Raw genomic sequence first — 57,671 nt, 5'->3', positions numbered from 1 at the left:
ACGGGACCCTGCCTACTGGGTACGCCTGATCCGCGAACCCGTGCTCTTCGCCGACGGCGTACGGGCGATCGCGGCCCGTGGTGCGCACGCCATGCTGGAGATCGGACCCGCCCGGACCCTGGTGAACACCGCCCGGACCTGTGTACCGGCGGCGGAGCACCTGTGGCTCGGCTCCCTGGAGCGCGACGACGGACAGGCCCGCGCCAGCCGCGAGACGGTGGCCGCGCTCTACACCGCCGGGTTGCCGGTCTCCTGGCCCGGCTTCCACGACGGTCGGCCCCGGCCGCACCTCACCCTGCCCGGCTACCGGTTCGACCGGCGACGGTACTGGATGCCGCCCGCCCGTTCGATCGAGTCGGGGGCCGCCGCCCACCCACTGCTCGGTACGGAGCGATCCACGGCCGAGCAATTGTCCCGGGGCGAGCGGGAGTTCGCCGCTACCGTCGGGCCGAACTCGCCCCGCTACCTCACCGACCACGTCGTCGGTGACCAGGTCGTCTTCCCCGTCGCCGGGTTCATCGAGGTGGTCGTCGCCGGGTTGGACGCGGTGCACGGCGAGGTCACCCGACCCGTACGCGACCTGCGCGTGCACGAGCCGCTGCTGCTCGGCGAGGGCGCCTGCACCCTGATCACCCGGATCCGGCCGGGTGCCGACGGGGGCGACGAGATCGAGGTGCTCAGCTCGGCCGACCAGTCCGGCCCGGAACGGCGGCACATCACCGCCACCGCCACCGCGTCCGGCGCCGTCGATACCGAACTGCTCGGTCACGGCACCCGGCTGCGCACCGAGAGCGGGTCGGTGACCGGGGCGGAACCGGAGGCGCTGGCCCGGGTCGACACCCTTTACGCCAACCTGGCCGCCAGCGGGCTGCACTACGGTCCCGAGTTCCGGCGGGTGCGGTCGCTCACCCCGTACGGCGAGGAGATCGCCGTCGCGGACCTGGCCGGACCCGGTGGGGTTCCGGCGGAACACCTGCCACCGCCGATCCTCGACTCTGCGTTGCAGACGACCCTGCTGGACTGGACGCTGCGCGCGGACAGCGCCGGGCGGGGTCCCGGCCTGCCGGTGCGACTGGGCTCCTTCCAGTTGTTCAGCCGGCCCCGGGGCCGACGGTTGCGCAGCGTCGTCCGGCTGGTGCCGACCGATCCCGCCTCGGGGATCGACGCCGTCGCCACCGTCGTGCTCAGCGAGGGCGACCGGGTCGTCTGCGTACTGCACGACCTGGAGTTCCGACGGATCAACCAGACGAGCACCGCCCGACGCCGGCTGTTCCACCGGGCGTCCTGGGTCGAGCGGCCCCTGCCGGCGACCGGTGTCGAGCCGCCGCACGCCGTCCTGGTGCACGCCCGGACCACGCCGGCGGGCCACACCGGAACCGGAGACACCGGTACGCGGATCAGCTTCGCCGACGATCTCACCGGGTTGCCCGACCTGCTCGCCCAGCGCCCGAGTGACGTGTTCTGGTGCTGGCGGCCGGACGACGCCGACACCCCGGCCGGGTTGGCGCAGCAGTGCCGGCGCCAGTACACCCGGCTGCTGGACCTCGTCCGCCTGCTCGAACAGCACGGGTTCGGACCGGACCAACGGTTGTGGCTGGTCACCAGCGGCGGGCAGTGGCTACCCGGTGACGACCCCGGTGACGAGCGGCGCCTGACCTCGGCCACGGTGTGGGGGTTCGGCGCGGTCCTCGCCAACGAGTACCCGAACTACCGGGTCACCCTGCTCGACCTGCCACCCGGAACGGCACCCGCTCCGGAGGTGCTGCTCGCCGAGAGCCGGGCCGGCGAGCCGGAGGAGTTGCAGGTCGCGTACCGGGACGGGCGGCGGTACACCCGCCGGATCGAGGCGCACGAGCCCGATGCACGGCAGGTCGATGCGCCGGTCGTGGACCCGGACCACACGTACCTGGTCACCGGCGGGATGGGCGGCCTGGGCCTGGCTGCCGCCCGTACCCTGGTCGAGCTGGGCGCCCGGCACCTGGCCCTGGTCGGCCGGCGCGTGCCGGACCCGGCCGTGTTGGCCGGGATCCGCACGGACCTGGGGCCACAGGTGTCGGTCCGGGCCTACGCCGCCGACATCGCCCGGCCCGACGACGTCGAGACCCTGTTCAAGGCGCTGCCCGAGGACGGCCCCCCGCTCGGCGGCCTGGTGCACGCCGCCGGTGTGCTCGCCGACCGGCCGGTCACCGCCCTGCGCTGGGAGGACTTCGAGACGGTCTTCCAGGCCAAGGTGTACGGAAGCTGGCTGCTGCACCAGGCCACCGCGAAACTGCCGGGGCTGCGTTTCTTCGTCGGGTACTCGTCCAGTTCGAGCGTCTTCGGGCAGGCCGGACAGGCGAACTACGCCGCCGGGAACGCCTTCCTGGACGCGCTCATGCACTCGCGGGTCGCGCAGGGACTGCCCGGCGTCGCCGTCGACTGGGGACCGTGGACGGACATCGGCATGGCCGCCGGGCTGAGCGAGCAGCGGCGCGCCTCCTTCACCCAGCAGGGCATCGGCTTCATCCAGCCCGCCGACGGCCACCGTGCGCTCGCCACCCTGCTGACCGGGCCGACGCCGGCGCAGGTGATCGTCGGCGAGTCGGACTGGACGACGTTCGCCGCCACCAGGCCGCTGCCCAACGCGCTCTACGAACTGGTCGCCCGGCGGGCGGCGCACACCGTACGCACGGTCGACACCGAGGCGCTGCGGGTCCTGCCCGCCGCCGAACGTACCGCGCTCCTGGTCGAGTTGGTCCGGGACACGGTCGCCGAGGTCCTGCACTACGACACCAGCGACGAGATCCCGCTCGACACCCGCTTCACCAACCTGGGCCTGGACTCGCTGGCCGCGGTCGAGGTGAAGAACAAACTGGAGTCGGCGCTGCGCATCCCGCTGCCGGTGTCGGTGACCCTGGACCACCCGGCGGCCGACCTGCTCGCCGTGTTCCTCGCCGGGACCGTCGCCGACGACCCGACCATCGACGCCACGGCCGGTGTCCCATCCGATACGAACCTCGACGACGCCGACGCGCAGCTTGCCGCGCTGAAGGAACTGGGCGCGTGAAGGCGTACATCGAGTCGCTGGAGGCGCTCACCAGGAGCCAGTTGATCCTGCTCCTGGCGCGGCAGCGGCAGGCCGAGACCGAGGGCCTCGCGGTGGTCGGGGCGAGTTGCCGGCTGCCCGGCGGGATCACCGACCCGGACGGGTTCTGGGCGGTGGTGCGCGAGGGTCGGGCGGTGGCCACGGAGTCGGTCGGGGTGCCGGTGGACAGCCTCGGCCGGCCCCGGTGGAACCTGACCGCCGCCGATGTCGCGCCCCACGCCGACCTGCTGCGCAGCGGCGCCTACCTGGACAGCATCGACCTGTTCGACGCCGCCGGCTCCGGCGTGCCCGAGCAGGAGGCGCGCTACCTGGACCCGCAGCACCGGCTGCTGCTGACCGAGACCGGGCGCGCCGTCGCCGACGCCGGGCTCGGTGACCTGCGTACCCGCCGGGTCGGGGTGTTCATCGCGGTCAGCCCGTCCGAGTACGGCGTGGCCGGGGTCCGCAACGGCGTACCCGACGGCGAACTCTCCGGCTGGATGAGTTCCGGTGTCGCCCCGAGCGCGGCGGCCGGACGGATCGCGCTCGCCCTCGGAGTGAACGGTCCGGCGCTCACCGTCGACACCGCCTGCTCGTCCGCGCTGGCCGCCCTGCACCTGGCCGGGGTCTCGCTGCGGCGCGACGAGTGCGACGTGGCGGTCGTCGGCGCCGCCCACCTGGTGCTCTCCCCGTTCACCACCGCGGTCTCGGCCCGGGCGGGGATGCTGTCGGCCACCGGTCACTGCCGTCCCTTCACCTCCCGCGCCGACGGCTATGTCCGGGGCGAGGGCGGCGTGGTCCTGGTCCTGGTCCGGGAGCGGGACGCGCACGCCGGGAATCTGGCGCCGTACGCGCTGGTCCGGGGCAGCGCGCTGGGTCAGCATGGCGGGCGGGCGATGCTGGTCGGCTCGTCCGCGACCGGTCAGCATTGCGCGATCCGGGACTGCCTCGGCGGGGCCGGGGTGGCGCCGGCCGAGGTCGGTTACGTCGAGGCGCACGGGAGTTCCGACCCGATCGCCGACGCCGTCGAGCTGGACGCGCTGGCCACCGCCTACGGCCGGCAACGATCGGACGCCCCGCCCCTGCTGGTCGGGTCCGGGAAGGCCAACATCGGCTACCTGGAAACGGCTGCCGGCGGCACCGGGCTGCTGCGGGCCATCCTCGCCCTGCACCACGACACCGTGCCCGGCCAGCCGGACTTCGTCGACCCGTCGCCGCGGATCCCGTGGTCACGGCTGGCGGTCAGCGTGCCGACCACCAGCACGTCCTGGCCGGGGGCGGGGCGCAGGCTCGCCGGGGTCAACGCGTACGGGTTCACCGGCACCAGCGCACACGTGCTCCTCGAAGCCTCGGCGCGAACACGACCCGACCGCCCCGCTCCACCGTCCGCCCCGGGTCAGCGGCACTGGCTGGACTCGTACACCTGGCACTGACCGTCCGGAAAGGTATCGCGTGACCACTACCCTCACGTCCCGTACGGGACAGACGTTGCAGGACAGCGTCGGGCGGCACGCCGCGGACCGGCCCGACCACCCGGCGGTGGTCGCCGGCACGACCGTGCTCAGCTACGGCGAGCTGCACCGGCGGGGCGGACGCACCGCAACCGCGCTGGCCGCTGCGGGGATCGGCCCCGGCTCCCGGGTGGCGCACTTCGGCCGGGACTCCGAGCTGTACTACGAACTGCTGCTCGGGTGTGCCCGGCTCGGCGCGGTGCTGGTGCCGATCGACTGGCGCCTGACCGGACCGGAGGTCGACCACGTGCTGCGCGACTCCGGCAGCGAGCTGGTCTTCGTCGAGCCGAGGCTGACCGGGGTGGTGGCCGGGATCGCGGCGGGACTGCCCCGGTTGCGCGCGACGGTGCCACTGGTCGAGACCGAGTACGCGCGGTGGCGGGACACCGACCACCCGGCCCCGGACCCCGGCCCGGTCGCGGCGGACCGGGACACCCCGGTGCTACAGGTCTACACCAGCGGTACGACCGGCGCGCCGAAGGGCGTGGTCCTCGCCCAACGTACGTTCTTCGCGATCACCGGGCTGCTCGCCGAGCACGGGCTGGACTGGATCGACTGGCGGGTGGACGACCGTAGCCTGGTTGCCCTGCCCGGGTTCCACATCGGCGGGATCTGGTGGCTGACCCAGGGGCTGAACGCCGGGATCACCAACGTGGTGCTGCCCGTGTTCGACAGCGAACGCGCGGTCGAACTGATCCGCGAGCTGGGCATCACCACGACCTGTCTGGTGCCGGCGATGCTCCGGCTGGCGGTGGACGAGCCCGGGGTCACCCCGGCCGACTTCGGCTCCGTACGCAAGGTGGTCTACGGCGGCTCACCGATCAGCGAGGCCCTGCTGCGGCGCTGCCTGGACATGTTCAACTGCGAGATGGTGCAGATCTACGGGCTCACCGAGACCGGGAACACGGCGGTCTGCCTGCCCCCGGCAGAACACCGCCTGGACGGTACCCGGCTGGCCGCCGCCGGGCGTCCGTACCCGGGTGTCGGGCTGCGGGTGGTCGACGGCGACGGCGCGGACCTGCCGACCGGGGCGATCGGGCAGGTCCTGCTCCGTACCCCGGCGCGGATGGTGGAGTACTGGAACCAGCCGGAGAAGACCGCCGCGACGCTGGTCGACGGGTGGATACACACCGGTGACGCCGGTTACCTGGACGACGAGGGTTACCTCTTCATCCGCGACCGGATCAACGACACGATCATCGTGGGCGGCGAGAACGTCTACCCGGCCGAGGTGGAGAACGCGATCAGCGGTCATCCCGCGGTCGTCGAGGCAGCCGTGGTCGGCGCTCCCGACCCGACCTGGGGCGAACGGATCTGCGCGTTCGTCGTGCTGCGAGCGGGACAGGGTCTCACCGCTCCCGAGCTGACCGCGTTCCTCCGCGAGCGACTGGCCCAGTTCAAGATCCCGACCAGTGTCGAGTTCGTCGACACCGTACCCAGGACGCCCAGCGGCAAGATCCTCCGGCGAGCCCTGCGGGACCGGCTGTGGGCTGGCCGGCATCGCAAGGTCAACTGAGGGGAAGCATCATGGCGATCACGTACGCGACCCGGGCCGCGCTCAACTTCGGCCGGTACCAGCGGCGGACCGAGTACCTCGCGATGCGCGGCGACCACGCGGCGAACCTGCTGCGGGTACGGCAGCCCGGCGATCCCTTCCCGATCTACGAGCGGATCCGCGAGCAGGGCGAGGTGTACCGCAGCCGGCTCGGGGTGCTCTGCACCGTCTCCCAGCCGCTCTGCCGATCGGTGACCACGGACGCGCGGTTCGGGGCGCTGCCGCCGGCACCCGGCCGGCCCGACTGGACCGTGGGACGCGACGACCAGACCCGACTGGTGCATCCGATCGAGCGGTCCCTGCTCTCCCTCGACCCGCCGGACCACACCCGACTGCGCCACCTCGTCTCCCCCTGGTTCACCCCCCGGGCGCTGAACGCGAGGGCGCCCCGAATCCGCGCGATCATCGGGCGGCTGCTCGACGGCGTCGCGGACCGAGGCGAGTTCGACCTGGTCAGCCAGGTGTCGAAGTACGTCCCGTTCGAGATCCTCCGGGACATGATGGACCTCTCCACCGACGACCGGGACCGGCTGATCTGGTGGGCGGGTGTGCTCGTCAACGCGGTCGACGGTCCGCACACGATGACCGAACGCCGTGCGGTGCACACCGCGCTGGTCGAGATGACGGCGTTCTTCGCCACGCTCGTCGCACAACGTCGACGGGCGCCGGGCGACGACCTGGTCAGCGCCGTGGTCCGGGACGCAGACGACGAGGAGGCCGTCGCCCTGCTCGGCCTGGTCTTCATCGCGGGACAGCCGACCGCGGCCTGCCTGCTGAACAACTGCGTACGCCTGCTGCTCGAACATCCGGAGCAGAAGGAACTGCTGCTGGCCGACCCCGACATCGCGCCGAACGTGGTCGAGGAGTCACTGCGGTACGACCCCTCCGGTCGGCTGATCGTACGGCTGGCCGCCGAGGACGCGACCGTACGTGGGCACGACATCCCGGCCGGCTCGATCCTGATCCACTTCATCGCGGGAGCCAACCGCGACCCCGGTGTCTTCACCGACCCGCACCGGTACGACGTGACCCGGCAGAACAGCCGCGAGCACGTCACCTTCTCCGGCGGCGCGCACCACTGCATCGGGGCGGGCCTGGCCCGGTTGCAGGCGGAGATCATGGTCGGTGAGGTCTTCACCCGCTTTCCCGACCTGCAACTGGCGGGGCGGCCCCGGATGAGCGCGACCCGGGGTCACCGGAGCCCGACCACACTGCCGCTGCGGGTCGGCCGGACCCGGTCCGTGCCGGGCCCGAGCCGGAACGGGTGACGATGCGCGCCGACGAGGTCCGACAGCGTTACACCACCCCGCTCACCGCGCCCGCCTACGCCCCCGCGATCCCCCGGTTCACCAACCGCGAGTACCTCAACATCTACTACCGCACGGACTTCGAAGCGGCCCGCGCGGTCACTCCGGAACCGCTGGTGGTCGAGGACCCGATCGTCCGGTTCGAGCTGATGAACATGGGCGACGTGACGGCGTACGGGCCGTACGTCGAGGCGGGCCAGGCGGTGGCGGTCAGCTTCGACGGTGAGCGGGGCGAGTACCTGACCGCCATGTACGTCGACAACTTCCCGGCGATCGCCATCGGCCGGGAGATCAACGCCTATCCCAAGGTCCTCGGCACACCCCGGCTCTACGTGGACCAGGCGGCCCTGGTCGGCACCCTCGACTACGGCTCGTTGCGGGTGGCGACCGCCACCATGGGGTACAAGCACCACGCGTTGGATCCCGACGAGGCCCGAGCCAGCGTCACCGTGCCCACCTACGCGGTGAAGTACGTGGTCGGCTACGACGCCACCAAGCGGGTGTGCGAGCTGACCCGTACCCAGATCGAGGACGTCACGGTCATCGAGGCGTGGACCGGCCCGGCCCGGTTGCAACTGTTCGAGCACGTCCTCGCCCCGTTGGCGGACCTGCCCGTACGCGAGATCGTCTCGGCCACCCACATCGTCACCGACCTGAGCCTCGGCCCGGTACGGCCGGTGCACGACTACCTGGCACCGGACGGATAGCCCGGCGTCGGCCTACGAGTGGGCCCCGCCAATCTGGAAAAAAGCCGTCATCAGTACGCCGACGACCACCGCGATCCAGAAGTCCCGTTGCTTCGGGGCCGCCCGACCGGGACCGTCCCCGCCCTTGGCCAACTGTCGGTCGATGGCGCGGAAGCGGGCCTTGAGCAGAACGAGGTTCCAGACCGACACATCGAATGCCAGCAGCAGAATCGTCAGTACCACCGAGAGCAGGACTCCGTCGCCTCCGGGAAGCTCCGGCAGTACGAACCCGGACAGAAGCAGGAGCGCCAGACACACGAACGGCAGTGCCACCCACGTCATCATGACCAGGCCCTGTACGTCCCCGAGTTCACCGACGTCCACCTCCTCCCGGTTCGCGACCTTCGCGGTACTTGCCGTGATGTCACCCTCGCTGCGCCCCGTGATGCGGTTGTAGGCGCGACTCAACACGACAGGCACCCAGTACTGAATGAGTGGCAACCTCAATCTCCCGACCCGATCCCCATCGCGAAGAGGACGTCGATTTCACTGGCCACGTCGGCGCTCCCTCTCGTCAAACCAGCGGTCAACCGGTTCCATCTTCTTTCTCCGCGACCGACTTCGCATCTTGCCCACCACCGAGAGGTAGCGTCGCCGTCCCAGTACGGCGTTCAACAGGTAGTACAGAATCAACGCGAGGAAGGCGATCGACACGCCACGGTTGACTACCCCGAGCGCCAGAACAAGAAAGGTCCACAGCCGATTCGTCGGCCGACCGTACCTGCAGTCGGACCCACCGGAACCCGAACAGACTTCCCGGAGTTCGACCTTCTTGCCGATATCCGAGGGGCGCACAATGGATCGGCCGACGGTCCCATCAACGGTTCGGCGGCCAGCAACCGTCACACTGATCCGACATTCGTACCAGTATCCGTAGCCGTAGGTGCTGAGCGGCCCGAGCCGCTCACACTCCCTGACGTCGACAACCGTCGACTTCTCGGCACTGTTACCGCGAGCCACACCCGTTCCGGGGTAAAAACTTGTCAGCGTGGCGAACGTAGCGGCCACTACGATCCACAGCACAGAAGTCAGCAACCCGGCCATCACGAACCGTGCACGGCGCTCCACCGAACCCACATTCTCTTCCACTGCCTCAGCGCTGGCCTGACACGTTACCGGCCGGTCCAGCGCTCGGAGCAACCAGTGAATGCCGCGGTGACCGGGCTTACTCGGGCTGCCTCCTGATCACGGAGGGTCAGCTCATGTCGAGGGCGTACGCCTCCTCGCGTACGTCGGCGTCGGGGTGCCGGCGCAGCCCGATCAGCAGATCCCGCCACGGCGCCTTCCAACCGAAGCCGGCCCCGTGCCGGACCAGTGCCACCGCGAACAGCCCGCCGGCGAGGTCGCCACGTTCCGCCAGTCGCGTGACGGTCTCGGCAAGGGTCGCCGGGTCGGGCCACTCACGCAGGCCCCGTAGCCGGGCGCCGACGTGTTCGGCGGTGCGGGTCGCGAGAACGGGCCGACCCGTACACAGTCCGGCGATCTCGTCCAGGTTGTCCAGCCGGCCCAGGTCGACCAGCAGGCCCGTGGCCGTACCGGCGAAGGCGGGCTGGCCGGCGAGCCACCGCGCCGATTCGACCAGCGCGGCACGGTCGGCGTTGGCCGGCCGGTTCCCGGACCGGACCACCGCGCCGCGTGCGAGGAGTTCGATGCGGCGTCGGGCCGGGCGGTCCGTGGCCGGGTCGCCAGGATGATCGTCGTTGGCGTCGCGGTCCACGAGCCGGGCCAGCGCGGCGCCGAGTACCGGGTCGCCGCCGGCCCTCAGCAGGTTGGCGACCTGGAGGTGCACCATCGTTTCGCCGAGGTCGGTGAGCCGGTCCACGACCAGGTCGGTGATCCCGGTGAGCCACGGCGACCATTCCCCGAGCTGACCGAAGGCCGTACGTCGGACCTCCCGGTCGTCGGCGCGGCAGGCCGCCACGATGAGCGCGCCGTAGCGCGGGCGATGCCGTTCCGGGATCGTGGACGGGTACACGCCCAGCACCGCGCGCCGCTCCTCCCGGCTGCCGTCGACCGCCGTCCGCACGATGGTCCAGCTCGCCTCGGTCTGCAGCCGCTGCCGCGCGGCGGAGACGATCGCCGCGCGCACGTCGCGGTGCGCGTCCGGATGCGTGTACGCGTCGAGCAGCGTCGCCATCGCCTGCGATGGCCCGTAGCGTGCCAGCAGCCGGGCCGCCTCCTTCCGGCTCGTGACCTTCGCGGGACCGGTCACCACCCCGCCGAGCAGATCGGCCAGCCGGGACGGCGGGACGTGCCGGGCAGCCCTTCCTGCCGCGTACAGCGCGACCCGCGCCCGGTCACCGTCGGCGTACCGGAGCAGCACCGGCAGTGCCTCGTCCGGACGGTCGGTCCAGACCAGCGCGCCCAGCGCCGCCTCAGCGATCGCCACCTCCGGGGCGTCGACGTGGCGCAGCACCAGTTCGCGGCCTGCCCCGGGGACATGGCCGGCAGCCCGGATCGCCGCCACGCGCTGCCAAACCCCCTGCCCGGCGTCGGCGATGATCAGCCCCTGCAGGTCCACGAACCGGGCCTGCTGACGGGGCAGCCAGCGCTCGACGTGATGCGCCCAGGCGGGCACCCATCGCTTTCCCTGTTCCACGAACCGGCCGCGCGGGAGACGGTCCAGCGCCCGGTCGAGCAGGTCGGTACGGGAGGTGCAGATCGTCCCCCACACCTGGTGGATCGTCACCGCCGTCGCCTCGGTCCTGACCACCTCGGCGACCCGCTCGGAGCGCGTACGGGGATCGTCGAGCCACAGCTCGATCGCCGTCCGGGCCACCGAGGGCAGGGTGCGCGGGCCGATCGCCCGACGTAGCAGTTCCTGCAACTGCGGCAGCTGCCAGGCCCGTTTCCCGAGCGCGTGGGTGAGCGCGAAGAGGGGACCGTACCGGCCGCGGGCGATGCCGGCCTCGACCCAGCCACGCAGCCGCTCGAAGACCATCGCCTCCTGCCCACGGCGCAGGACCGTGTCGAACCGGCGCAGGACCGGGGCACTCGCGCCGGTGCTCACCAGGTCGATCGTGAGCAGCGACCACTCGCGCAGCTCCGGTACGGCGACGTGGTGCTGCAGGACGTCGGCGGCGAGCGTGCTCAGCGCTGTCGTGGTGGCGACGGAGGCGTCACGGGCGTCGACCGCGTCGGTGGTCAGCGCGGTGAGCCCGGCCGCCGTGTCCGAGGTGAGCAGCGGTGCCACCTTCGCCAACGCGGTGAGCGCGGCGGCGCGAACCGGATCCTGTTCGTTGCGCAGCCGGCCGAGCCGGCGGATCACCTCGGCCACCGCCTGCGGGTCGCGGGAGCGGCGGGCGGCCTCCGCGAGCAGCACGTAGCCGTGCGCCCGCTCGTCGGCCTCACCCGAGCGGAGCGCGACGTTCAGCGCCTCGGACGCCTCCGGCCAGGCGAGGTACGCACTCCAGGTGCGCACCTCGGCCTCCCACTCCCGGGTCTTCGCCAGGGCCAGGACCCGGGTCGCCTCGCGGATCCGGATCGCGACCGGCAGTACCTCCATGATCTCGGCAGCCGGTATCAGCGCGGCCGTGTCGGCGTCGGCCACGGCCAGGTCGTACAGCTCGGCACGGCGGCTCGGCGCGACGGTGTCCAGGAGCGCGGCCAGTGCCCGGCTGTTCTCACGGAGCCGGCCGGCGAGCGGCGCCAACTCCTCGGTCGGCAGTGTCGCGAGGCGACGCAGCAGGGCCGGTGGCAGCACGGTCCGCCGCAGCCAGGCCGCGCGGCCCGGCGTGGTGAGCAGGCGTACGACGCGACCCGCGTCATGTGCGGCGAGCATTCCGTACGCGGTGAGCGGGCCGGGCATCGACTCCTCGGGTGCGTACCGTTCGAGGAGGTCGAGCACCTGCGCGGGATCACACCGCAGCACCGCACCGGCGGCAGTCGCCCAGACCCTTCCGCGCAACTCGGGCGTGGCCGCAGCCAGCCGCTCGCGCACCCGGTCCAGCAGCGGGTCCGGGTGCCACCGGACCAGCCGCTCGAGGTTGAGTGCGTGCTCCAGGTCGGGCAGGAGCGCCCGTACCGTATCGGCGCCGCAGGCCGGCAGCAGCGCGGCGGCCTCCTCGTCGCCGACCTGGGCGCGGATCTCGCCGATCAGCGCGTCGGCGACGGCCGGCGCCCGCCTGCGGCGCAGGGCCCGATAGACGCGGCGCCGCTCCACCGCCGGCCGGTCCACGTGACTGCCGACCGGGATCCCGGCCCGCACCGCCGCGATGAGCGCCGCGCTCCTGAGCGACGGATCAGGGTCACGCACCGCAGCGGCGATGCCGTCGCCGTCCCGGGTCACCATCGCGGCGACCAGGGCGAGATGCCGTTCGTAGGACCCTTGCTCGCGCAGGTCGGCGCAGACCCGGGCGCGGTCGGGGGCGGTACGCGCCCATTCCGCGAGGCGGTTCATCCGCCTGTCGTACGGCAGCGGATCGAGCGATTTCAGCAGGGTACGGGTGGCGGCAAGCACGGCGATCATTGTGCCCCCGTACGCGTCCGGACGAGATCCATTATCGACCCGCTCGGCGACCTCGGACGGTCGACGGGCGAAGGGTGCCCTCGGCGGCGTCTACGGCTGGCACTGCTCGGCTCCTCGATCCGAGATCACGCTGGTGGTCTGCCAGACGCCTTGCGCGTTCTGCACCAACCTCGTGTTGTAGAGCACGTAGTCGTCCCCCGGATCGTCGGGGTTCGAATAGTCGACCTTCCCCGTCTTTCGGTCCTTGATGTACGACTTGGTTTCGTCGGAGCAGTAGATGAGTCCGGCGGATCCGTCCTTGTTGAAGCTGACCCTGCGGTCGAAGAAACGGGTGACGCCGACCCAGGTGTGACCCTTGTCCAGGTATCCCTGGACGAAGGTGACGGAGCCTTCCAGGGCCCTGTCCGTGCTGTAGAAGCCGATGGCCGGAGTCTGTGATCCCTTGAGAATCGCCTCGTCCATCGAGCTGACCCACTCCGCGTTGTCGGCCAACACGGCGTCCTTCTTCGGATCACCGGTGTGCTGCCCCTCGAAGACGTTCTCCGTCCCGGCGGGAAGCGTGATCACCGGCCGTTGGGCCGAGTCGGTCGCCGTAGCCGGGGTCGCGGTGACGCTCGGCGACACAGTGCCCCCGGGCGTCGCACTGGCCGACGGATCCGCCTTTTCCACCCCGTCCGCGCCGGCTCCGCCGCAGGCGGTCAGCAGCACGACCGCCGATGCGGCGACCGCGACGGCAGCCGGAAATGAAGCACGGGCCATGTTGGAGTCTCCTTCGAGTTGTGTGTCGAAACATTAAATTACACGACATGTACTTTGCCCAAAAAAAACCCGGTCCAACCCACTAGATCCCTGCGGTACGGCCGCCGGTCGCGCCCGGCGCCGCCTCGAGGATGCGTCGCAACTCCTGCATGTTCTTCTTCATACCCACGCTGAACAGCCGTTCCGCGAGACCTCCGAGGTGAGCGGCGGGCCCGGGCAGCCCCTGTCCGCTGATGCTGCCGTCAAGGATCAGTCTCGTTCCGGCCGGCAGCGACTCGAACCGGTACCTGTATCGGAACGGCGTCGGACCGTTGATCGCGGCGAACGTGACCTCCTCGTCCTGCCGGTAGGAGGTCATCTCGACGTCGTTGTGGGCGCGCCCACCGGGCAACGACCGTACGAGGTGGAAGCGGGAGCCGTCGGCCGAGGCGGTGACCTGCTCCACCGCCTCGTACCAGCGGGGCATGTTTCGGAAGTCGGCGAGAAACGCGAACACCTCCGGAAGGGGGCGGCCGATGTCCAGCGAGATGTGAAAGGTCATTTCCTGCTCCTTCAGTTCTACGGTTCAGTTGAGTCGAGTTCGCCAAACGGCATCAGCGGGAAATCATGCTGGGTCCCGTACATCCGTCTCTTGTCGGTCGGCTTCCGCGCGCCGGGCGACGGCCTGGCCGGCGGGCAGGTCGCGGACGAAGTCCCACAGGAAGCCGCGAATCTGGCCGAGGTCGCGTTTCTCGGCCGCCGCGTCGATCGACCGGTAAAGGTCATCCTCGATTTCCGCGACCCGCCGGCACAGGCGGGCGCCCTCCTCGGTGATGGACACCTCGACATGGCGGCGGTCGTGCATCGCCACCTTGCGGTCGACCAGGCCAACGGCGACCAGCCGGTCGACGAGCCGGCTCGGGCTGTTGCCGCTCTCGCAGACGAGCAGCTCACCGAGGCCGTTGAGAGTGAGCGGACCGCGGTCTTCGAGGATCCGGATAACCTCGGCCTGGGACGGAGTGAGGCCGAGTGGCCGCAGCGCCTGTCCGAGCAGACGATTACCTTCGCGTTGAGCGGCCAGGATCAGATACCTGAGTTCCTCGGCGGAGCGCACGGTCGACCTCCCGTCGTTCGATGTTCCCCGGTCACAGCATTTAGATTACACGACATACGTGTCGCGTCAAGCGATGGCCCGCTGTCGGCCTTCAGGGCGAGTTGGAGAAGGGTCGTGGCCAGGAACAGCGGCCCGGCGAGCACACCCGCCGCGAGCAGGACAGGGGTGAGGCGGGGCGGCCTTATACGTGTGCCGGCGGCGGGTTCGGCAGACGCGCCGACGGCGGTGGTGGTGGTGGTGGTGAGGGAGACCTGATTTTCCAAAGCTGTCGTTACGGGTTCGGGACTGTCGTCGGTTCCGCGTCCGCCGGATACCAGCGGAGTTCGACGGTGTTGCGGTCCGGGTCCTGGACGTAGAGGGAGAGGCCCTCGCCCCGGGCGCCGTAGCGGCCCACCGGTCCTTCGAGGACGGTGAACACACCGGACGCGATGACGTCGTGCCAGTCCAGCGGGTCGACCACCAGGCAGATGTGGTCGACGTTCGACTCGCCCCGGCGGCGGTGGACCAGATCGATGATGGTGTCCGGGCTGATCCGGACGGAGGGGAAGCCGACCCGCCCGGCCCGCCACTCGTCGACGCGCATGGGTTCGAGGCCGAGCGTCGCGCAGTAGAAGGCGAGTGATCGCTCGACGTCCTCGACGTTGAGGACCAGATGGTCGAGTTCCCTGACCCGCACGGTGCTCACTTTCCCTCCAGGGCCCGCGCCTGGCGCAGCCAGTCGACGAAGAGCGGCTCGTCGACGTCCCCGGTGGTGGACAGCCGTACCGAGGCCATCTGCCGGGCCCCCGGGATCAGACGGCCGGAGAGATCCGTGACCTCCTGGCCGCGCCACAGCCCGAAGGTGACGTACGAGGTGTAGGCCTTGAGCAGGCAGATCGGCCGTTGTCCCGGGGCCTCGCCGAGGCCCCACACCGGGTGGCCGTGCCACATCACCCCGGTCGCGTCGGTCAGCGTCCCGTCGATGACCGGGCGGACCGCCTCGGCCGTCTCTCTCAACGGTGCGTCGAGTCCGGCCAGGAAATCGTTGATGCTTGTCGCCTTCATGATCTTTCCTTCTCGATCTGTGGGGAGCCCCGGTGCGGGCGCGCCATCGCTGCCTGCCTGTCCGGTGGCCCCGGTGACGCCCCTAACGATTCGCGAGACGGCGACGCCGACCAAGCCATGATCGGATTACGATCGTTGAACCGGATTCAACGAAAGAGCGGCGGGATGCTGGAGCGCCACGAGATCGAGACCTTCCTGACGCTCGCCGAGGAGCTGCACTTCGGTCGTACCGCCGAACGCCTGCGAGTGACCACCGGCCGGATCAGCCACGTCATCAGGAAGCTGGAACGGCGGATCGGGGCGCCGCTGTTCGAGCGCACCAGTCGGGTCGTCCGCATCACGCCCATCGGCCGGCAGTTGGCCGACGATCTGGCCCCGCTGGTCGAGCAGATGGACACGGCGCTGCGCCGAGCCGTAGAGGCGGGCCGTGGCGTGACCGGCCAGCTCCGGGTGGCGTTCCTCGGTGAGTACCTCGCACCGGTGCTGCTCAAGGCGGTCAAGTTGTTCACCGCCCGGCACCCCGACTGCGACGTGGACGTACGCGAGGTGCAGCTGTCCAGCTCACGGGCCAGCCTGTTGGACGGCTCGATCGACATCCTCGTCGCCTCGTACCCGTTCGACGGTATGGCTCGCGGGCCCGCGCTCATGGTGGAACGGCGCGTCCTGGCCGTCGCCGCGACCCACCCGCTGGCGGATGCCGAATCGGTCTCGCTGGAGGTGCTCGCCGACCATCCGGTGGTCCAGTACCCGGCGATTACGTCGGCGGCGTTCAAGCGGGACCGGACACCCGAGCACACACCGGATGGCCGCCCCACCCTGAAGGGCCCGCACGGCAACACCTTCTCCGAGATGCTGTCACTCGTCGCCATGGGCCGGGGCGTGCTGCCGGTGGGCGAGCAGACCGAGCGCTACTACCCTCGCCCCGACATCGTCTACGTACCGATCCACGACGCCCGGCCGATCGAACGAGGACCGATCTGGCTGGAGGCGAACACGACCACCCGGATCCAGGAGTTCGTCCAAGCCACGACGGACGCCAACCCGCCGATCCCCCAACCGGCAGTGCCGAACGGTCCACATCTGACAACCGGATAGACGCCGCCGTGGTGGTGCGGCGGCCATCAGCGCCCCGGGCCGACGGGTTCGTCCGGGTCGAAACTCCTGGTGTACGCGTCCAGGTCACGGAAGCGCGAGGTGTCCAGCCAGCGCGTACCGTCGGTGTCGACCGCGCACCCGGCGTTGCGCAACCGTTGGGCGATCTTGTGGATGTTCACCAGGTGCTGCTCCGGATCGCTGGTGAACCGGACGACATCGCGGCCGCCCAGGTGGGCAAACGGTCGCAGGTTTCCGATCTCGACCACGAGCGTCCGGTCGCGCCGCAGTGCGAGCGCCATCCCGGCCTCGAACAACACGTTCGGGCGGCTCTGCCCCATGGCCATCCGCTCGTGCCGGTGGTCGTCCGGATGCTGCAGGTCGGGATGGAGCACGGCACCGTCGTCCGGGGTGAGGATCACGACGGCCGCCTGATTGTCCGCGAACGCCTGCTCGAACACCTCGCCGAGGAACGGGACCGGCTCCCCGGTCCGGGCGACGATCTCATTCCAGTCGTACGGGCGCAGGTCGAGCTCCCGGAGCAACTCGTACACCGTCCGGGCAGCCTGCCCGTCCCGACCGTGGATGACAAAAACGTTCCGCTCGGTGCGACCCGCCGGGGCAACGGCCGGGTCGGGGTCCTGCGTGGGAGCGGGCGGTACGGCCGCACCGGTCCACAGCCAGGCACTGCCCTCGAAGGTCTTGTTCCGGACCTGGCACGGCTGGAACTCGTCGGCGGTCAGCCCGGGATGCCCCTCGCGGACGACGTCGAGGTGGAGCCGGTCCGAGATCGCGGCGACGACGTCCGCCTCGGGATGGTGGACCGCCAGTGCGCGCAGTGGTGCGCTGTCGAGCAGGCGCCCGACCTCGATGACGGTGCCGCCGCTGAACCCGATCGCGCTCGCGGCGATCGGACCGGCGGCGACCGAGAGCCGCATCCGGATCCGGGCCTCGGGATGCGCCGCGTTGTCCCGTACGAGTTCGGCACGCCAACCGTGCAGCAACTCGGGCAGGATCCGGTGCACCTCCAACCCGGCCGGAAGGACAACCAGCATGCCGTCCCCGGCATCCTGCCGGTCGGTGTCGTGCAGCCGCAGGCCGGTCCGCTGGACCACCCGCTCGACCAGTGCCGCCACCCGGGTCTGCACCACCGCCTGCTGCTGCGCGGATCGGCTGCTGTAGCTGATGACGTCGATACCGAAGCCGATCCGGTGGTCGTAGCGCTCGCTGCGGGAGGCCGGCGGATCGAGCAGCGGCGGGTTGAGCACCGGTGCCCACGACGGTACGGGCGGCGCTGGCGCCGTACCGGTGATGGCCCGGAGCCGCTCGGCCCGCTCACGGGTCGCTTCGAGGTACTCCGCGTCGTCCTGGAGCTGCTCGGTCAGCCAGTCACCGAGCACCGCGTCGGTGGGCATCCGCTCGGTCAGCAGCGCGCCCATGTCGGCGCGTGCGATGTCGACACTCCGCCTCATCCGGCGCAGCCGCTCCAGCACCGCGATGAGTTCGGCCTCGTCGGCGGCGAGCGCGCTCGCCTCGGTGGCCCGGTCGGCACCACCGGAGGAGGTCCGCAGCAACTCGGTCAGCCGGTCCAGCCGCTCGCCCACGCGCTCGCGCAGCCGGCGCAGTTCCCGCCCGTCGCCGTACACCCGGGAGTGGTAGCGAAGCTTGGCGGCATGCATGAGGTAACGGGCCAGCGGCGGGAGCGAGGTCTCCCCCTCGTTCCAGGTGAACCGGCTGAGCCGGACGTCCTCGTCCGGACGGGCGAGCACCACGAGTCGCCGGTGCGGGTGGTCGCCACGCGGGGTCGCCTCCCAGACCGCAAAGTCGTTCACGGTTCTGGACTGCGTCCACCAGGCGGCGGCGTCATCGTCCTGACTGGGCAGGGCGGCGCGGATGTCGACCTTCGCCGGGTCGGCGGCCTTGGCCTGGTAGACGGTCGCCACCCCGAGCAGCGCACCGAGGTCCCGTCCGGCCAGCAGCCGCCACCAGCGGGCGAACTCCGGCCAGGTCGGCGGTGCCGCGGACCCGATACCCCGGCGGGACCGGGGCGGGGCCGTCGGCGACGCCATGGCCAGCGACACGCTGAGTACGTCGTGTTCCTTGCGGACGAGCGCCTGGAAGGAGAGCGGGTCCTGCAGTCCGGCGAGCGCGCCGTCCGGCTCGGCCCGGGGGTCCTCCGGCCACCGGGTGCTCAGCCAGACTCCGGCGATGGCCCGGGTCATGCCGAGGTCGTCCCGGCAGTCGCTCCACAGCCGGCGGAGCTGACTCAGGGCCGTCTCCGCGTACGGTCCGGTCAGCGGTGCGAACAGGTGGGCGATGAACTCCTGCTCAACGGGCTGGTTCGTCGCCACGGTCATCCCTCGTCGGTTCCGCTCCGGTGCGCTGGCGCGAGCGCTCGTCGACGAGCCGGTGAACCAGCTCGTTCTGTCGCTCCAGGGTTTTAGGTTGGATGCCGGTGACGGCGGCACTACCAACCCAGATGATCCGCTCCGGCCCGTTCAGCTCCAGATCCGTGATCGCCTCACGCAGACTGTCGCCGTCACCTGCGGTGAGAGCCTCGTCGACCCGTTCGAGGATCTCCTGGAGCCGTGCCCAGCGTTCCGGGGTCAGCTCCCACAGCACCAGGTCACGCAGCACGTCCAGGGCGTCTTCGACGGTTTCGGCGTCAACGGGCTCGAACCTGTCCATCCGGCCACCGTGGTCACCGGGCCACGGCCCCTGGCCCCCCACTAGTTTCCACCCACTGGCTGCTGTCCGGCTGTCGGCATGGTCGGCCCCGTCCCGCTGATCGGCATGGTCCGTTCCAACTCACTGATCCGCATGGTCCCTTCCGTTCCACTGGTTCGACAGCCGCGATGGCACATAAGCGGGCGGCGGACGCCGTGGTCCGTCAGGGGCCGATGTGTACGTGTGCGGCCCACATCCGGGGCCGGCGGGCGTAGCGTCTGCACAGCGCCGTTACCGCCCGGTGGACCGCTTCGGCGGGTGGGGTGTCGTGCAGCGACGTGTAGATCACGTCAGCCATGGTCAGCGCGACCCGGTCGGTGACCGGCCACAGGGTGCCGATCACATGACGGAAGCCGGCGAGGTGGAACGCGGACGACAGGTGGATCACCTCGTCCGGCAGCACGTCGCCGGCCGTCGCCGTCGAGCAGGCCGACAGGTAGGCCAGGTGTGCGTCCTGTCGATTCAGGCCGATCAGCTGCCGTACCGTGAGTTCGCCGCCGGTGAGGGCCAGGTAGCTCTCCGACGGATCGGCCGGGTTGGTGAAGCCGTGGCAGATCAGGTGGGCCCATTCGCTGTCGGCGAGGGCGGCCAGTACGCCGTCGACGGTCGCCTCACCGTCGACGAGCACCCGTGCGGCGCCGGCGAAGCTCTCCCACACCTTGGTCGTCTCGGCGGGCGCGGACAGGAAGGCGCCGTGGGGCGAATCCGCGACCGCGACGACAACGGGCGCCCGTACGGCCCGTGGCGGGGTCACGGACTCGGCGGACCGGTACGCACGCAGCGCCGCCGCCGTCGGCAGATAGGAGCTGACCACCTGCTCGTGGACGCTGCTCCCCGGCTGGTCGGCACATCCGGAGGCGTGCAGCGGCAGGGCGACCAGCGGGCCGGTCGGCACCCACCAGACACGTGCGGGACGATCCGCCCGCAGGGCGAGCCGGTCGATCACCGGGCCGGTGAGGTGCTGCCAGAGCCATTCCAGGGTCTCGGTGAGCAACCCGTCGTGTGTGCTCGGATCGGTCGCGGCGGACAGGGCCTCGGCCCGCTCCCGTACGGCGTCGACACCGAGGGTGGGTAGCGGAAGCAGGTCGACTCCGTCGGCGTCGAGCAGCAGCGCGTCGCTGCGGAACCGGGAGACGTTGACGAGGACGATGGTCCCCTGCCCGGGAGCGGGGAGGATGGCCCCGATCTCGGGTGGCTGGAGGAACCCGCCGAGTCCGGGCAGGGCCCGGATCCGGGCGACCGTCTCCTCCCACTCGTCGGCGAGGCGGTGGCGCAGGTCGGTGACCGGATCCGCGCCCCGAGGGTCCTGGATCAGCCGTCCGGTGTTGTCCGCGTCGAGCAGCGCGCCGATCCGGCTGAACCGGTCGGCGAGGTCCGGGCGGAGCGTACGGACCCGGGTCAGGTCCTGCCGGGACTGCAGGGACTGGGCCAGCAGCACCGCCCGTCCCTGCTCCAACAGGGCGACCGCCCGGTACGGGTCGCCGGTCTCGATCGCGGCGGCTGCGGCGTCGCGTACCGCTCCGTTGAACCGGGCGAGTTGGGACTGCCTGCTGGATCGCGCGATCCGTTGTCCGGCGAGCCGGACCACCAGGGAGACCGCCTCCGCGAGGCATTCCAACGCGGCCGGCCAGTTGCCCGCTGCCGCGAAGATCTCACCCGCGCCCATCGCGCTCGTCGCCCGTACCGGGGTCGGCGCGGCCCGTACGCCGGCGGCCCGACGGTGCGCCCACGCCGCCTCCAGACGGTCCGACTCGTCGCCGGTGATGCCGAAGCGGACGGCGAGCGCCGCGCCGAGGTTCTTCAGGGCCACCGCGGCCCGCGCCGGATCGGCCGGCAGCGGGTCGATCGCGGATCGCGCGGACGCCACCGCGGCGCTGGCGTCCTCGGCCCGGCCGGAGTGCAGCGCCTTGCGCCGCTGGGCGTTCGCCAGGTTGCTGAGGTACCGGCTGCGCAGCGGGTGCGCGGGGCCGGCCGTCGTCACCGCCTCCGTGCAGTACGTGATCGCGGCGTCGATGTCGACGGGGTCGCCGGTGCGCTCGAAACGCAGGGTGAGGGAGGCGCCGAGGTTGCTGAGCCAGCCCGGCCGGTCGAGGTGTTCCGGACCGGTGGTCGACACGGAGGCCAGCTCGGCGGTGATCGCCGCGTCGAGGTCCACCAGCGCGCCGGTCCGCTGGAACCGGGTCACCCGTGCGGTGGCCATCGCGGAGAGGTGGACCCCGTGGCCGACGTGCCCGGGTGGGCTCGCGGCCACCGCCTCCTCGGTGACCCGTACCGCCTCGTCGATGTCCTCCAGGTCGCCGAAGTGGTTGAACCGCATGATGAGCGCCTGACCCAGGTTCGAGTGGTGGCCGGCCCGGTCAGCCGAGCCGCCGGCTGCCCGGACCGCGTCCCGGAAGGTCTGTACGGCACGGTCGAGGTCGGCCCGGTCCCCGACGTGACCGAAACGTTGGCCCAGCGCACCGCCGAGGTTCGACAGGTACGCGGCGCGCAGTGCCGTCGGCTGCCGGCCGAGGACGTCCGGCTGCCCGACGACCAGGTCCATCGTGTCGATCGCCCGGTCGAGGTAGGACCGCTCCCCCGTGGCCAGGTACGCGACGCTGTAGGTGTTGGCAAGGTTGGACGGCCACTCGGGTCGTTCTGTCGCACGTGGTGCCTCGCGCAGCGCCGCCTCCCCCGCCTCGATGGCCTCGTCCAGGTGCGCCCGGCGCTGACCGACCACGAACAGGACCTGCAGGATGACCCCGAGGTTCGACAGCAGCCCGGCCCGCTCGACGGCCGGGAGTTCGCCGGCCAGTGCCCGCCGGGTTACCGATGCCGCCTGCTCCAGGTCGGCGGGATCGCCCAGGTGCTCGAAGCGGGTACGCAGGGCGTCCCCCAGATTCGCCAACGCGTACGGATCTCCGCCGGCCGCCGCACGGGACAGTACGTCGACAGCCTCCCCGATGAACTGCCGGTCGTGCGTCAACTCGAAGAGGTTGGCCAGCGTCCCGCCCAGCATGTTCAGCACCGAGTCCCGGATTTCGGCCGTCACCCACGGCATGGTCAGGTCGGCACGGCGCAGCAGTTCGGCCGCTTCCCGCTGCCCGGCGAGGTCGAACCGCCGCTCCGGGTCGGTCACGATCGCCATGGCGGCCGAGATCATGGCGAGGAACTCGTCGGGGTCGGCGTACTCGCGGGCGGTCATCTGCGTCTCCGATCGTGAGTGCGGAACGGAGGAGGCGAGGGTCACGGGTCGATTCGGTCCGTGGTGACCGAGAGCGGGTGCCGTGTCGGCACCGGTCGTCATCCGATCCCGTCTAGGCCCTCACCAGCCATATGAGACAGCCGACGACGTGCGCACACTTCTTCATCTGATGGGTTGTCGGATTCATGCCGAGGGATCTGTCCGGCACGTCGGCGGAAGGGCTAGCGTTGCGCTCCGGTGGTCAGCGGTAGCAACCCCCGCCGAGAGAGGAAGGCACGAAGCACGGCCTCCTGATCAGCGGTCAGAGGTTCTCGTGGCAGATCGAACACGACCGGACCCTCCCGCCAGAACAGGTAGGCCTCCGGCCGTTCCTCCACCCGGCACACGGCCTGCCAGCCCCAGCGCGACGACGTCGCCTCGGTGCTCGACTCCAAGCCCTCGTCCGTGATCAGGTAGGTGCGGGGATCGGACCAGGATGCCGGAACGGTGACGGCCGCCTGGAAAGTCCGCCAGGCCCTCAGCGGCAGGACGATGGCCAGCACCAGGGCCACGAAGCCGATGACGGCTGCTCCGCCCTCGGCCTGCGAGAACAGCACCAGCAGTGATCCGACCACGGCCGCCGCGACGGCAACGAGAAGGATCTGCCGGACCTGGTGCCTCGCGGCCGCTGTCAGCTGGCTCCGGAAGTACTCGGGACTCCGGCTGTGGGTGAACTCGATGCGCACTCGAGGATCGTATGAACCGTACGCGGCCTTGCCGTGGGGGGTGCGGGTCAGCCGCCACGACTGGATCGGCCGCGCGTCCGCAAGGTGGTGCCCCTGGCTCGGTCATGGGATAGCTTCACGCGGTGGAGCGCAGGACGCACGCGTGGAAGATCGAGCAGCGGGAGTACGACAGGCAGGAGTCGCGCCGGGGGCGTCGGCACGCTTTCACGACGCTGGTGCCCGAGCACACAGCGCTGGTGGTGGTCGACATGGTGCCGTTCTTCGTGCGGGAGAGCGAGTACGCCTTCGGCATCGTGCCGAACATCGCGCGGCTCGCCGACGTCCTGCGGCTGGCGGGCGGCACCGTGGCCTGGGTGCTGCCCGGCACGGTCGAGCCGTCGCCGGTCAGCCGGGAGTTCTTCGGCCCGGAAGTCGCCATGATGTTCTCGCGTAGCGGCGGCGAGGGGCCGCTGCGGTCCCGGTTGTGGCATGAGTTCGAGGTCGACGACGCCGACCTGCTGGTCGAGAAAACGGCAACGAGTGCCTTCTTCCCGGGCTTTTCCCCGCTACCGGCGCTGCTCACGGACCGCGGCGTCGACACGGTGCTGATCAGTGGGACCGTGACCAACGTGTGCTGCGAGTCGTCGGCGCGTGATGCCAGCACCCTCGGCTACCGGGTCATCATGGTCGCGGACGCGAACGCGGCCCGTCGCGACGAGGACCACAACGCGACCCTCCACACGATTTACCGTACCTTCGGTGACGTCCGCTCGACCGACGACGTGGTGACGCTGATTCTCGAAAGACCGGGTCACCGCCCTTGAACAAGTCCGGCATGGTGCAGGAGCAGGGTCGGGTTTGAGCAGGAGTTCGGGTGGGTGTCGAACGTAGGATGCTTGGGTGATCTTCGGGCGCCGATCGGAACTTGAGGAACTGTCGGCCCTGGTCGGCGGCGCGGCGGCCGGTGAGGGCGGGGCGCTCGTCCTGCGCGGCGAGGCCGGAATCGGCAAGTCGGCGCTGCTGGACCACACCGCCCGCGACGCGGCCGGGCGGGGCATCAGGGTGCTCGGCACCGCCGGTATCCAGGCAGAGGTGCACATTCCGTACGCGGCTCTGCATCGCGTGCTGCGCGGTGCGCCGGACCTGGCCGACGTGGCCCTGGCGGTCCTGGGCTCGCCGGGCACGTTGCCGTTCCGCGCGGCGACCATCCTGCTCGACGCGGTCGCCGCCGCCGACGCCCCGACGTTGATCACCGTCGAGGACCTGCAGTGGCTGGACGAGAGCAGCTGGGAGGCACTGGCGTTCGTCGCCCGCCGGCTCGGCGCGGAGCGGGCCGCGATGCTGCTCACCGCGCGCGACGGCGGCGACATCGACCGGAGACTGACCCGCTCGGGCCTGCCGGAGACGCGGTTGCGGCCGTTGGACCACGACGACTCGCGTGCCCTGCTGGACCGGGTGGCGCCGCAGCTCACGCCCACCCTGCGCATACGGGTGCTCGACGTCGCGAAGGGCAATCCGCTGGGGCTGGTGGAGCTGGGCGAGGCGGCTTCCCGCTCCGGCAACGTCGCGCTCCTACCGACCTCGGTGCCGCTCAGCGAGCGGCTGGAGCGGACCTTCTCCGGCCTCGTGGCCGAACTGCCGGCGGTCACCCGGTCGGTGCTGCTGGTGGCGGCCGTGGACGACGGCGACGACCTGGACGAGGTGCTGAGCGCCTGTCGCCTCCTGGAGGCCGGAACGGTCGGGCAGGAGGACATCGACCCGGCGGTGGCGACCCGGCTGGTGCAGGTGGACGACCGGTTCCGGCTGCGGTTCCGGCATCCGCTGCTGCGTTCCGCGCTCTACCAGTCGGCCACCGCCGGGCAACGCCGACGCGTGCACGCCGCGCTGGCCGAGGTGCTGTCCGGCGATCCCGAGCGCAGCGTCTGGCATCGGGCCGCCGCGGCGAGCGGGCCGGACGAGGAACTGGCCCGGCAACTGACCGAGGTCGCCACGCGGGCCCAGCACCGGCAGGCTCCCGGGATCGCGCTGGCCGCTTTCGAGCAGGCCGCCCGGCTCAGTGAGAATCCCGCCGCGCGCGGCCACCGGCTGCTGGGCGCGGTGGACATGGCGTCCGAGCAGGGGGACGCCCCGGCGACCGGTCGCCTGCTGGCGGAAATTCGCCCGCATGAGCTTTCCCCGGGCGACCGGGTCGCGTACGAACTGCTGCTCGAGGCGAACCACGCCACCCACTGGTCCGGCGCCGAGCGGCTCATGCGCTTCGCGGAGGCGATCGAGGGGCTGGCCACGGTCGATGATGCCGAGAAGGCGGTACGGCTGCTGGACGCCATCGCCCTGCGTACCCTCTATTCCGACCCGGACCCGGACGCCGTCGCGCGCCTGGTCGCGGCGATCGACCGGGTGATGGCGGTATCGGACAACCCACAGCTGACCGCCTCCCTGGCGATGATCGCGCCGGTCCTCCACGGCCGGGAGTCCCTCCAGCGGTTGCGGGAGATCCTCCTACGGGGTGGCACCGATCCGTACACCACGCACCAGCTCGGGCTGGGCGCCGGCGCGATCGGCGACTCCCCGATGGCGTGCGACTTCCACGCCATCGCCGAGGTCGGTCTTCGGGAGCAGGGCCGCCTCGGTGTGCTCTACCGGGCCCAGATCTGCCGTGCGATGGTCGCGACGCGCCTCGGTGACGCGCAGACCGCGATGGCGCTGTTGCCGGAGGCGGAGGCGCTCGTGCTGGAGATCGGAACGCCGAACTGGGTGCCGACCGCATGGGCGGCCGCGGGATCGGCGCACGCGCTGCGGGGCGAGTTGGCCGCCGCCGAGGAGCGGGCCGCCGCGGCGGAGGCCATGCTGCTGTCGTACGGGCGCAATCCCCTGCTCGCCGGGGTGCGGCAGGTCCGCGGGATGGCCGCGTTCGCCGGTGGGCGGGCCGAGGAGGCGTTCGGAGAGTTCCGCCGGATCTTCGACCCCTCGGACGACTCCTACCACCCGGTGACCGGTTATTCGCTGGTGGGATACCTTGCCGAGGCGGCGGCCGGATGCGGCGCCATCGGGGAGCTGCGGCGGCTGGTCGACGAGTTGACGCCGGTCGCGGAGATGAGCCACTCCCCCGCGTTGCTGATCGGTCTGGGGTACGCGCGCGCGGTGCTGGCCGACACCGCCGAGGCGTACGAGAAGGCGGTCGGCGAGGAGCTGGACGGGTGGCCGTTCGAGCTGGCGCGCCGTCAGCACGCGTACGGCGTCTGGCTGCGCCGGCGGCGGCGCCCGGCCGAGTCCCGGCCGTTGCTGCGTGCCGCCGCGGCGACGTTCGACGCCCTCGGCGCGACCGCCTGGGCCGAGCGGTCCCGGGCCGAGCTGCGCGCCTCCGGTGAATCGCTGCGCCGGCCCACCGAGACCGCGGCCGTCCTGACGCCGCAGGAGACGCAGATAGCGCGCCTGGCAGCCGAAGGGCGCAGCAACCGCGAGATCGCCGAGCGGCTGTTCCTGTCGCCCCGCACGGTCACCACCCACCTGTCCCGGATCTACCCGAAGCTGGGCATCCGGTCGCGCTCGGAGCTGTCCCGGGCACTGCGGATTACATAGTTCTACGTACGCGAGCACCCCCCGCCCGTCCGTAGCGTCGGTTTCGAGGACGACGGACAAGGAGGGGCCGGATGCCGCTGGGACAACGGCTTCGCGAGCTGCGGCGCGCCGCCGGCATGACCATGGAGCAGCTGGCGGAGGCGTCCGGGGTCAGTACCCGGGCGATCAGCGACGTGGAACGGGGGCAGATCCGGGCGCCGCAGCCGCGTACGCTCGCCGCCCTCTCCACCGCCCTCGGCGTGATCGACGAGGAGCACCGCCGGTTGGAGGACGCCGCCCGCGCGTTGCGGATGCACACCGCCGCCGCGCGGACGCACCTGTGCGAGCCGCCCCGAGCCGTCACCGACTTCGTGGGCCGGAAACCGGAGCTGGAGGTGGTGCGCCGGCACGCCGCGGCGGACACACGGGGCGGCCCGATGCCGGTCGTACTGGTGCACGGGCAGGCGGGACTCGGGAAGACCGCCTTCGCCGTACGGGCAGCCGAGCTGCTCCGGGAAAGCTTCCCCGGCGGGTGTCTCTACCTGGACCTGCGCGGTGTCGACCCGGTGCCGCCGTCGGCCGGCGAGATCGCGGCGCAACTGCTCCGGGCGCTGCGGGTGAGCCCGCGCAGGATCGCCGACTCGGACGAGGATCGGTGCAGCCAGCTACGCGCGACGCTGCGCGACCGGCGGTGCCTGCTGGCGCTGGACAACGCGGCCGACGAGACACAGGTACGCCCGCTGCTGCCCGGCGCGGGCGCCAATTTCGTCCTGCTGACCAGCCGGCGCGTGCTCGGCGGGCTGGAGGGTGTGCTGCGGGTGGGCCTGTCCCCGCTGGCCCCGAACGAGTCCGCCGCGCTGCTGATCGCGATCGCCGGGCAGGCCGGGCAACCAGCGGCCGCCGCCGACGTGGAGGCGGTGTCGCGACTCTGCGGGCATCTGCCGTTGGCGTTGCGGATCGCCGGCACCCGGCTGGCCAACCGTTCCGGATGGACGATCCGGCACCTGGTGGAACGGCTCGCCGTCGCCGACCGGCGGCTGGCCGCCCTGCGCGTCGGCGACCTCAGCGTGGCCGCGGCGTTCGCCCTGTCGCACGCGCAGCTCTCCGGGGCGGGACGGACCCTGTTCCGGCGGCTGGCGCACGTGCCGGGTGTCGACTTCGCCGCCCCGATCGCGGCCGTGCTGGCCGACTGCGACCCGTACGACGCCGCGGACCTGCTGGACGAGCTGGTGGAGCTGGGCCTGCTGCAGCCCGTGAGCGCCGACCGATACCGGTTCCACGACCTGCTGCGGCTGTTCGCGGACGAGCGGCTACGGGCCGAGGAACCGGCCGGTACGCGGGCGGCCACCCGTACCCGGATGGCGCGCTGGTTGCTGGAGACGACCATCGTGGCGGGCCGCTGGTTCGAGCCCGCCTACGGCTCGCTGCCGGACGGCTGGGACGGTCCGGTTCCGCTCGCCACGCTGGAGGAGGCGGGCGAGTGGCTGCGTACCGAGGCGGGGAACTGGCTCGGTGCGCTGCGGATCGTGGCCGAGGCCGGCGAACACCGGCTGGTCGTGGACGTCGCCGAGGCGCTGCGCTGGTTCTCCGACACGATGGCCCTCTGGCCCCACTGGCACGAGGTGTACGGGCTGTCCCGCGCCGCCGCCCGACTGTTGTGAAGGCGACCGGAAGTTCTGCAGGTCGTCCTGCCTGGTCCGGCGCGTACGGCGTTGGTTGCATCTTCGGTACGGCCACATCAGGCCGTACGGATGAAAGGTCTTTCCTGCCGATGTCTCTTCCCGTTTCCCGGCGGACCGTGCTGGCCGGCGCCGCCGCCGTGAGCGCCGCGGTCGCTGTCGGCGGCTCGCCCGCCATGGCGACCGGCACAGGGCCGAAGCCCACGATCGTGCTGGTACACGGCGCGTTCGCCGACGCCACCGGCTGGTCCGAGGTGATCAACCGGTTGACCCGCGACGGCTACACCGCGATCGCCGCGCCGAACCCGCTGCGCGGCGTGGCCTCCGACTCCGCCTACCTGGCCGCCTTCCTCGCCACCCTGACCGGCCCGATCGTGCTGGCCGCCCACTCCTACGGTGGCGTGGTGATCACCAATGCCGCGACCGGCAACCCGAACGTCAGGGCGCTGGTCTACGTGGCCGCGTTCGCACCGGACACCGGCGACACCGTGTACGGCCTGCAGACCCGCTTCCCGGGCACCCAACTCGACGAGGCCGCACTGGACTTCCGCCCCTACGCGCTGCCGAACGGCGCACACGGCGTCGACGGGTACGTGAAGCGGTCCGCGTTCCGCCACGTCTTCGCCGGTGACCTGTCGCCGTCCGCCGCCGACCTGCTCTGGGCCACCCAGCGCCCCGGCGACACCACCACCCTCGAGGAGCCGTCCGGCGCCCCGGCCTGGAAGACGATCCCGTCGTACTACCTCGTCGCCCGCGACGACAACCTGATCCCGGCCGCCGCGCAGCGATTCATGGCCAGGCGCGCCCGCGCACACACCGTCGAGGTCAGGGCCTCGCACGTCGCCATGATCTCCCAGCCCCGTACGACCGCCGACCTGATCGGAAAGGCCGCCCGATGAGCTTCGTGACCACCTCCGACGGGACCCGGATCTTCTACAAGGACTGGGGCACGGGACGCCCCGTCGTGCTCAGCCACGGCTGGCCGCTGAACTCCGACAGTTGGGAGGCGCAGCAACTGTTCCTGGCCGAGAACGGCTTCCGGGTCATCGCGCACGACCGGCGCGGCCACGGCCGGTCGACCCAGACCTGGCACGGCAACGAGATGGACACGTACGCCGACGACCTGGCCGCCCTGATCGAGCAGCTGGACCTGCGCGAGGTGACCCTGGTCGGCTTCTCCACCGGCGGGGGCGAGATCACCCGGTACATCGGCCGGCACGGCACCTCCCGGGTGGCGCAGGCGGTGCTGGTCTCGGCGGTGCCACCGCTGATGGTCCGCCGCGACGACAACCCGGACGGCGTGCCGATCGAGGTGTTCGACGGCCTCCGGGCGGGGTCGTTGGCGGACCGTTCGCAGCTCTACCGGGACCTCGCCGACGGGCCGTTCTTCGGCCACAACCGCGACGGTGTGGAGGTCTCCGAGGGGATCCGGCGGGCGTTCTGGCTGCAGTCGATGGCGTCCGGGCACCGCAACGCGTACGAGTCGATCGCCGCCTTCTCGGCCACCGACTTCCGTGGCGACCTGGCGACGTTCGACGTGCCGACCCTCGTCGTGCACGGAGACGACGACCAGGTCGTCCCGTTGGCGGTCGGCGGCCGGGCCTCGGCTGCCCTGGTCAAGGGCGCGGAGCTGATCGTCTACCCGGGTGCGCCCCACGGCATCACCGACACCCACAAGGAGCAGCTCGGCAACGACCTGCTCACCTTCCTGAAGGGGTACGAGGCATGAGCACGATCGTCCTGATCCACGGGCTCTGGGTCACCCCTCGAAGCTGGGAGCAGTGGATCCCGTACTACCAGGCCAAGGGACACACGGTGTTGGCGCCGGCGTACCCGGGATTCGAGGTCGAGGTGGAGGCGCTGCGTGCGGACCCGACGCCGATCGCCGAGCTGACCGTTCCGGAGACGCTTGCGCACCTCGAGAAAATCATCACGGGGCTGCCGGAGAAGCCGATCCTGATCGGCCACTCGTTCGGCGGCGCGCTGACCCAGCTACTGCTCGACCGGGGACACGGCGCGGCCGGCGTGGTGATCGACTCGGCGCCACCGGAGGGCATCCGGGTCACCCCGCCGTCGCAGCTCAAGTCGCTCTTCCCGATCTTGAACAACCCGGCAAAGCGGCACCAGGCCGCCGGGTTCACCCCCGAGCAGTTCCACTACGCGTTCACCAACACGCTGCCCGAGGACGCGGCCCGCGATGCGTACGACCGGTACGCGATCCCGGCTCCGGGCAGCTGGGTCTGGGCCTACGGCCTGATCGCCAACTTCAAGCCCGGCAAACAGGAGACCTGGGTCAACTTCCACAACAGCGAGCGTGCGCCGCTGCTGTTCGTCGCCGGCGGTAAGGACCACATCATGCCGCCGTCGGTGAACAGGTCCAACGCCGACCACTACCGGGCGCCGGGCACGGTCACCGATTACCACGAGTTCCCGGAGCGGTCGCACTGGACCTGCGCCGAGCCGGGCTGGGAGACGGTGGCCGACTACGCCCTCGACTGGGCACTGCGGCACGCCCGGCAGTAGCCGGGGCCGGATACCGACATCCGCGCGTTCCCGGTGGCCGGCAGGGCAGGACACCGGCCACCGGGAACCCCCGTCAGCCTGTTGGTCCGGCTCCGTCCAGGAAGGACATACGCAAAGGCGTACCGTACGATCTTCAGCGCGGCCGGAGATGCGCGACGACCGCATCCTGGCCCAGTGTCACCGCCGCTCCGAGCGTCCGCTGTCATTCGCGTCAACCTGGGCAGCACCCCCGAACACGCACTCGATGAAGGAACCCATGCTGCTGTTCCGAAGCGCCAGCGACCCCCGGTTCGGCCCCGACCCCTCCTTTGACGCGGCGCTCGACGATCACGAACTCGCCGCGGCGCGCGACGCGGCGGCGGCAGGCGACTGGCAACCCGCCCGGGAAGTGGTCAGGGCCTCCCACGGTGACTGGGAACGCCGGGTGCACCGGGTCGAGGTGCTCGGCGAGTTCGCTGCCGAGGATCCCGACTGGCTACGGTCATGGCTGGCAGCCGAGCCCTCCGGCGCCGAAGCCGCGGTCGTCCACGCCAAAGCGGAAGTCTGTCGGGCCTGGAACGCCCGAGGAGGTGCCTGGGCGAGTCAGACCTCCGCTGACGCGTTTCGTGCCTTCGCTCGCATCCTGAACGACGCCGAGCAGGCGATCGACCGCGCCGTCCACGTCGCCGTCGACGACCCGTCGCCGTGGATCACGTACCTCTGGCTCACGATCGGCCGAGGCGAGCCCTGGGCACTGTTCGAACAGCGGTGGACCGAGTTGGTCGCCCGTGACCCGCACAACTACCTGGCCCACGAGGCGAGATTCCAGCGCAGCTGCCTGAAATGGGCTGGTAGCCACGAGCTGATGTACGACTTCTGCTACCGCGCCGCCGCCGCCGCGCCGCCCGGCTCACCACTGGCTGTCCTGCCGCTGCAGGCGCATTTCGAGTGGGAACTCAAGGAAACCGCACTCAACCCGACCGCGGGCGCCCTGAAGGCCACCGCGATGTGGGCCGGTGAGCAGGTCCGCAGGGACATCGACACCGCAGTACACCAGTGGCTCGCCCCCGGCCAGCCGAGCCACGCCCTCGCGCTGAAAGCCCGGTCGGTGCTCGCCAGGGCGATGACGAAGGCCCGGCGTCACGCCGAGGCGGCCGAACACTTCACGGCAATCGGACCGTACGTCAGCGAATACCCCTGGTACTACGAGAACCGCGGGGCCGAGAGAGCCTTCCTGGAGGCTCGCAAGCAGGCCGTCCGAGCCGCGCGTTGACACGGGGCCTCCACGCACTCGAGGACTTCGCCGGCCGGCTCCTGCGCGATGTGGCCCGCCTCGACCCTTGCGCGGCGGTCGAGGTCGGCGAGCAGGAGATCGACGGACTCACCGACTACAGCCCGGACGGCCATCAGGCGCGCGCCGATCTCGCCGCCCGCGCCCTGGGCGAGCTTGAGAACCTGCCCGCGACGAGCCCGCTGCACGCTCACCTCGGCGAACGGATGCGCACCCGCATCGCCTTCCACGATGCCGGGGAGGACCTGCGCGAACTTCATGCGGCGGCCACCGGCCCGCTCCAGCTCATCCGCCAGTCCGTCGAGGCCGCGGTGCCCGGCCGCGACGCCGGGGGCGCGGCCTACGAGGACGGCTGGGCCCGTGTCGGCGCGCGCCAGGCCGCGATCCCCGCAACCCTGGACGGGTACGCCCGCAGCCTCCTGCTCGCCGCCGGGCGCGGTCACCTGCCGACCCGGCGTCAAGTGGAGCTCGTGACTCAGCGCTGCCGCAATTGGATCGACGATGACATCGCCCTGGTGGAGCGCTACGGCGATGGGCGGCAGCGGGCGTCGTTGCAGGCAGCGGCGCAGGGCGCGCGGGAGGCGTACCGGAGACTGGCCGCGCTGCTGACCGCGGACCTGGCACCGCGGGCGCGCGACGAGGAGGCTTTCGGGCCGCAGCGGTACGCACTCTGGGTGCGGACCTTCCTCGCTTCCGAGCCGGATCTGCGCGAACTCTACGACTGGGGCTGGGACGAGTTCACCGCGATCGAGGCGGAACTGGTCGCGGAGGCGAAGGCCCTGGGCGGGACCGTGCCCGCGGTGCTCGACCGGCTCGACAGCCCCGACGCGCCGGGCACCCTGCACAGCCGGGCCGAGTTCGGTGGGTGGCTGCAGGAGCTGCTGGAGGCCACCACCGAGCAACTGCACGGCGTGCACTTCGACATCCCCGAGCCGCTGCGGCGCATCGAGTCCCGGGTGACCGTGTCGGGCGGCACCGCCTACACCGGGCCGTCGCAGGACCTGACCCGGCCGGGCCGCGTCGGGTGGTTCCTCCCCGAGGACCAGACGAGCTTTCCCACCTGGTACGCCTACAGCACCGCGTACCACGAGGGGGTTCCCGGCCACCATCTCCAGATGGGCTACGAGGCCTGCCGGGGCGGCCTCGGGCAGCGGCTGGGCCTGCTCGGCGGGCTCTCCGGCTGCCGAGAGGGCTGGGCCCTGTACGCCGAGCGGTTCATGGACGAGCTCGGGCTCTACCAGCAGCCGGGTGCACGACTGGGGTACCTGTTCATGCGGTTGCTGCGGGCGGCGCGGGTCGTGCTCGACATCGGCCTGCACCTGCGGCTGCCGGTGCCGTCCGGTGGCGGCGCGTTGTGGACCCCGGATGCCGCCCTGCGTCTGCTGCGCAACCGCTGCCATCAAGGGCCGTACGCGTCCGTGGAGCTGGCGCGTTATCTGGGCAGGCCAGGGCAGGCGCTGGCCTACAAGGTAGGTGAGCGGGTGTGGCTGGACGGCCGCTCATCCTTCCGCGGCGACCGGCGAGCATTCCACCGTCGGGCGCTGGAACTCGGCTCGCTGGGACTGGACCAGTTGCGGGGGCGCTGACCGGATAACCGCGGGTCGCGCATCCGCGGCGGTCGAGCAGGCCGGGCATCCTGCTCTGTTGCGACGCCCAGACACAATCGTGGTCGCTGTCGTGTCTGGGGGGAGGCGGGCGGTCCATGGAATCGGGAACCCCGAAGGCTGCCACCGTCGCGGTGGTCACCTTCGTCATCGGCGCCCTCATGACCGTGTGGGGCATCGAAGGCTATCTCGCCCACCACGGGGGAATCAGCGGACAGGTCCGGGTCAGCACGTGCGACGAGGTTGACCCGAACGAGTGGGCCTGCGACGGGACCTTCGTTTCCGACGACGGCGCTGTCCGGATCACAGGCATCGACATCATGCCGATCTACGTGGGATCCCACCCTGGTGAGGCTACGGAGCGGGCGGCGGTGAGCGGCCGAGGCGGAACCACCGCCTGGTTGGAGTCCGAGCGATTCCCCACACCGCTCGTGGTCGGCCTCGCCATGCTCGTGGTCTTCGTGGCCGCGGTGGTCGTGCTGCTGCGCACCCACAACGAAGCACGCAAGGTGGCTCGTGCGCAGGCGGCCGCCCTGGCTGAGACGGCCGCTCGGCTGTCCCTGGCGCCGGTGGTGACGATGCCGGTGATCCGGGCGGCGGACATGGACAACCGGCTGCGTACGGCCACGTCAGCGGCCGGGCCACCCCGCCCGAACCGGACCATGTGGAAGGTGGTTCTCGTCGGCTGGCTGCTACCGCTCGCCGCACTGGCCGTCGCGATGTCGGAGTACGACCGCTACAACGCCACGCAGGAGAGCCGGCTCAGCCAGACCGGGGACGGCATCGTGACCCGGGCGCCATCGGAAGACGACCGCCGTATCGGCGTCACGGTGACGGCCCCCGACGGACGCACCGCGACGGTGCGTGTGACCCCCACCGACCCCGCCGCGTATCCGGAGGGCACCCGGGTGCCGTTCCGGTACGACCCGGAGGATCCGGGGTTCGCGCTGCCGGTCGACGAGAGCCGCTTCGAGGTCCTGTGGGTGATCGAACGCGACTCCTGGAGCCAGTTCGTATTCCTGCTCGGCATCGCGCTCGGCGTGGTGTGGACCTGGCGGCTGTGCCGCTGGGCGACCGGCGCCCGGCGGCGGCCCGAGCCGGCCATCGCCCGTGCCCGGGTCGCCGCGCCCCTGGTCTGGCGCAGGGCCGGCCCCTGGGGGCTCTGGCTGGAGATCATGGATGGTCAGGGCGAACGATGGCATCAGCGGATCCTCTGGGACCACCGCCTCGTCGAGATGGTGACGGGCGGGCCGGCCGGGCTCGAGTTCCCGGTCGAGCTGCGCCGCTGCCTCGGTTTCCGGCGGATGTACCTGGTGGACGTCCCCGGCGTGGGCCGTCTCTGGCCCGGCAGCACCGCCCGGCGGACACCGCCCTTCACCTCCGAGTTCGGCCCGTTCGACCCCACCGCCGCCCGGCCGGGAGGATCCCTCACCCGCCTCGTCCTCGTCGTCGTGCTGCCGGTCGCGCTGGCCGCCGCCACCGCCGGGTACTTCGCCGACCCGACCATGGCAGTGCTGGCCGCGACCCTCCTCGTGGCGCTCTCCGTGTGGAACGGCGCCATCCCCGGCCGGGGCCTCTATTCGGCCCGCTCCCGGACGAACGCGCAGACCTGACCGGTGGAGGTGACCAGGTCGGCTCCCGGTCATGTTCGACTCGCCCCCGGACCCGCGCTCCCGCTGGCTCGACTCCCTGATCGGCCGGCCTGCTGGCTCGCGGGCCGTCAGAGCCGGAGGTTCTGCTGACCGTACGCGGACGTCGCTCCGAGCCGGGCCGCGTGGCGCAGGTGTTCGGCGAGCGCCGCGGCGGCCAGGGAGGCGGGCCGGGCCCGTGAGCCCCAGCCCAGCAGGTGGTGGCGGCGGGCCCAGGGGTCCTGGAGGTCGCAGACATCGAGCGGCTGGCCCGGGTCGACAGCGCGACGCGGTACGACGGCCAGTCCCACACCAGCGGCCACCAGGGCGATCAGGATGTTGAGGTTGGCGACGCTGGTCCGGTACCGGGGAACCGGAACCTCGGGGCCGACGTGCTTCTCGATCCAGCGTCGCAGCGAGGACTCGGCGTCCAGCCCGACGAGAGGGTGTTCGGCGACCTCACGGTAGGTCAACGCCGTTCGTCCCGCGAGAATCCCGTCGGCCTGGCCGATCACCACGAGAGAGTCGTCCCCGAGGGGTTCGGTCTCCAGGCCCCGGCCGAGCCCCTCGTCGTCGAGGACGATCCCCAGATCCGCATCGCCGTCGGCGAGCATCCGCACGATCTGCGGGGTACGGCGCTCGGAAACGGTGACGTCGACGTCGGGGTGCTCGCGGAGGAACGAGATCAGGGCCTGCGGCACGAGTCGGTGCATGGCGGAACCCCCGGCGAGCAGGACCAGCGGAGCGGTCGGAGACCGGCTGTAGCTCGCGACGGCGCTGTCCAGCCGGGCCGTCCCGGTGAGAATCTCACGGGCGTGGCGGGCCAGGGTGGCTCCCGCCGGGGTGGGCCGTACCCCCCGCCGCCCGCGGACCAGCAGCGCCACTTTCGCCTGGTGCTCCAGGGAGCGCACCCTGGCGCTGGCCGAGGGCAGGCTCAGGTGCATCCGGCGGGCGCCCGCAGTGATGGAGCCCTCCGCCACGATGTGCAGGAAGAGCCGCAGGTCGTCCAGGTCGTACCGCACCCGACCCAGCCTATGCCCCAGCCATAGGCTGAGTACGGCTACCGCGCATTGTGGGCGAGTGCTCGGGCGACGATGCTCGACGGGTGCCGGAGATCATGATCGTACTGCTGGCCGGGCTGGCCGCCGGAGCGTTGAACGCCGTCGGCGGTGGCGGCACCTTCGTGGCACTGCCCGCCCTGGTCGCGGTCGGCCTGCCACCGGTCACCGCGAACGCGGCGGCGACCGTCGCTCTCGTACCCGGCTCGGTGGCCAGCGCCTGGGTGTACCGGCGCGAGCTCACCCCGTTGGGCGCCACCTCCACGACGGCGCTCACCGCGACTAGCATGCTGGGCGGCGGGCTCGGGGCCGTCCTGCTGCTGGCGCTGCCGGGGGCGTCGTTCGACGCCGCGTTGCCGTGGCTGCTCGCGTTCGGCACGGTGGTGCTCGCGTTCGGGCGCACCATTTCCCGTGCCCTGAGTGCCGCACTGCACCGGTCGGTCACCCTGCGCCCACCCGCCGTACTGATCGGTCAGTTTCTCCTCGCGGTCTACGGCGGATACTTCGGTGGGGCCGTAGGCATACTCATGCTGGCGCTCTGGACCATCGGGCTCGGTCTGGACACCGCGATCAGCAACCCGATGCGGATCACCCAGGTCGCCGCCGTCTACCTCACCGCGACCGCGCTCTTCCTGTTCGCCTCGGACGTCCTGACCACCCCGCTTCCCCTCCTCACCATGCTGGTCGGCGCGGTGGCCGGCGGCTTCGCCGGTGCCCACCTCGCACGCCGCCTCCCCGCGCCACTGTTGCGTGGTGTGGTGCTGACCACCGCCGCGACGATGACCGTCCTCTACTTCCTGGGCGACTGATCGCCTGGTCGCCTGACCGGTCACCGGAACATTACGAGGACGCGCCGCACGCAGCGCCAGCTCGGTCCCGCCTTCCGACTGGGTCACCGCGATGCTCATCCCGCGCGCGAGCACACGCGCCTGCTCCTCGCCCATCAGACGACGGCTACCGTACGAACGGCTGCCGGCCGGGCAGCAGCCGTACCGAGCCGTCGGCGGCGAACACCCACGTGCGGGTCTCGCAGAACGGGTCGTCGAGCCGTGCCAGCAGTCGGCCGTGCATGTCGCGCGCGACCACCTGCGCCGTACCGTAGGTGGAATTCGAGGGGATTTCGGTGGAGGCATCCGCACCAACGTCGTAAACGACCAGTGAAAGAGTGGCTATCCCACCCCGGATAGTCACGTGTAGACCTTGGGGGCGGATCAAGCCCGGGCCCGGTTGAAGCGGGTGCCCCAGTGGTGGATCTGCTCAAGTAGCTCGGGTGGCTCGATGACGCGGAAGTCTGCGCCCAGCACGCCCAGTGCCATGGTCGGCCAGTCGAGGGAGTCGGTGGTCATTCGTACCCGGCAGTGCTCGGCGTCGAGCTCCTCGACCGTGCTCCACCGGCCGATGCGCTCGCGCACGGTTGCGGCCGGGGCGTCGACCAAGACCTCCACCTGGTAGGGGCGGGCCTGGTTGTCCAGGCTGTTGCGGACGAACTCGGCGGCGTCGGCGGCGGGAAGATCGCGGGGCCGGAACCGGGAGCCGGTGCCGTGTGGCGCGGTGAGGCGGTCAACCCGGAAGCTGCGCCAGTCGTGGCGGGCGAGGTCGTAGGCGACCAGGTACCAGCGGCGACCGAGGGAGACCAGTCGGTGCGGTTCGACGTGCCGGTTGGTGTGGTGGTCATCGGCGGCGGTGTAGGAGAAGCGGAGGTGTTCGCTGTCCCGGCAGGCCAGCGCTACCACGGTGAGGACGCCCGGGTCGACGCCTTGGCTGGCCGGGCCGTTCCAGCCGGCGGGCAATGTCATCGCGCCCAGCGCCTCGACCTGGCGCCGTAGCCGGGGCGGCATCACCTGCACCACCTTGGCCAGCACCCGTACCGAGGACTCGGCGAGGCCCTCCACCGCGCTCTGCGCGGCGGCCTGCAGGCCCACGGCCAGGGCGACCGCCTCCTCGTCGTCGACCACCAGCGGCGGTAGTACCGCGCCCGCGGTGAGCTGGTAGCCGCCGTCCACGCCCCGCTGCGCCTCGACCGGATAGCCCAGCTCGCGCAGCCGGTCGATGTCCCGGCGCAGGGTGCGGACCGAGATTCCCAGTCGCTCGGCCAGTTGGATGCCCGGCCAGTACCGGTGGGTCTGCAGCAGGGACAGCAGTCGCAGCGTCCGGGTGCTGGTGTTCGCCATGTCTTCGATTCTCCTGCAATTCAGGTCAGGAAGTGTCCGCAGTGCGGCCTAGCGTGGATCCCGACCGACGAACAGGACAAGCAAGGCGGAGACCATGAGCGAGACCACGATCGTCAACGAATCGGCCCGCGAGCTGGGCGACGCGCCGGCCGCCGTTGGCGAGCGCGCCGACCTGTTGGCGATGCTGGCCCACCAGCGGCACTTCCTGCGCTTCACCACCCGCGACCTCACCGACGAGCAGGCCAGGCGGCGAACCACCGCCAGCGAACTGTGCCTGGGCGGCCTGATCAAGCACGTCACCGCAGTCGAGCGCACCTGGGTGGACTTCGTCCTGGACGGACCGTCCGCGATGGGCGACTTCACCACCATGACCGAGGCCGACTGGGTCCGACGTACCGACGAGTTCCGGCTGCTACCCGGCGAGACACTGGCCGGTGTGCTCTCCGACTACGCCGAGGCGGCCCGCCGGACCGACGAACTGGTCGCCGACCTGGACGACCTGGACGCCACCCAGCCGCTGCCGAAGGCCCCGTGGTTCGAGCCCGGCGCACGGTGGTCGACCCGCCGGGTGCTGATGCACATCATCGCCGAGACCGCCCAGCACGCCGGACACGCCGACATCATCCGCGAGTCCCTGGACGGCGCCAGAAGCATGGGCTAACCAGCGGAATGGTACGGGGGCGTATCGCGCAGCGCCCCCGTAACACCACTACAACAACACCCGGCGCCGCCAGAAACGACACAGCCCCGCAACTGCCACCGAGCGACTGCTTCCGGCAGCCGGCCGCGCTGCCGTGGGTCGGGCTATCGGGTACGCCGGGCGAGCCAACCCGCCATCGCGCGGACGCCGTACCCGATGGCCCGTTCGTCCGGGTCGAAGGCGCCGAAATGCGGATAACTGGTCTCGATGGAGGCGCCGGGCGCACGGACGCCGAGGAAGGTGTACGTGCCGGGTAGCCGGTCCAGGAACAGCGCGAAGTCCTCACCGCTGAACGGAATCGCGGCGTGCAACGTCCGTACCCGGTCGCGCCCGGCTGTCTGTTGCAGGTATCGCTTCACGGCCTGGCCTTCCCGCTCGGGACAGACCATCGCGGGAAACGGGTCGTTCGGGAAGGTTACCGACGCCTGACCATCGGAGCTTGCGAGTCGGCGGATGTCCTCGCGGATGGCGACGTACCGGTCCTCCGGCCAGCATCGGTACGACAACCGCACCTCGGCTCGGCCTTCGGCTTCGGAGACCTGGGCCTGCATGAACACGAAATTGGCCAATGGCCCGTCAGGTGTCTGGACGTCGGCCACGAGCCGTTCGAGGTCCTCGGAGGTCGCAGGGCGAAAAACGGTGCTGAGCGCGCCGATCTCGGCGGCGAGCCGTCGCGCCCGCGCCGTCGCATCCCGTCCCATGAGCGTGATGACGCCACGGTCCTGGCCAGGAAGTCCGAGCCCGGGCGTGACCACGAACTGGCCGACCGGGAAAGGACCGCAGTGCATGGCATGGATCTCCGCTGGACGGACTCGGGCGAACACGCCGTCGTCGAGCATCGCGGCGGCACCGGTGAGCGACTCCTCGGCGGGTTGGAAGACGAACACCACCGTGCCCGCGAGCCGGTTGCGCAGACGCGCCAGAACCTCCGCGACACCCACGCCCACAGCCGTGTGCATGTCGTGCCCACACAGGTGAGCCGCTTGCACGCCACCCCCCACCTGATCGCTCGGCGGTACCGCGTCCATGTCCGACCGGTAAGCGACCGTCCGGCCACGACGAGCTCCGCTGAGAACTCCCACGACCCCATGGCCCCCCACACCCGTGGTGACGTCGAGGCCGGCCTCGCGAAGTCGCTGGGCCACCACCTCGGCGGTCCGCCGCTCCTGACCCGGCGTCTCCGGGTGCCGGTGGATGTCACGGCGCAACTCGATCAGGTCACGGTCCAGCCGAGACGCCACCGCATCCACCGCATCCTCGCTCACCAGCCCAGCGGCCGAGCCGTTGCCGGCGTACGCCGCGTGGGCCGAAGTCAGCCCGGCTCCCGCGACACCGACGGCGGCGCCACGAAGCACAGCGCGTCGGCTCACGATGCGACCTTCCGAACCTGACATGTGTTCCTCCAACAAGAGTGCGACTAGCTCGAGCTTGTCCTGCTCGGCGTTGGAACGCACTGACGCTGGCCCCCATCTTGACCATGCGGTCACCCCTACCAGAGATGTCCGCAGTGGCGTCCGAGGGGTCTACGGAATACTCGTGGCCCGGCTGCTCCGACCGCCGCCCGGCCCACGGTCAGTACCGCGGCGAGCAGCAACGAGGCTGTGCAGAACAGCCAACGCTCTCCGCTGGATCGCCACCGCCACGAGCAGCAGGTGCGGGAACGAGTCCACAACCAGGTAGCCCGGAAAGCCCGACATCGCGGGCGGTTCCCTGAGAATGGCGGATCAGGTCCCGATCCGGTCGATGAGCCAAGCCCGCGATAGGTGGGGTACTCCGGTGTCGCGGCGGTAAAGACCCACAGAGCCGTCATTCGGCCTCGAAGCCACCGCGTTCCCGGGCTAGGGCGAGCCACTCCAGCCAACTGACCCACTTCGAGTCGACCTGCAGGGAAGCGCGTTGTTCCGCCGGAACCTGCGCGTAAGCCGCCAATGCCTCATCGATCTCGCGTGTGGTCACCAGCCAGCGATCGTTTGACCGGAGCTTGAAGGCGGGGATGCCAGTCATGCCCGGGACGGTCTGGGACCGCCAGCGGAGGTCTGCCGCTGCTCGGTCCTGTCGCGCCTGTTCGTCGCCGGGAATGTCGGCCTGGATCGTCTCGGTTTCAGGCTTGGCTTCGTAGCCCATCCCAGTAAGCTGCATGTTCTCGTTGATGTCATGGAACTGGCGGTACGGGAACTCCGAGGGCCCACGGCTGCAGAGACGGTAGAGGTTCTCCTCGCAGTCGGGGTCATGAGCACAGGGCTGGCCCGAATCTTGGCAAGAGTCGAGTTGATAACGAGCTGCGGCAACGTCGGCCAGTTCCAGATCGATGCCCATGCCCTGAGGGTCTTGCATCATCCACTCAGGGGCAAATCGTTTTCCGAGACCGGCGACAACCGGCTCCGGTAATGAACGAGTCAGCCGGCCGAGCAGTGACGCTCAGTGTCATGAAAGGGTCGGCAACGCCACGAGGGTCGGGTTGCTACCTGGTCAGCCTCGCTCGGGCGTCCTCGGCGTCGGGGTGGTCGAGCGCGTCGAGAATCGCCAGTGCCTCCTGCCAGGCGAGCCGCGCGTCGGTCCCCCGCCCGCCGGCCTCGTGACAGTCGCCGATATGGAGGAGGATTATCGCCTCCGCGTACCGATGGCCGAGTTCACGCAGCATGGCCAACGAGCGTTGATGGCAGGCGCTGGCCTCGTCTTCGTGCCCTAGCTTGTGGTGGGCCTGGCCCAGGCTGTCCCAGGTGTACGCCTGACCGGACCGGTTGCCGACCACCTCGAACAGTGCCAACGCCTGCGTGCAACTGACCAGCGCCTGGTCGTAGTCGCCGGCGAGGTAGTGGTTCCAGCCGATGTCGTTGAGCGCCGCCGCCTCACGGTCACGGTCGTTCCCGCCCCGGAACAGCGCCAGCGCGCGGTTGATCTCGTCCGACGCCGCGGCATAGCGGCCAAGGCTGGTAAACACGGCGGCAAGACCGAGGTGGATCCCTCCCTGGCGGACGGGGTCGGGGTCGGGGCCCAGGTCGATGGCTCGCTGGTAGAGCTGGATCGCCCCGTCATGGTCACCCATCTGGTTCAGGGCGCCGCCGAGGCACGAGAAGGCGGCCCGCAGGGCAGCCGGGTCGCCGAGACGCCCGGCGGCTCGAACAGCCGTCTCCTGCAGGCTCACCCAGAGCCGGGTGAGGCCCCGCCGCCGCAGGTAGTTCTCGAGGATCGCCGCGTACGCGATGGTGTGACGGTCGAGTTCGGCGGCTTCGACCTGTCTCGCAACGGCGATGAGGTTGGCCACCTCCGCATCGAACCAGGCCAGCGCCCGCTGCTCGTCGGCCGGCTCGACGACGGACACGCCCGGCCCGGCCGGCGGTGGCTCGACCGGCGAGTGTTTGGCCTTGCCGAACTGCCGGTTCGCCGTATCGGCGCTGTGCACATGGTGGTCGATAAGGCGTCGGGTGGCGCAGTGACGGTCGTCGGCGGTGTCGAGGCGCTCGGCGAGGTCGGCGGCGTAGGCACGGAGCAGGTCGTGGAACGCGAACCGGCCCGGCCGATGCTCGCTGATGAGGTTCGCCCCGGCAAGCTCGGCCAGCAGGGGCCGGACCTGGGCGACCGGTAGCCCACAGGCACTGGCGGCGGCTGGCACGGTCAGATCAGGTCCCGGGTGCAGGCCGAGCCGCCGGAACAGAGTCGCCGTGGGTTCGCGCAACGCGGCGTACGAGCAGCCGAACACGGACCGCACATCGCTGGCCGCGTCGGTCCCGCCTAGGGCGTCGAGCGGTGTCTGGGCCTCGCGCATCTCCTCGACCAGTCCGGCCAGTGGAAGCTCGGGCCGTACCGCCGCCCGGGCCGCTGTGACCGCGAGGGCGAGCGGAAGGCGTGCGCACCGGGTGATGATCTCCGTAGCGGCGTCCGGCTCCGCCGAGAGTCGCGCAGGTCCGAGCCGGCGGGTCAGGAGGTCGTAAGCCTCGTCCGGGTCGAGCACGTCGATGGCAATCGGCTCGGCGCCGTCCAGGGCGACCAGGCCGGTGAGCTGGTCGCGGCTGGTCACCAGGACGAAGCTGCCCGAGGCGCTTGGCAACAACGGCCGGACCTGGCTGGCGTCCCGAGCGTTGTCGAGGACGATCAGCACCCGCCGGCCGGCCAGCTCGCTGCGATACTGGCTGACGAGGCCTTCCGTTGTCGCGGACAGACTCTGCGCGGGCGCGCCCAGGGCAGTCAGGAACCCACGCAGGACCTCGTCGGGCCGCGCCACCGCTCCGGTGGGATCGAAGCCCCGGAGATTGGCGTAGAGCTGGCCGTCCGGGAATCTCTCCGCCGCCGAATGAGACCAGTGCACCGCCAGGGAGGTCTTGCCCACGCCCGCCGTTCCCACAATGGTCGCCACCGCTGCCGAGGCGCCCGTCACGTCGGAGAGCAGCCCGTCCAGCTGCTTGAGCGGAAGGGCCCGACCCACGAACCGGCTCACATCGGTCGGCAGCTGACGTGGTACCCCGGCGGGTCGGACCCGGGCTGCCACGACGCTCGGCACCACGGGCTCCATGAGGTCGGGGCCGGAGGCCTGCAGCAGGACGTCGGATTCCTCGCGCGTTTCCTCGCCCGGCCCGACCACACCTGCCTGCCCCGCCGGTGTGGGGTCGCCCCCACGCCCCGTGCCGGCAATGCTCGGCGTCGTCGGCGTCTGGGTCAGTACTCGTCGGTGCGCGGCCTGCAGCGGCGCACTAGGGTCGATGCCGAGCTCCTCGGCGAGGCGGTCACGAACCGCCTGGAACGCCGACAGTGCCTCCGCCTGCCGTCCAGCGGCGCCCAGGGCGGTGATGAGGCTGGCCTGTACGGGCTCGTGGAACAGTGCCATCGACGCGGCCAACTGAAGCGGCAGGATCACCCGCTCCGGTTGCCGCAACGACACGGCCAGTTCGGTGGCCGCCGCGCATACGGTGTGGAACTCGTCGTCGAGGGCGGCCAGTACCGGAGCCGCCGAGCCATCGGCAAACCCGGCCCCTGCGTGGCCCTTCCACAGACCGAGCGCCTCGACATAACAGTCGAGCGCCAGGTCACGGGCCTGCCGCGCGAGTGCGGCCCGGGCGGCATCGACGAGTTCCCGGAACGACACGAGGTCCAGCACGTCGGGACCGGCGGTGAACACGTACGCGTTACCGTGGCGGTGCAGGTACCTTCCGGATGACCGGGCGGGCACCGCGGGTTCGAGCAACCGCCGCAGTGCCCCGATGTACTTGTGAATCACGTTGAGCGCACTGGCGGGGGCGTCTTCTGCCCAGATCAGGTCGATCAGGTCTCCCGTGCTGACCGGCTGGCCCACGCGAGCCACAAGCAGGGCCAACACGTGCGCCTGTTGTCTGGGGCCGGCGTTCAGCTCGACGCCGCCGCGCCAGAGCCGCAACGAACCAAGGATCTGTACGCGCAGCGAGCCGGCTTCGGTCCGCGGGTCATCGTTGTCATGCCGGACGGGATGCACTGGCTCAGCCACGTCTGTCGCCTCCCGGATGACCTACACACATTGTCCGCTTGCGACCTGTCTGGCCGGAACACCGAGTCTACTGATCCAGGAATGGTCGAAGGAACGGGTGAGCGGCGCGATCATCAGCATCCCGCTCGACAGAAATGCCCGTCCGCCAACGCGGCGTGACCGACGAGCAGGCATGGCCATCCACTCCGGCATGTACCGACCCCGGAAATCCGGGCACACTTCCTGTACCCCTCGGAGGGTCGGCCACAGCTACAAACCCCAGCTCAGACCCCCACGCGAGTCTTGGCACCCTACAGCCACACGATCGTTCGTCCACCGGTACCGCACGGTGCGCCTCCTGCGACAGCGACGCCGGGCACCTCGCGTACGAGGTGCCCGGCGCGTGGCTGCCGAGGAATCCGTGGGTCCCGATCACGATTTTCTTCACGCGTTGCCCTCTGTCGTTGCCGGTTCGCCATTGGGCGTGAATTGTCCGGTGCTCAACCGGGCGTCTCGGCCAAGTGCTTCCGGCGACGGTTGCTGTCGGAGGACGTGTTTGGTCGCCCGAGCACCGAGCTGCTCTTTGCGGGAGCGGGGAGCCCCGGGTTTTCTTGACTCGCGGGGTTGAGTGGTTCAGGCCGCTCCGGCGCAGGTACACCGGGCGCGGCGAGGGCGACCGCAAGCGGTGATCTTTTCCTGATTCCGGGCGCTTGTCCCGTGCTGGGCTGCGCGGTACGGAGCGGTGCCGGCTACGCGTCGACACCGCTCTGTCATCCTCGTCCCGTACTAGCCGCCGGCGACCGCGCCGACCTCCCACAGCCGCGCGAAGTTGGCGGCGTACGCGTCGACGATGCTGCGATGGGAGGGCTCGACGGTCGCTTCGTCGTTGCGTTGCAACGACGTGGCGTTGAAATTATGGCTGCCGGTCAAAACCCAGCCCCGGCCCGAGCCGGGACCGGCCGGGTCGCTGACCACGATGTACTTGGAGTGGATGCGGCCGGCGGGAGTCGACCCGTCGAGCACCCGGCGCTCGATGCCGGCGGCGTCGAGCGCGGCGGTGACCGCATCCTCGGCCAGACCATGCACGACGCGCACCTGGCAACCCGCAGCCTTCAGCCTGGCGAGTTCGTCGACGATCGCGAGCCGGGTGCCGTCCCATTCGGACTGGCCAATCTCTACCCTGGTACGGCCCTTGGTCTTGCAGCTCACCTGGTCGAGCCGCGCAGCGATCGGGTCCCGGTCGGCAACCGGATAGAACTGAGCGGTGACCTTGCCGCCCGGCATTTCGCTGGTAATCGTGGTGTCGTAGTCGGGGTTCTGTACCTCGGCGGCAAGGTCGTCGAAGTACTCCACGAGCACCTCTGGGTGGAGGCAAACGACAAGGGCACCTTCATTCGGCTCGGCGAGCACGCCTTGCGCGTGCGTACCGACGATGACGAGGTGGACCTCGCCTACTACTTCATCGACAGCGAAGCCGCTGCTTCATCACCCGAGCGGCTCACGTACCTCCTGCACGACGCGTGGCCGCTGCCCGCCAGCGCCGCCGCGCCAGGGACGGTCTTCAACCATGACGTACCAGTCCGTACCGTCCGACGGGTAGGGCCCAAGCCCGACTCTGTCTTCTCGGTCCGTCTGTCCTGGGATTCACCCGATACGGACCGCAATCTGTCAGCTTGGCGCGGCAGCCTGGACCGCGGCACGGTCCAACGCGAGAGGAAGCAGACCGGCCAGTTGGGTGGCGGCAACGTTCCGCCCCGGCGCGAGCATGACCACCACGTCGCCCCGGCGCCCGACCACGCGGTCCTTGGCGAGGTACGCCTCGTCTCCACGCGGGGTCGGCAGTGGCTGGCCGGCTCCCTTGCCGATCACCATGAGGACTCGCCCGGCCCGACCCCGTATCACGCTGACCGAGACCGTGAACGTACCGGTCAGGTCGTTGAAGTTGGCGGCCGTGTAACGCGGGTCGCCGCGGTAGCTGGAGGTCCGGTCCGGCCGCACCTGGCGCCCCACCGCGGCGCTGAGTTCGTCGGCGGTCAGCAGCGGCTCGGCGACGTCCCCGGCCACGGTGCCCGCGCCGGGAGAGCCGTCGGCGAGCTCCGGCGCGGGAGTCGCCGCCCGCGACACGGTGACCTGCTTGACGCGACGGGTCCACCGGCGCACCTGGGCGGTCACCACGTCACCCAGCTCGCACTGGCCGGAGATCTCCTTTGGCAGGATCCAGGCCCGGGTCTGGTCGGACCGGCCGTCGTCGATGACGAGGTAGTAGTTGATTGGTGTCCGGTCGGTGCTCTCGTCCGAGCTGTGGTACTGCCACATCTGGTACCAGACCACCTCTCCCGAGACGGTGACCGTGCTCGCCACGTCGGCGAAGACCCGAATCATCGTGTACGTCGCGTAGCCGAGCAAGGCGAGTCCGACGAGGAGGATGCCGAGCGTGATCAGGTCGAGTTCGGCAAAATTGCGCCACGGCTCGAACCACTGGCCGAAGAGGAAGTGGAGCGGATCGTCGGCCGGGTCGACCGGCAGGCTCGCCTGGCGGGCCGCTGCCGGCCCGACGATGCCGACGAGCGCCCAGCCGAACCAGCCGGCGCCCACGGCCCGGACAAAGGGCCAACCGAGCGGCTGACCGTACCGGGGCAGGGTGTTCGGGTAGCTGACCCCGACCTGGCGCCAGGTGCCCCCGTACGCCGACCAGATGCGACTCCGGTCCGCCAGGCCGAGGTGGATGACCTCCGACGCCCCCCGGGTCGCGCCGAGCGCGGCCCCGTACGACAGGTAGCGGTGCCAGACCGTCACGGCTGCCGGGGGCAGGTCCGCGAACGCCTCGTGCCCGGCCAACCAGTCGCGCAGGCCGAGCCAACGAGCGGCGACAGCCCGGCCCAACGGGGTGTCGCGCTCGCCCATGTTCCGCCGCGCGATGCCGAAGAGGACCATGATCGTGACGAAGAAGGCCGCGCCCACACCGCCCCAACGGTCGTCTTCCTGGGTCCGGGACAGATAGTGGTAGGAGCCGGCGGCGACGCCCAGCGCGGCGAGGGCGCCGAGCAGACTGAGCGCGACGACCAGGCCCTTGGGGAACCGGCGCCGGGTCAGGCCGAGCCGGCGGGCCTCGTCGATGACCGCGCGGCGCAGCGAACTGGCCCAGAGACCGGCGCGCTTCTCGTCGGCGAAGGCCAGGGCGGTCAGCGGTACCAACCCACCGACCGCGCGCTCGACCACCCGGTTGAGGACCTGGCGCTCGTATTCGGTGAGCCCGTCGGTACGACCCGTCGGGTGCACGGTGCTGTCGCGCGGATCCGGGCCGGCCTGCCGCAGTTCCAGATAGCCCCGGGCGGCCAGGTCGAGCAGGGTCGCCTCGGCGGCGTCGACGGTGAGGCTCCACCGGTTGGCCAGCAGGTTGACCACCGCCGGGGACTCCGGGCCGGGCAACGTCATAGAGGCCGGGGCGGGGGCAACGTCGGCCGGCCGGGTGAGCAGCCAGGCGGCCCAAAAGATGATGGCCCAGCCGAGCAGGCACACCGCCGGCAGTCCCAGCTCGATGGCCAGGTCAACGGAATTCATCACGTGGCTCCAGTGTTCGCCAGGATCCTCAGAACCGCACCGCGACGTCGACACGTTCGTCGCCCGCCGCCTCGAAGTACGGCTCGGCCCGGAACCCGCCCAGACCGGCGATGATGTTGACCGGCAGCGTCTGCACCGCCGTGTTCAGTGACTGGACCGCGCTGTTGTAGAACTGCCGGGCGTACGCGATCTGGTTCTCGGTGCCGGCCAGTTCGCGTTGGAGTTCGACGAAGTTCTCACTCGCCCGCAACTGCGGGTACGCCTCGGCCACCGCGAACAACCTGCCGAGCGACCGGGTCAACGCGCCCTCGGCGGCGACCCGTGCCGGCGTACCACCCGGCGCCCCCGTCGCGGCGACCCGAGCGGCGGTTACCGCCTCCAGCGTCGCCCGCTCGTGGCCGGCGTACCCACGTACCGTCTCCACCAGGTTCGGGATCAGCGAGTGGCGCCGCTTGAGCTGGACGTCCACCTGCGCCCACGACGCCCGCACCTGGGCCCTCAGCCGTACAAGCCGGTTGTAGCCGCGTACCGCGGCGACCAGCAGGACGATAACCAGCAGGACCAACCCCGCCAGCACGCCCACCACCAGGCCAGAATCCACCGGAACCGCCTCTTCGCTCAACCAGGTCGCCCGAGCATCCTCGGCGACCGCCAACACGATCTGCCATGCAGTTGTCACGGGGTTGGCCGCCGGTCATCCATCCGATAACTCCGTACGGTCGCCCCGGCACCGAGTTTGGGTGCAGTCCCGGGCCCGGCCCGGCCCGTACGCGGATGCCGGCACGAACTGGTGAGTCAGAGGGGGTGTTCGAGAGGGCGATGGCAGAGCGTCACGACTGCCCCTCGCGTGAATGGGAGGTGGTTGTCAACCAAACGCGACGGAGGTCGAACGGTCACCGAGTCGGCAAGTAGACCCGGGACGCTACACAGACAGATGCATCTCAATGCGAGGTTCAGCATTGTTCGGAACCAGGTCACAACCAGAACGGCTCGTTACCGGAAGTCCGGTAACGAGCCGCTGACCTGCTGGTCTAGCTGGTGGGCGATACTGGGTTTGAACCAGTGACCTCTTCCGTGTCAAGGAAGCGCGCTCCCACTGCGCCAATCGCCCTCGCATATCCTTGCCGAGGTGGAGACGGGATTTGAACCCGTGTACACGGCTTTGCAGGCCGTTGCCTCGCCTCTCGGCCACTCCACCGAGGTTGCCCCCGACGTGCGTGGCGGCATCTCCGAGCGGACGACGGGACTCGAACCCGCGACCCTCACCTTGGCAAGGTGATGCGCTACCAACTGCGCTACGTCCGCTTGTCTCCGGTGTTTCCTGGTGACGGATGAGAACTTTAGCCGAGCGCGCGAACATGTGCCAAATCGGGGGTGGCCGTGGCGGGTCGGTCCGCCCCTCGTTGCGCCGTTCCCGCAGGTGAGGGCCGTACGAATCGGGCAGGGGCGGTGTGCCCGGACAGGTACGAACCACACTCCGTAAGGCATCCTAGGAACCTGGTTTGGAGGGAAGGTCGTACGGATGGTGGATGGGTGAGGGTCTGAAAGGAGGTATGGGATGGGCGGTTGGATCGGGGGATTTCCGCCAACATGTCCGGGGGTCCCGGGTCCGGGGCAGGCCGGACCCGGGACGACGAGCCGGACTACTTCGGGGCGTTGAGGTCGTCCAGCGCCTTGTCTGCGCCCCGGTGCAGCGGCACCGGGGTGGTCTTGCGGGCGGTCTCCAGGCTGATCTCCCTGGCCGCCGCGTTGGCCTGTTCGAGCTGCGGCTTGCGGTCGAACAGCGCCTTGGTCAGTACGCAGACCAGGTTCGCGTCGAGGTCGTCCTTCACCAGCAGCAGGTTGGGCACCACGATGGTCCGTACGGGGGCGGGGGTGCCGTAGGTGGCGGCCGGGATGGAGCCTTCCTCGTACACCGGGTTGATCTTTTTCATCTCGGACAGCAACGGGGTGATGTCCAGGAAGGCGACCTGGTCCCTGGAGGTGGTGAACAGGTCGGTGATGCCGGGGGTGGGGAGTCCACCGGACCAGAAGAAGGCGTCGATCGAGCCGTCCTTGACCCCGTCGACGGTCTTGGTCAGGTCGAGCCGCTGGGCCTGGATGTCCTGGGCCGGATCGAGGCCGGCCGCCTCCAGCAGCCGGTTGGCGATCACCTCGGTGCCCGACTTCGGGGAGCCGGTGGAGATCCGCTTGCCCTTCATGCCCTCGACCGAGGTGATCCCCGAGCCGGTACGCACGACCACCTGGGTGTAGTTGGTGTAGATCCGGGAGAGCGCCTGCACCGGCTGTGCCTGGCCCTCGAAGCTCCCCGTCCCCTGGACCGCGTCGGCGGCGGTGTCGGCCAGTGAGAACGCCACCGCGTAGCTCCCGGCCACCAACTGCTGGATGTTCTGCACCGAGGCACCGGTCTCGGCCGCGGTGGCCTTGACCTTGCCGTCGGTGGCGGTGGTGATCTGCTCGGCGTAGGCGTTGCCGAGCGCGAAGTAGACACCGGTGGAGTTGCCGGTGGCGATGCCGATCCGGGTGTCTGCGGCGACCTCGCAGCTCACCTCTCCGCCGGCGTCGGTGGTGGCCCCGTCCTGCCGGCCGCCACAGCCGACCAGGCCGGTCAGTCCGAGGCCGACCGTCGCGATTCCCGCGACGACCCTCGTGGCACGGTTCATGAACTCTCCTTCTTCCGGGGTGATCGGTCCGGTGGAGGGGCCGACCGGGCCGTTGACCTGATCTCGCCGGCTTCCTCGACCGGATCGGCCGCCCCGGCCGCCCCCGCCTTACCGGCTCCCCCCGCCGAACCGCCCGACCGGCGTGCAGCCACCGGCCCCGTTCCCCCCGCCGATCCCACCGCCTCCGTTCCCGGATCCACCGCCGCCGCCGACGACCCCGCAACCACCGCCACCGAGCCCGGCCCCGCCTCTGCTGTCCGCCGGTCGGCGCGGCGGCGGGCCACCGCCAGGGCGGCGGCACCGGCGAGCAGCGCGGCACCGGCCCCGATCGAGACCGGGTGCAGGTAGAGCAGGAGCAGTCCGGCCAGCCCGGCGAGGATCCGGCCGGCGGTGCCGACCGGGCCGATGCCGAGCAGCCAACCGCCGCTCGCCGCGGCCACCGCGGCGATGCCGAGGCAGGCGACCACGGCGGTCCAGAGCACACCGAGCACCGGTCCCCGACCGAGCAGGTATTCACCCGGCCCGGTCAGGACGAAGGCGATCGGGGCGAGGAAGGCCGGTAGCGCGTACTTCAGGGCCTGCCACATGGTGGGCACGGTCCGGCCGCCGGTGATCGCGGCGGCGCCGACGGCGGCGAGCGCGGTGGGTGGGGTGACCTCGGAGAGCACCGAGTAGTAGAAGACGAACATCGCCGCCGCGGGAGCCGGTACGCCGAGTGCCAGCAGGGCCGGCCCGATGATCACCCAGCCGATGATGAACGAGGCGGTGACCGGTACGGCGAGTCCGAGCAGGGCGAGCGCGACGGCGGCGAAGACGACGGTGAGTGCGAGCACCACCGCGGGCCGGTCGGCCAGGGTCTCCGCGGCGCGGACGAGCAGACCGGCGAACTGTGCCCCGAGTCCGGTCTTGGTGGTGGTGGCGGTGATGATGCCGGCGGCGCCGCAGACCGCGACGACCGGGAGCACTCCGCGTACGCCGGTGACGAGGGCGGTGAACAGGCGATCGGGGGTGAGCCATCCTCGCCGGTCGAGGAAGGAGAGCGCGAACGCCAGTGCGGTCGCGTACACCACCGAGCGGGTGGCGCTGACCCCGACCGCGAGCAGCACCACGATCACGATCAGGGAGGAGAAGTGGTAGCCGAACCGGAGCAGGAGCCGGCCCGGCGAGCCGGCGACGACCTCGACCGCCCGTACCCCGAACCGGCGGGCGTCGATCTCGACGGCGAGCAGGATGCCGAGGTAGTAGAGCAGGGTCGGGATCATCGCCCAGCCGAGCACGGTCAGGTAGGACACGCCCAGGTACTCGGCGACGATGAAGGCGGCGGCGCCGAGGGTGGGTGGGGAGAGGATGGCACCGACACCGGCGGCGGCGAGCATGCCGCCGGCCTGTTCGGGCGGGTAGCCGGCGCGGCGCAGGATGGGCCAGCTCACCGCCCCGACGCTGACGGCGGTGGCCGTACCGGATCCGGAGACCGTGCCGAGCAGGAAGCCGGCGGCGACGGCGGTGCGACCGGCGGCGCTGCGCGACCGGCGGAAGGCGGAGACCGACAGGTCGACGAAGAACCGGCCGGCGCCGGAGAGGTCGAGTACGGCCCCGTAGATGGTGAACAGCACGATGTAGGTGGCGGCGACGTCGAGCGGGGTGCCGTAGAAGCCGCTGCCGGAGTTGTAGAGGGCGTCGACGATCTGGGCGAAGTCGAGTCCGGCGTGGGCGATCGCCCAGTGCTGGGGCAGCAGGCCGCCGTAGTAGCCGTAGCCGAGGAAGAGCAGGCAGACCACGGGCAGCACCCACCCGGTGGTGCGCCGGCAGGCCTCGATCAGCAGGGCCAGGAGCAGGGCGCCGAGCAGCACGTCGGTCGGTGCGAGCAGCCCCTGCCGGTCGAGGAAGGCGTCGTAACCGCCGCCGGCCCCGGCGATCGGGACGGGCAGCACCGGGTAGAGGCAGACCAGCAGGGCCAGTCCGGCCAGCAGCCAGTCGCCGACCGTTGGCCCGGCGCCCGTGGGCGGTTCCGGCCGGTCGGCCGGGTCGCCGGGCGGCGCCGGTCCGCGCCGGGGCAGCCGCGTCGGCCACCGCAGGCCGGACCGGTAGGCGAGGAAAACCAACGGGAGTACGCCCGCGAGGAAGATGATCAGGTAGTACTGGCTGCCCTGCGACAGTGGCCGGAACACCTGGGCCAGTACGAGCAGCGCGACGGTGAACGCGGCCACGGCGACCACGGTGGCGGCCGGGCCGGTCAGTTCCCTGGCCGGGCGTTCCTCGTCGTCGTAGACCACCGTCGCCGGTTGCTCCACCATCGACGGTCGTGCGGATTCGTCCCGCTTGTTGTCGGCCGTTGGTGGGACGGGGGCCTGACCCTCGGGCATGTGCGGACCCTACTACGAGCCACCGATGAACTCCGATACCTTCACCCGATAGAGATCAATGCCTACCGCCGGGTACGGGACTGAGCTGGCGATCCCACACGGGGTCACGAGCCAAAGACCGTCAGTATTGGTGACTTACCGTATTCACATCGATAGGTTAACGTAGCCGCGTGACGAGACGCGCGGCCGAGATCCGCCTAGATGCGCTGCTGCGTACCGCCTGTGCGGTGATCAAGGAGCGCGGGTTGGCGAACACCCGTACCGCCGACGTGGCCCAGGCCGCCGGGGTGAGCCAGGCGCTCGTGTTCTACCACTTCGCCACGAAGGAGCGGCTGCTCGCGCAGGCGTTCGCGTACGCGGCGGAGCAGGATCTGGCCCGACTCGACGCGGTGGTCCGGTCCTCGGCCGGCCCGCTGGAGAAGCTCCGGAAGATCCTCAAACTGTACGCACCGACCGGCCGGTCGAAGTCGTGGGGAATGTGGATCGACGGCTGGTCGGAGTCCCTGCGTACGCCCGAGCTGGAGAAGGTGTCCCGGCGGCTGGACCTGCGCTGGCGGGAGGACCTCGCCGACATCATCGCGGCCGGCGTGGACGAGGGCGTGTTCGTCTGTGACGATCCGGGCGGCGCCGCCTGGCGGATCAACGCGCTGATCGACGGGCTCGCGGTGCAGTCGGCGGTGCACGACCGGGTGATCTCCCGCCGCCTGCTCTCCGAGTGGGTCCACCTGGCCACCGCACGCGAGCTCGGCCTGTCCCCCGAACAGCTGGACGGCTGACCGCCGGACGGAAAGACCGGCCGCCGGACGGAAGACGGAGCAGAATCGGGTCCATGGATCTGCTGCAGACGTACCGGCGCAGCCTGGACGAGTTCACCGACCGGGTCGCCCAGGTCGGGTACGACCAGTGGGCCCTGCCCACCCCGTGCGGCGACTGGGACGTACGCGCACTGGTGAACCATGTGGTCGTCGAGGACCGGTGGACCGTCCCGCTGCTGGCCGGTGCGACCATCGAGCAGGTCGGCGACCAGTTCGACGGTGACCTGCTCGGCGACGACCCGGCCGGCACCGCGCAGGACGCCGCGGCCGCGGCCGAGCGGGGCGCGAGCGAACCCGGAGCGCTCGACCGTACGGTGCACCTCTCGTTCGGGGACACCCCGGCGAGCGAGTACCTGCACCAGCTCCTGGCCGAGCACCTGGTGCACGGCTGGGACCTGGCGGTGGCGATCGGGGTCGAGCCGAAGCTGGACGCCGAGGCGGTACGCGAGTGCGCCCGCTGGTTCACCGAGCGGACCGGGATGTACCGGCAGGGCGGCCTGGTCGCCTCGGCGGTGCACGTGCCGGAGAATGCCAGCGAGCAGGACCGGCTGGTGGCGGCGTTCGGGCGGGATCCGGACTGGGCTCCGGGCGACTGAGACGACCGGGACGTCGGCGGGATTTTTCGGGCCCCGAATGAAACGATTCATCCCGTCGACCTCCTGGCCAGCGGAGTTCGATGAATGTTTCACGGCCGTGTCCATTTCGTTGACAGGACCTCCGACCGCCGGTACGTTCCCCGTCATTGAATGGTTTCACGCGCGCCGCCACGGGAGTGCGCCGCCCCTGCGGCGCAGGCGTCACGAGCCGATCGGATTGCTACGCCATGACGACTGACACACTGCGCCGGCCGCCCCCCGGGCCCGCCGATCCGACCGCCAAGGCGGGGCGCAACCGCCCGCGCTACCGGCGCCACCGGCCCGGCATCGCGTACCTTTTCCTCTCCCCCTGGGTCTGCGGCGCGCTGCTGCTCACCCTCGGGCCGATGCTCGCCTCGCTCTACCTGTCGTTCACCGACTACGACCTGTTCACCAGCCCGAACTGGGTCGGCCTGGAGAACTACAAGCGGCTGTTCACCGACGACGCCCGGTTCCTCGCCTCGGCCAAGGTCACCGCGACGTACGTGCTGATCTCCGTACCGCTGAAGCTGGCCGCCGCCCTGGCGGTGGCGATGCTGCTCAACAACGCGCGGCGCGGACAGGGTTTCTACCGGTCCGCGTTCTACGCCCCCTCGCTGCTCGGCACCGGGGTGGCGATCGCGCTGGCCTGGCGGGCCCTGTTCACCGACAACGGCGTGGTCGACTCGCTCACCGGCCAGGTCGGCTGGGACACCGGCGGCTGGATCAACGAACCGGACTACGCGATCTACGTACTGATCATCCTGGCGATCTGGCAGTTCGGCGCCCCGATGGTGATCTTCCTGGCCGGGCTCAAGCAGGTCCCGCAGGAGCTGTACGACGCCGCCGCGGTGGACGGTTCCGGCCGCTGGCGCACGTTCCGTTCGGTGACCCTCCCGATGCTCTCCCCGATCATCCTGTTCAACCTGGTGCTGGAGACCATCCACGCGTTCCAGGCGTTCACCCCCGCGTTCATCGTCAGCGGCGGGCGGGGCGGGCCGAGCAACTCCACCCTGTTCTACACGCTCTACCTCTACGAGCGCGGGTTCTCCCAGTTCCGGATGGGCTACGCCTCCGCGATGGCCTGGATCCTGCTGATCACCGTCGCCGTCATCACCGCGCTCTTCTTCGGCACCTCCCGCCGCTGGGTCTTCTACGCCGGGGAGAACAAATGACCACCTACCCGCAGTCCCGCACCACCGGCAGTCGGCTGCGCGGGCTCGGCTGGCACGCGCTGATCATCGCCATGCTGTTGCTGCTGCTCTACCCGATCGTGTGGCTGCTCACCGCGTCGGTGAAACCGACCGACGAGATCCTGTCCAGCCTGGACCTGTTCCCGACCCGGTTCGTCCCGGAGAACTACTCCACCGCGCTGGACGGCATCGCCGGGATCAGCGTGTGGCGGTTCTTCGGCAACTCGCTGATCGTCGCGGTCGGCGCGGTCCTGGGCAACCTGATCTCCTGCTCGCTGGCCGCGTACGCCTTCGCCCGGCTGCGGTTCAAGCTGCGCGGGCCGCTGTTCGCGCTCACCCTGCTGACCATCATGCTGCCGTACCACGTGGTGCTGATCCCGCAGTACACGATCTTCCAGAAGCTCGACCTGGTGGGCACCTTCGTCCCGCTGATCCTGCCGAAGCTGCTGGCCACCGACGCGTTTTTCATCTTCCTCATGGTGCAGTTCATCCGTGGCCTGCCCCGGGAACTCGACGACGCCGCCGAGATCGACGGCTGCGGCCCGGTGCTGACCTTCCGGTACGTCATCCTGCCGCTGCTCAAGCCGGCCCTGGTCACCACGACGATCTTCACGTTCATCTGGACCTGGAACGACTTCTTCAGTCAACTGGTCTACCTGAACGACCCGGAGACGTACACGCTGCCGCTGGCGTTGCGGCTGTTCATCGACCAGACCAGCGAGTCGGCCTTCGGCCCGATGTTCGCCATGTCGGTCCTGAGCATCGTGCCGGTGGTGCTGTTCTTCCTGGCCTTCCAGCGTTACCTGGTGGAGGGCATCGCCACCTCCGGGCTGAAGGGCTGAGCCGATGACCGGACCCGAGGACGACATCCGCCGCACCCCGGCACCGCAGCGGTTCGGTGGGTTCGCCGCCGGACTGGCCCGGCTCTCCGAGGTGCTGGTCCTCGGTCTGCTCACCCTCGTCGCCGCGCTGCCGCTGGTGACCGCCTACGTGGCGGTCACCGCGGCGGTGACCGTACTGCGCGATCGCGCCGACGACGGTGCGGGCGTCACCGTACGGGGCTACCTGCGAGCACTGCGCGCCACGGCGGGCAGCGGCTGGTGGCCGTACCTCGTGCCGGTCGCCCTCGCCGCGGTGCTCACGCTCGACGCGGCCGCGGTCGGCGCCGGACTGCCCGGCGGCCGGATCATCGGCCCGGCGCTCCTGCTCGCCACCGCCCTGCTCGCCGCGACAGCACTGCGCGCGGCGGTCGTCTGGCACCCGCACACCGGTTGGCCAGCCGCAGCCGCATCGGCCGTCGACCGCACCCGATCCGACCCGACCGGCACCGCGCTCCTGCTGCTCGCCCTGATCGCCGTGGCCCTGACCGCCTCGATGGGACCGATCCTCTGGCCCCTGCTACCCGGCCTACCGGCACTGGCCGCCGTGGCGGTAGACCGCCGCCGCCCCACCCCCTCCCCCGCCGCAACCCTCGCCACCACCACCAGGACCGGCACGGACTAGGAAATCGCGTGACCAGCCAGGGTTCGGGCCCGCCGTGACCGGCGAGGGGATCAAGCGTGACGGCCCTCGCCGGGCACGGC

Annotated in this window: 45 protein-coding genes and 3 tRNA genes (1 of these 48 running past the window's edge); 22 read left to right on the top strand and 26 right to left on the bottom strand. The window is 70.8% G+C overall.

Annotated elements, in window-relative coordinates; translation table 11 throughout:
* The 5 genes in view from ACWEFB_RS06555 to ACWEFB_RS06535 are tightly spaced (at most 19 nt apart) and all read left to right on the top strand, a layout consistent with a single transcriptional unit that may run on beyond the window.
* On the top strand, positions 1-3,046 hold the 3' portion of the coding sequence (locus ACWEFB_RS06555) for a type I polyketide synthase (protein WP_452282881.1). Its footprint begins 2,366 nt before the window's first position; 3,046 of the gene's 5,412 nt are visible here — the last part of the coding sequence; its start codon lies off the left edge, out of view; it ends in the stop codon at positions 3,044-3,046.
* Complete coding sequence (locus tag ACWEFB_RS06550; RefSeq protein ID WP_452282879.1) at positions 3,043-4,497, top strand: beta-ketoacyl [acyl carrier protein] synthase domain-containing protein; 1,455 nt, start codon at positions 3,043-3,045, stop codon at positions 4,495-4,497. The genes ACWEFB_RS06555 and ACWEFB_RS06550 overlap by 4 nt, the downstream gene beginning before the upstream one ends.
* A 19-nt stretch (positions 4,498-4,516) precedes the next feature.
* Entirely contained in the window at positions 4,517-6,091 is a 1,575-nt protein-coding gene (locus tag ACWEFB_RS06545; RefSeq protein WP_452282877.1) for a long-chain-fatty-acid--CoA ligase, read from the top strand.
* A gap of 11 nt (positions 6,092-6,102) precedes the next feature.
* Complete coding sequence (locus tag ACWEFB_RS06540) at positions 6,103-7,398, top strand: cytochrome P450 (protein WP_452282875.1); 1,296 nt, start codon at positions 6,103-6,105, stop codon at positions 7,396-7,398.
* Between the two features lie 2 nt (positions 7,399-7,400).
* On the top strand, positions 7,401-8,144 hold the full coding sequence (locus ACWEFB_RS06535) for an acetoacetate decarboxylase (RefSeq protein ID WP_452282873.1): 744 nt from the start codon (positions 7,401-7,403) through the stop codon (positions 8,142-8,144).
* 12 nt (positions 8,145-8,156) lie between these two features.
* On the opposite strand, the gene ACWEFB_RS06530 is transcribed toward ACWEFB_RS06535, so the two are convergent.
* The 8 genes from ACWEFB_RS06530 to ACWEFB_RS06495 all read right to left on the bottom strand — a co-directional run bounded on the left by ACWEFB_RS06530 (position 8,157) and on the right by ACWEFB_RS06495 (position 15,547).
* The gene (locus tag ACWEFB_RS06530) at positions 8,157-8,594 is read right to left on the bottom strand and encodes a hypothetical protein (RefSeq protein ID WP_452282871.1); all 438 of its coding nucleotides are present in this window, start codon (positions 8,592-8,594) and stop codon (positions 8,157-8,159) included.
* Between the two features lie 75 nt (positions 8,595-8,669).
* Positions 8,670-9,260 (bottom strand): DUF6346 domain-containing protein, encoded by a 591-nt coding sequence (locus ACWEFB_RS06525; protein ID WP_452282869.1) that lies wholly within the window; start codon positions 9,258-9,260, stop codon positions 8,670-8,672.
* A gap of 118 nt (positions 9,261-9,378) precedes the next feature.
* On the bottom strand, positions 9,379-12,651 hold the full coding sequence (locus ACWEFB_RS06520) for a hypothetical protein (protein WP_452282867.1): 3,273 nt from the start codon (positions 12,649-12,651) through the stop codon (positions 9,379-9,381).
* 90 nt (positions 12,652-12,741) lie between these two features.
* Positions 12,742-13,410 (bottom strand): hypothetical protein, encoded by a 669-nt coding sequence (locus ACWEFB_RS06515; RefSeq protein WP_452282865.1) that lies wholly within the window; start codon positions 13,408-13,410, stop codon positions 12,742-12,744.
* Between the two features lie 82 nt (positions 13,411-13,492).
* On the bottom strand, positions 13,493-13,951 hold the full coding sequence (locus ACWEFB_RS06510; protein ID WP_452282863.1) for an SRPBCC family protein: 459 nt from the start codon (positions 13,949-13,951) through the stop codon (positions 13,493-13,495).
* A gap of 63 nt (positions 13,952-14,014) precedes the next feature.
* Entirely contained in the window at positions 14,015-14,503 is a 489-nt protein-coding gene (locus tag ACWEFB_RS06505) for a MarR family winged helix-turn-helix transcriptional regulator (RefSeq protein WP_452282861.1), read from the bottom strand.
* A gap of 271 nt (positions 14,504-14,774) precedes the next feature.
* Positions 14,775-15,188 carry a VOC family protein gene (locus ACWEFB_RS06500; protein ID WP_452282859.1) on the bottom strand — a complete coding sequence of 138 codons (414 nt, stop codon included), beginning with the start codon at positions 15,186-15,188 and terminating at the stop codon, positions 14,775-14,777.
* The gene (locus ACWEFB_RS06495) at positions 15,185-15,547 is read right to left on the bottom strand and encodes a DUF1801 domain-containing protein (RefSeq protein WP_452282857.1); all 363 of its coding nucleotides are present in this window, start codon (positions 15,545-15,547) and stop codon (positions 15,185-15,187) included. The genes ACWEFB_RS06500 and ACWEFB_RS06495 overlap by 4 nt, the downstream gene beginning before the upstream one ends.
* Before the next feature lie 165 nt (positions 15,548-15,712).
* Here ACWEFB_RS06495 and ACWEFB_RS06490 point away from each other — a divergent pair, with 165 nt between their 5' ends.
* The gene (locus ACWEFB_RS06490) at positions 15,713-16,642 is read left to right on the top strand and encodes a LysR family transcriptional regulator (protein ID WP_452282855.1); all 930 of its coding nucleotides are present in this window, start codon (positions 15,713-15,715) and stop codon (positions 16,640-16,642) included.
* Between the two features lie 26 nt (positions 16,643-16,668).
* Here ACWEFB_RS06490 and ACWEFB_RS06485 read toward each other — a convergent pair whose 3' ends face one another.
* The 4 genes from ACWEFB_RS06485 to ACWEFB_RS06470 form a co-directional block, all read right to left on the bottom strand.
* The gene (locus ACWEFB_RS06485; RefSeq protein ID WP_452282853.1) at positions 16,669-18,996 is read right to left on the bottom strand and encodes a CATRA conflict system CASPASE/TPR repeat-associated protein; all 2,328 of its coding nucleotides are present in this window, start codon (positions 18,994-18,996) and stop codon (positions 16,669-16,671) included.
* On the bottom strand, positions 18,968-19,327 hold the full coding sequence (locus ACWEFB_RS06480) for a CATRA system-associated protein (protein WP_452282851.1): 360 nt from the start codon (positions 19,325-19,327) through the stop codon (positions 18,968-18,970). Before ACWEFB_RS06480 ends, ACWEFB_RS06485 begins: the two co-directional genes overlap by 29 nt.
* A 202-nt stretch (positions 19,328-19,529) precedes the next feature.
* The gene (locus ACWEFB_RS06475) at positions 19,530-22,550 is read right to left on the bottom strand and encodes a CHAT domain-containing protein (protein ID WP_452282849.1); all 3,021 of its coding nucleotides are present in this window, start codon (positions 22,548-22,550) and stop codon (positions 19,530-19,532) included.
* A 221-nt stretch (positions 22,551-22,771) separates the two neighbouring features.
* Positions 22,772-23,275 (bottom strand): YcxB family protein, encoded by a 504-nt coding sequence (locus ACWEFB_RS06470; RefSeq protein ID WP_452282847.1) that lies wholly within the window; start codon positions 23,273-23,275, stop codon positions 22,772-22,774.
* Between the two features lie 122 nt (positions 23,276-23,397).
* Here ACWEFB_RS06470 and ACWEFB_RS06465 point away from each other — a divergent pair, with 122 nt between their 5' ends.
* The 9 genes from ACWEFB_RS06465 to ACWEFB_RS06425 all read left to right on the top strand — a co-directional run bounded on the left by ACWEFB_RS06465 (position 23,398) and on the right by ACWEFB_RS06425 (position 35,501).
* Entirely contained in the window at positions 23,398-24,078 is a 681-nt protein-coding gene (locus ACWEFB_RS06465; protein ID WP_452282845.1) for an isochorismatase family protein, read from the top strand.
* A gap of 76 nt (positions 24,079-24,154) precedes the next feature.
* Positions 24,155-26,833 carry an AAA family ATPase gene (locus ACWEFB_RS06460; protein ID WP_452282843.1) on the top strand — a complete coding sequence of 893 codons (2,679 nt, stop codon included), beginning with the start codon at positions 24,155-24,157 and terminating at the stop codon, positions 26,831-26,833.
* A 71-nt stretch (positions 26,834-26,904) separates the two neighbouring features.
* Complete coding sequence (locus tag ACWEFB_RS06455; RefSeq protein ID WP_452282841.1) at positions 26,905-28,473, top strand: helix-turn-helix domain-containing protein; 1,569 nt, start codon at positions 26,905-26,907, stop codon at positions 28,471-28,473.
* Positions 28,474-28,583: 110 nt separating this feature from the next.
* Positions 28,584-29,390 (top strand): alpha/beta fold hydrolase, encoded by an 807-nt coding sequence (locus ACWEFB_RS06450; RefSeq protein WP_452282839.1) that lies wholly within the window; start codon positions 28,584-28,586, stop codon positions 29,388-29,390.
* Positions 29,279-30,220: an alpha/beta fold hydrolase gene (locus ACWEFB_RS06445; RefSeq protein ID WP_442792128.1), complete on the top strand. Its 942-nt coding sequence runs from the start codon at positions 29,279-29,281 to the stop codon at positions 30,218-30,220. The genes ACWEFB_RS06450 and ACWEFB_RS06445 overlap by 112 nt, the downstream gene beginning before the upstream one ends.
* The gene (locus tag ACWEFB_RS06440; protein WP_452282837.1) at positions 30,217-31,014 is read left to right on the top strand and encodes an alpha/beta hydrolase; all 798 of its coding nucleotides are present in this window, start codon (positions 30,217-30,219) and stop codon (positions 31,012-31,014) included. Before ACWEFB_RS06445 ends, ACWEFB_RS06440 begins: the two co-directional genes overlap by 4 nt.
* Positions 31,015-31,162: 148 nt before the next feature.
* On the top strand, positions 31,163-32,266 hold the full coding sequence (locus ACWEFB_RS06435; RefSeq protein ID WP_452282835.1) for a hypothetical protein: 1,104 nt from the start codon (positions 31,163-31,165) through the stop codon (positions 32,264-32,266).
* A complete protein-coding gene (locus ACWEFB_RS06430; protein ID WP_452282833.1) occupies positions 32,263-33,870 on the top strand; it encodes a DUF885 domain-containing protein in 1,608 nt (535 codons plus the stop codon). The genes ACWEFB_RS06435 and ACWEFB_RS06430 overlap by 4 nt, the downstream gene beginning before the upstream one ends.
* Before the next feature lie 116 nt (positions 33,871-33,986).
* Positions 33,987-35,501, top strand: a complete 1,515-nt coding sequence (locus ACWEFB_RS06425; protein ID WP_452282831.1) for a hypothetical protein — start codon at positions 33,987-33,989, stop codon at positions 35,499-35,501.
* Between the two features lie 107 nt (positions 35,502-35,608).
* Here the strand turns inward: ACWEFB_RS06425 and ACWEFB_RS06420 are convergent, their stop codons facing one another.
* Positions 35,609-36,538 (bottom strand): LysR family transcriptional regulator, encoded by a 930-nt coding sequence (locus ACWEFB_RS06420; RefSeq protein WP_452282829.1) that lies wholly within the window; start codon positions 36,536-36,538, stop codon positions 35,609-35,611.
* A gap of 83 nt (positions 36,539-36,621) precedes the next feature.
* On the opposite strand from ACWEFB_RS06420, the gene ACWEFB_RS06415 reads away from it, so the two are divergent.
* Positions 36,622-37,383 carry a sulfite exporter TauE/SafE family protein gene (locus tag ACWEFB_RS06415; protein ID WP_452282827.1) on the top strand — a complete coding sequence of 254 codons (762 nt, stop codon included), beginning with the start codon at positions 36,622-36,624 and terminating at the stop codon, positions 37,381-37,383.
* 145 nt (positions 37,384-37,528) lie between these two features.
* Here the strand turns inward: ACWEFB_RS06415 and ACWEFB_RS06410 are convergent, their stop codons facing one another.
* Entirely contained in the window at positions 37,529-37,660 is a 132-nt protein-coding gene (locus ACWEFB_RS06410) for a hypothetical protein (RefSeq protein WP_452282825.1), read from the bottom strand.
* Between the two features lie 125 nt (positions 37,661-37,785).
* A complete protein-coding gene (locus ACWEFB_RS06405; RefSeq protein WP_452282823.1) occupies positions 37,786-38,745 on the bottom strand; it encodes a helix-turn-helix transcriptional regulator in 960 nt (319 codons plus the stop codon).
* A gap of 94 nt (positions 38,746-38,839) precedes the next feature.
* On the opposite strand from ACWEFB_RS06405, the gene ACWEFB_RS06400 reads away from it, so the two are divergent.
* Entirely contained in the window at positions 38,840-39,406 is a 567-nt protein-coding gene (locus tag ACWEFB_RS06400) for a DinB family protein (protein ID WP_452282821.1), read from the top strand.
* Positions 39,407-39,549: 143 nt separating this feature from the next.
* On the opposite strand, the gene ACWEFB_RS06395 is transcribed toward ACWEFB_RS06400, so the two are convergent.
* From ACWEFB_RS06395 to ACWEFB_RS06345, 11 genes are all read right to left on the bottom strand, one after another.
* A complete protein-coding gene (locus tag ACWEFB_RS06395) occupies positions 39,550-40,899 on the bottom strand; it encodes a M20 metallopeptidase family protein (RefSeq protein ID WP_452282819.1) in 1,350 nt (449 codons plus the stop codon).
* Between the two features lie 352 nt (positions 40,900-41,251).
* Entirely contained in the window at positions 41,252-41,761 is a 510-nt protein-coding gene (locus ACWEFB_RS06390) for a hypothetical protein (protein WP_452282817.1), read from the bottom strand.
* A gap of 145 nt (positions 41,762-41,906) precedes the next feature.
* A complete protein-coding gene (locus ACWEFB_RS06385; RefSeq protein ID WP_452282815.1) occupies positions 41,907-44,900 on the bottom strand; it encodes an AfsR/SARP family transcriptional regulator in 2,994 nt (997 codons plus the stop codon).
* Positions 44,901-45,665: 765 nt separating this feature from the next.
* Entirely contained in the window at positions 45,666-46,232 is a 567-nt protein-coding gene (locus ACWEFB_RS06380; protein WP_452282813.1) for a phospholipase D family protein, read from the bottom strand.
* A 315-nt stretch (positions 46,233-46,547) separates the two neighbouring features.
* On the bottom strand, positions 46,548-48,440 hold the full coding sequence (locus ACWEFB_RS06375; protein WP_452282811.1) for a DUF2207 family protein: 1,893 nt from the start codon (positions 48,438-48,440) through the stop codon (positions 46,548-46,550).
* A gap of 28 nt (positions 48,441-48,468) precedes the next feature.
* On the bottom strand, positions 48,469-49,119 hold the full coding sequence (locus ACWEFB_RS06370; RefSeq protein WP_452282809.1) for a LemA family protein: 651 nt from the start codon (positions 49,117-49,119) through the stop codon (positions 48,469-48,471).
* 357 nt (positions 49,120-49,476) lie between these two features.
* A tRNA-Val gene (locus ACWEFB_RS06365) sits at positions 49,477-49,551 on the bottom strand.
* A 16-nt stretch (positions 49,552-49,567) separates the two neighbouring features.
* Positions 49,568-49,638: transfer RNA gene (locus tag ACWEFB_RS06360), tRNA-Cys, on the bottom strand.
* Positions 49,639-49,672: 34 nt separating this feature from the next.
* Positions 49,673-49,745, bottom strand: a tRNA-Gly gene (locus tag ACWEFB_RS06355).
* A gap of 338 nt (positions 49,746-50,083) precedes the next feature.
* Positions 50,084-51,103: a TAXI family TRAP transporter solute-binding subunit gene (locus ACWEFB_RS06350; protein WP_452282807.1), complete on the bottom strand. Its 1,020-nt coding sequence runs from the start codon at positions 51,101-51,103 to the stop codon at positions 50,084-50,086.
* Positions 51,100-53,466 (bottom strand): TRAP transporter permease, encoded by a 2,367-nt coding sequence (locus ACWEFB_RS06345; RefSeq protein ID WP_452282805.1) that lies wholly within the window; start codon positions 53,464-53,466, stop codon positions 51,100-51,102. The genes ACWEFB_RS06350 and ACWEFB_RS06345 overlap by 4 nt, the downstream gene beginning before the upstream one ends.
* A 170-nt stretch (positions 53,467-53,636) precedes the next feature.
* Here ACWEFB_RS06345 and ACWEFB_RS06340 point away from each other — a divergent pair, with 170 nt between their 5' ends.
* The 5 genes from ACWEFB_RS06340 (at position 53,637) to ACWEFB_RS06320 (ending at position 57,591) form a co-directional block, all read left to right on the top strand.
* Positions 53,637-54,242 (top strand): TetR/AcrR family transcriptional regulator, encoded by a 606-nt coding sequence (locus ACWEFB_RS06340; protein WP_326560049.1) that lies wholly within the window; start codon positions 53,637-53,639, stop codon positions 54,240-54,242.
* A 53-nt stretch (positions 54,243-54,295) separates the two neighbouring features.
* A complete protein-coding gene (locus tag ACWEFB_RS06335; protein WP_326560050.1) occupies positions 54,296-54,877 on the top strand; it encodes a TIGR03086 family metal-binding protein in 582 nt (193 codons plus the stop codon).
* Between the two features lie 227 nt (positions 54,878-55,104).
* Entirely contained in the window at positions 55,105-56,070 is a 966-nt protein-coding gene (locus tag ACWEFB_RS06330; protein ID WP_452282803.1) for a carbohydrate ABC transporter permease, read from the top strand.
* Complete coding sequence (locus ACWEFB_RS06325) at positions 56,067-56,930, top strand: carbohydrate ABC transporter permease (protein ID WP_326560052.1); 864 nt, start codon at positions 56,067-56,069, stop codon at positions 56,928-56,930. The genes ACWEFB_RS06330 and ACWEFB_RS06325 overlap by 4 nt, the downstream gene beginning before the upstream one ends.
* Positions 56,931-56,934: 4 nt before the next feature.
* Entirely contained in the window at positions 56,935-57,591 is a 657-nt protein-coding gene (locus tag ACWEFB_RS06320) for a hypothetical protein (protein WP_452282800.1), read from the top strand.
* Positions 57,592-57,671: the final 80 nt, after the last annotated feature.

The organism is Micromonospora sp. NPDC004704 (genome assembly GCF_053601675.1).
Note: the sequence above shows the minus strand (reverse complement) of the source record. Positions and strands in the feature narration are given on the sequence as shown.

Bases quoted from the DNA above. Each gene is read 5' to 3' on its own strand.
- ACWEFB_RS06540 (WP_452282875.1), top strand. From the start codon at position 6,103: ATGGCGATCACGTACGCGACCCGGGCCGCGCTCAACTTCGGCCGGTAC.
- ACWEFB_RS06535 (WP_452282873.1), top strand. From the start codon at position 7,401: ATGCGCGCCGACGAGGTCCGACAGCGTTACACCACCCCGCTCACCGCG.
- ACWEFB_RS06520 (WP_452282867.1), bottom strand. From the start codon at position 12,651: ATGATCGCCGTGCTTGCCGCCACCCGTACCCTGCTGAAATCGCTCGAT.
- ACWEFB_RS06515 (WP_452282865.1), bottom strand. From the start codon at position 13,410: ATGGCCCGTGCTTCATTTCCGGCTGCCGTCGCGGTCGCCGCATCGGCG.
- ACWEFB_RS06510 (WP_452282863.1), bottom strand. From the start codon at position 13,951: ATGACCTTTCACATCTCGCTGGACATCGGCCGCCCCCTTCCGGAGGTG.
- ACWEFB_RS06495 (WP_452282857.1), bottom strand. From the start codon at position 15,547: ATGAAGGCGACAAGCATCAACGATTTCCTGGCCGGACTCGACGCACCG.
- ACWEFB_RS06490 (WP_452282855.1), top strand. From the start codon at position 15,713: ATGCTGGAGCGCCACGAGATCGAGACCTTCCTGACGCTCGCCGAGGAG.
- ACWEFB_RS06485 (WP_452282853.1), bottom strand. From the start codon at position 18,996: ATGACCGTGGCGACGAACCAGCCCGTTGAGCAGGAGTTCATCGCCCAC.
- ACWEFB_RS06480 (WP_452282851.1), bottom strand. From the start codon at position 19,327: ATGGACAGGTTCGAGCCCGTTGACGCCGAAACCGTCGAAGACGCCCTG.
- ACWEFB_RS06475 (WP_452282849.1), bottom strand. From the start codon at position 22,550: ATGACCGCCCGCGAGTACGCCGACCCCGACGAGTTCCTCGCCATGATC.
- ACWEFB_RS06455 (WP_452282841.1), top strand. From the start codon at position 26,905: ATGCCGCTGGGACAACGGCTTCGCGAGCTGCGGCGCGCCGCCGGCATG.
- ACWEFB_RS06450 (WP_452282839.1), top strand. From the start codon at position 28,584: ATGTCTCTTCCCGTTTCCCGGCGGACCGTGCTGGCCGGCGCCGCCGCC.
- ACWEFB_RS06440 (WP_452282837.1), top strand. From the start codon at position 30,217: ATGAGCACGATCGTCCTGATCCACGGGCTCTGGGTCACCCCTCGAAGC.
- ACWEFB_RS06435 (WP_452282835.1), top strand. From the start codon at position 31,163: ATGCGCGACGACCGCATCCTGGCCCAGTGTCACCGCCGCTCCGAGCGT.
- ACWEFB_RS06425 (WP_452282831.1), top strand. From the start codon at position 33,987: ATGGAATCGGGAACCCCGAAGGCTGCCACCGTCGCGGTGGTCACCTTC.
- ACWEFB_RS06405 (WP_452282823.1), bottom strand. From the start codon at position 38,745: ATGGCGAACACCAGCACCCGGACGCTGCGACTGCTGTCCCTGCTGCAG.
- ACWEFB_RS06400 (WP_452282821.1), top strand. From the start codon at position 38,840: ATGAGCGAGACCACGATCGTCAACGAATCGGCCCGCGAGCTGGGCGAC.
- ACWEFB_RS06390 (WP_452282817.1), bottom strand. From the start codon at position 41,761: ATGGGCATCGATCTGGAACTGGCCGACGTTGCCGCAGCTCGTTATCAA.
- ACWEFB_RS06375 (WP_452282811.1), bottom strand. From the start codon at position 48,440: ATGAATTCCGTTGACCTGGCCATCGAGCTGGGACTGCCGGCGGTGTGC.
- ACWEFB_RS06350 (WP_452282807.1), bottom strand. From the start codon at position 51,103: ATGAACCGTGCCACGAGGGTCGTCGCGGGAATCGCGACGGTCGGCCTC.
- ACWEFB_RS06345 (WP_452282805.1), bottom strand. From the start codon at position 53,466: ATGCCCGAGGGTCAGGCCCCCGTCCCACCAACGGCCGACAACAAGCGG.
- ACWEFB_RS06335 (WP_326560050.1), top strand. From the start codon at position 54,296: ATGGATCTGCTGCAGACGTACCGGCGCAGCCTGGACGAGTTCACCGAC.
- ACWEFB_RS06330 (WP_452282803.1), top strand. From the start codon at position 55,105: ATGACGACTGACACACTGCGCCGGCCGCCCCCCGGGCCCGCCGATCCG.
- ACWEFB_RS06325 (WP_326560052.1), top strand. From the start codon at position 56,067: ATGACCACCTACCCGCAGTCCCGCACCACCGGCAGTCGGCTGCGCGGG.
- ACWEFB_RS06320 (WP_452282800.1), top strand. From the start codon at position 56,935: ATGACCGGACCCGAGGACGACATCCGCCGCACCCCGGCACCGCAGCGG.